Source organism: Kocuria sp. WN036 (assembly GCF_002287015.1).
In the GTDB taxonomy this organism is placed as follows: Bacteria; Actinomycetota; Actinomycetes; order Actinomycetales; family Micrococcaceae; genus Kocuria; species Kocuria rosea.
Genome location: NZ_NSKF01000002.1, coordinates 1 through 55,778, shown reverse-complemented (window position 1 = coordinate 55,778; position 55,778 = coordinate 1). Strand labels below are relative to the sequence as shown.

51 protein-coding genes (1 of these 51 running past the window's edge) are annotated in these 55,778 nt (G+C 73.1%); 30 read left to right on the top strand and 21 right to left on the bottom strand.

All coding sequences use genetic code 11. From position 1 onward, the window contains the following. Positions 1-387 carry the 5' portion of an NUDIX domain-containing protein gene (locus CK505_RS01680; protein WP_095649995.1) on the bottom strand. The gene continues 318 nt to the left of window position 1, outside the view, so the window shows 387 of its 705 coding nt (coding positions 1-387); its start codon is at positions 385-387; its stop codon lies off the left edge, out of view. A gap of 224 nt (positions 388-611) precedes the next feature. Between CK505_RS01680 and CK505_RS18130 the strand changes: the two genes are divergently transcribed. The 6 genes from CK505_RS18130 (at position 612) to CK505_RS01655 (ending at position 6,635) form a co-directional block, all read left to right on the top strand. Continuing rightward, the gene (locus CK505_RS18130) at positions 612-1,268 is read left to right on the top strand and encodes a DUF6318 family protein (protein WP_141246762.1); all 657 of its coding nucleotides are present in this window, start codon (positions 612-614) and stop codon (positions 1,266-1,268) included. Positions 1,269-1,519: 251 nt separating this feature from the next. Continuing rightward, the gene (locus tag CK505_RS01675; protein ID WP_095649994.1) at positions 1,520-2,347 is read left to right on the top strand and encodes a PKD domain-containing protein; all 828 of its coding nucleotides are present in this window, start codon (positions 1,520-1,522) and stop codon (positions 2,345-2,347) included. Positions 2,348-2,476: 129 nt separating this feature from the next. Beyond that, positions 2,477-2,896 carry a hypothetical protein gene (locus tag CK505_RS01670; protein WP_017831762.1) on the top strand — a complete coding sequence of 140 codons (420 nt, stop codon included), beginning with the start codon at positions 2,477-2,479 and terminating at the stop codon, positions 2,894-2,896. Positions 2,897-2,916: 20 nt separating this feature from the next. Continuing rightward, a complete protein-coding gene (locus CK505_RS01665) occupies positions 2,917-4,299 on the top strand; it encodes a M4 family metallopeptidase (protein WP_095649993.1) in 1,383 nt (460 codons plus the stop codon). 76 nt (positions 4,300-4,375) lie between these two features. Next, positions 4,376-4,708 carry a protealysin inhibitor emfourin gene (locus tag CK505_RS01660; RefSeq protein WP_141246761.1) on the top strand — a complete coding sequence of 111 codons (333 nt, stop codon included), beginning with the start codon at positions 4,376-4,378 and terminating at the stop codon, positions 4,706-4,708. Positions 4,709-4,910: 202 nt separating this feature from the next. Next, positions 4,911-6,635: an aryl-sulfate sulfotransferase gene (locus CK505_RS01655; RefSeq protein WP_095649991.1), complete on the top strand. Its 1,725-nt coding sequence runs from the start codon at positions 4,911-4,913 to the stop codon at positions 6,633-6,635. A gap of 253 nt (positions 6,636-6,888) precedes the next feature. On the opposite strand, the gene CK505_RS01650 is transcribed toward CK505_RS01655, so the two are convergent. Then, entirely contained in the window at positions 6,889-7,413 is a 525-nt protein-coding gene (locus CK505_RS01650; protein ID WP_017831766.1) for a glyoxalase/bleomycin resistance/extradiol dioxygenase family protein, read from the bottom strand. A gap of 73 nt (positions 7,414-7,486) precedes the next feature. Here CK505_RS01650 and CK505_RS01645 point away from each other — a divergent pair, with 73 nt between their 5' ends. Beyond that, positions 7,487-8,407, top strand: coding sequence for a helix-turn-helix domain-containing protein (locus tag CK505_RS01645; RefSeq protein WP_095649990.1), 921 nt, complete (start codon positions 7,487-7,489; stop codon positions 8,405-8,407). A 25-nt stretch (positions 8,408-8,432) separates the two neighbouring features. Here the strand turns inward: CK505_RS01645 and CK505_RS01640 are convergent, their stop codons facing one another. Further along, positions 8,433-8,795, bottom strand: coding sequence for a rhodanese-like domain-containing protein (locus tag CK505_RS01640; protein WP_095649989.1), 363 nt, complete (start codon positions 8,793-8,795; stop codon positions 8,433-8,435). Positions 8,796-8,965: 170 nt separating this feature from the next. Between CK505_RS01640 and CK505_RS01635 the strand changes: the two genes are divergently transcribed. The 6 genes from CK505_RS01635 (at position 8,966) to CK505_RS01610 (ending at position 13,788) form a co-directional block, all read left to right on the top strand. After that, on the top strand, positions 8,966-10,066 hold the full coding sequence (locus CK505_RS01635) for an alkene reductase (RefSeq protein WP_035924250.1): 1,101 nt from the start codon (positions 8,966-8,968) through the stop codon (positions 10,064-10,066). A gap of 105 nt (positions 10,067-10,171) precedes the next feature. After that, positions 10,172-11,806 (top strand): HNH endonuclease signature motif containing protein, encoded by a 1,635-nt coding sequence (locus tag CK505_RS01630; protein WP_095649988.1) that lies wholly within the window; start codon positions 10,172-10,174, stop codon positions 11,804-11,806. Positions 11,807-11,867: 61 nt separating this feature from the next. Beyond that, complete coding sequence (locus CK505_RS01625; RefSeq protein WP_017831771.1) at positions 11,868-12,119, top strand: DUF3253 domain-containing protein; 252 nt, start codon at positions 11,868-11,870, stop codon at positions 12,117-12,119. A 31-nt stretch (positions 12,120-12,150) separates the two neighbouring features. Continuing rightward, complete coding sequence (locus CK505_RS01620) at positions 12,151-12,879, top strand: hypothetical protein (protein WP_017831772.1); 729 nt, start codon at positions 12,151-12,153, stop codon at positions 12,877-12,879. A 9-nt stretch (positions 12,880-12,888) separates the two neighbouring features. Beyond that, positions 12,889-13,404 (top strand): methylated-DNA--[protein]-cysteine S-methyltransferase, encoded by a 516-nt coding sequence (locus tag CK505_RS01615; protein ID WP_095649987.1) that lies wholly within the window; start codon positions 12,889-12,891, stop codon positions 13,402-13,404. Between the two features lie 33 nt (positions 13,405-13,437). Beyond that, on the top strand, positions 13,438-13,788 hold the full coding sequence (locus tag CK505_RS01610) for a hypothetical protein (RefSeq protein WP_017831774.1): 351 nt from the start codon (positions 13,438-13,440) through the stop codon (positions 13,786-13,788). Between the two features lie 15 nt (positions 13,789-13,803). Here CK505_RS01610 and CK505_RS01605 read toward each other — a convergent pair whose 3' ends face one another. Further along, the gene (locus tag CK505_RS01605) at positions 13,804-14,871 is read right to left on the bottom strand and encodes a spore photoproduct lyase family protein (protein WP_242630416.1); all 1,068 of its coding nucleotides are present in this window, start codon (positions 14,869-14,871) and stop codon (positions 13,804-13,806) included. A 152-nt stretch (positions 14,872-15,023) separates the two neighbouring features. Here CK505_RS01605 and CK505_RS01600 point away from each other — a divergent pair, with 152 nt between their 5' ends. Continuing rightward, positions 15,024-16,523, top strand: a complete 1,500-nt coding sequence (locus CK505_RS01600; RefSeq protein WP_095649985.1) for an FAD-dependent oxidoreductase — start codon at positions 15,024-15,026, stop codon at positions 16,521-16,523. A gap of 84 nt (positions 16,524-16,607) precedes the next feature. Here the strand turns inward: CK505_RS01600 and CK505_RS01595 are convergent, their stop codons facing one another. Beyond that, the gene (locus CK505_RS01595) at positions 16,608-16,829 is read right to left on the bottom strand and encodes a hypothetical protein (protein ID WP_017831777.1); all 222 of its coding nucleotides are present in this window, start codon (positions 16,827-16,829) and stop codon (positions 16,608-16,610) included. Between the two features lie 342 nt (positions 16,830-17,171). Between CK505_RS01595 and CK505_RS01590 the strand changes: the two genes are divergently transcribed. After that, positions 17,172-18,065: a PIG-L deacetylase family protein gene (locus CK505_RS01590; RefSeq protein ID WP_237740395.1), complete on the top strand. Its 894-nt coding sequence runs from the start codon at positions 17,172-17,174 to the stop codon at positions 18,063-18,065. A 76-nt stretch (positions 18,066-18,141) separates the two neighbouring features. Here CK505_RS01590 and CK505_RS01585 read toward each other — a convergent pair whose 3' ends face one another. Further along, positions 18,142-19,497 carry a glucose-6-phosphate dehydrogenase gene (locus tag CK505_RS01585; RefSeq protein WP_017831779.1) on the bottom strand — a complete coding sequence of 452 codons (1,356 nt, stop codon included), beginning with the start codon at positions 19,495-19,497 and terminating at the stop codon, positions 18,142-18,144. Between the two features lie 93 nt (positions 19,498-19,590). Here CK505_RS01585 and CK505_RS01580 point away from each other — a divergent pair, with 93 nt between their 5' ends. Beyond that, positions 19,591-21,546: a glycoside hydrolase family 15 protein gene (locus CK505_RS01580; RefSeq protein WP_095649984.1), complete on the top strand. Its 1,956-nt coding sequence runs from the start codon at positions 19,591-19,593 to the stop codon at positions 21,544-21,546. Positions 21,547-21,648: 102 nt separating this feature from the next. Beyond that, positions 21,649-22,542, top strand: a complete 894-nt coding sequence (locus CK505_RS01575) for a fructosamine kinase family protein (RefSeq protein WP_095649983.1) — start codon at positions 21,649-21,651, stop codon at positions 22,540-22,542. A gap of 37 nt (positions 22,543-22,579) precedes the next feature. Here the strand turns inward: CK505_RS01575 and CK505_RS01570 are convergent, their stop codons facing one another. Beyond that, entirely contained in the window at positions 22,580-23,503 is a 924-nt protein-coding gene (locus tag CK505_RS01570) for a tryptophan-rich sensory protein (protein WP_095649982.1), read from the bottom strand. Between the two features lie 219 nt (positions 23,504-23,722). Here CK505_RS01570 and CK505_RS01565 point away from each other — a divergent pair, with 219 nt between their 5' ends. Further along, positions 23,723-25,006, top strand: a complete 1,284-nt coding sequence (locus tag CK505_RS01565; RefSeq protein ID WP_095649981.1) for a saccharopine dehydrogenase NADP-binding domain-containing protein — start codon at positions 23,723-23,725, stop codon at positions 25,004-25,006. Positions 25,007-25,096: 90 nt separating this feature from the next. Here CK505_RS01565 and CK505_RS01560 read toward each other — a convergent pair whose 3' ends face one another. The 3 genes from CK505_RS01560 to CK505_RS01550 form a co-directional block, all read right to left on the bottom strand. Further along, positions 25,097-26,272, bottom strand: coding sequence for a zinc-dependent alcohol dehydrogenase (locus CK505_RS01560; RefSeq protein ID WP_017831784.1), 1,176 nt, complete (start codon positions 26,270-26,272; stop codon positions 25,097-25,099). A 71-nt stretch (positions 26,273-26,343) separates the two neighbouring features. Continuing rightward, complete coding sequence (locus tag CK505_RS01555; RefSeq protein WP_052132761.1) at positions 26,344-27,075, bottom strand: hypothetical protein; 732 nt, start codon at positions 27,073-27,075, stop codon at positions 26,344-26,346. 121 nt (positions 27,076-27,196) lie between these two features. Continuing rightward, complete coding sequence (locus CK505_RS01550; protein ID WP_095649980.1) at positions 27,197-27,610, bottom strand: hypothetical protein; 414 nt, start codon at positions 27,608-27,610, stop codon at positions 27,197-27,199. A gap of 255 nt (positions 27,611-27,865) precedes the next feature. Here CK505_RS01550 and CK505_RS01545 point away from each other — a divergent pair, with 255 nt between their 5' ends. Both CK505_RS01545 and CK505_RS01540 read left to right on the top strand, forming a co-directional pair. Beyond that, the gene (locus CK505_RS01545) at positions 27,866-28,528 is read left to right on the top strand and encodes a TetR/AcrR family transcriptional regulator (RefSeq protein WP_017831787.1); all 663 of its coding nucleotides are present in this window, start codon (positions 27,866-27,868) and stop codon (positions 28,526-28,528) included. A 63-nt stretch (positions 28,529-28,591) separates the two neighbouring features. Next, positions 28,592-31,150: an MMPL family transporter gene (locus CK505_RS01540; RefSeq protein ID WP_095649979.1), complete on the top strand. Its 2,559-nt coding sequence runs from the start codon at positions 28,592-28,594 to the stop codon at positions 31,148-31,150. Between the two features lie 84 nt (positions 31,151-31,234). Here the strand turns inward: CK505_RS01540 and CK505_RS01535 are convergent, their stop codons facing one another. After that, positions 31,235-33,019: an N-acetylglutaminylglutamine amidotransferase gene (locus tag CK505_RS01535; protein ID WP_095649978.1), complete on the bottom strand. Its 1,785-nt coding sequence runs from the start codon at positions 33,017-33,019 to the stop codon at positions 31,235-31,237. 134 nt (positions 33,020-33,153) lie between these two features. Between CK505_RS01535 and CK505_RS01530 the strand changes: the two genes are divergently transcribed. Beyond that, positions 33,154-34,605 (top strand): amidase family protein, encoded by a 1,452-nt coding sequence (locus CK505_RS01530; RefSeq protein WP_095649977.1) that lies wholly within the window; start codon positions 33,154-33,156, stop codon positions 34,603-34,605. Between the two features lie 46 nt (positions 34,606-34,651). Here the strand turns inward: CK505_RS01530 and CK505_RS01525 are convergent, their stop codons facing one another. The 3 genes from CK505_RS01525 to CK505_RS01515 form a co-directional block, all read right to left on the bottom strand. Next, entirely contained in the window at positions 34,652-35,281 is a 630-nt protein-coding gene (locus CK505_RS01525; protein ID WP_095649976.1) for a methylated-DNA--[protein]-cysteine S-methyltransferase, read from the bottom strand. Next, on the bottom strand, positions 35,278-35,838 hold the full coding sequence (locus CK505_RS01520; RefSeq protein ID WP_095649975.1) for an RNA polymerase sigma factor: 561 nt from the start codon (positions 35,836-35,838) through the stop codon (positions 35,278-35,280). The genes CK505_RS01525 and CK505_RS01520 overlap by 4 nt, the downstream gene beginning before the upstream one ends. An 88-nt stretch (positions 35,839-35,926) precedes the next feature. Continuing rightward, positions 35,927-36,952 (bottom strand): LacI family DNA-binding transcriptional regulator, encoded by a 1,026-nt coding sequence (locus tag CK505_RS01515; protein ID WP_017831793.1) that lies wholly within the window; start codon positions 36,950-36,952, stop codon positions 35,927-35,929. Positions 36,953-37,166: 214 nt separating this feature from the next. Between CK505_RS01515 and CK505_RS01510 the strand changes: the two genes are divergently transcribed. From CK505_RS01510 to CK505_RS01500, 3 genes are read left to right on the top strand one after another with little or no spacing between them, the layout of a single operon-like run. Beyond that, positions 37,167-38,360: a phytanoyl-CoA dioxygenase family protein gene (locus tag CK505_RS01510; RefSeq protein ID WP_095649974.1), complete on the top strand. Its 1,194-nt coding sequence runs from the start codon at positions 37,167-37,169 to the stop codon at positions 38,358-38,360. Next, the gene (locus CK505_RS01505) at positions 38,357-39,439 is read left to right on the top strand and encodes a Gfo/Idh/MocA family oxidoreductase (RefSeq protein WP_176475261.1); all 1,083 of its coding nucleotides are present in this window, start codon (positions 38,357-38,359) and stop codon (positions 39,437-39,439) included. The genes CK505_RS01510 and CK505_RS01505 overlap by 4 nt, the downstream gene beginning before the upstream one ends. Further along, complete coding sequence (locus CK505_RS01500; RefSeq protein ID WP_095649973.1) at positions 39,436-40,218, top strand: SDR family oxidoreductase; 783 nt, start codon at positions 39,436-39,438, stop codon at positions 40,216-40,218. The genes CK505_RS01505 and CK505_RS01500 overlap by 4 nt, the downstream gene beginning before the upstream one ends. Before the next feature lie 175 nt (positions 40,219-40,393). On the opposite strand, the gene CK505_RS01495 is transcribed toward CK505_RS01500, so the two are convergent. The 3 genes from CK505_RS01495 to CK505_RS01485 are packed head-to-tail and all read right to left on the bottom strand — an operon-like array spanning position 40,394 to position 43,496. Next, positions 40,394-41,899, bottom strand: coding sequence for a tripartite tricarboxylate transporter permease (locus CK505_RS01495; protein WP_095649972.1), 1,506 nt, complete (start codon positions 41,897-41,899; stop codon positions 40,394-40,396). Between the two features lie 2 nt (positions 41,900-41,901). Then, positions 41,902-42,477, bottom strand: a complete 576-nt coding sequence (locus CK505_RS01490; protein WP_313960170.1) for a tripartite tricarboxylate transporter TctB family protein — start codon at positions 42,475-42,477, stop codon at positions 41,902-41,904. After that, positions 42,474-43,496 (bottom strand): tripartite tricarboxylate transporter substrate binding protein, encoded by a 1,023-nt coding sequence (locus CK505_RS01485; protein WP_241975646.1) that lies wholly within the window; start codon positions 43,494-43,496, stop codon positions 42,474-42,476. Before CK505_RS01485 ends, CK505_RS01490 begins: the two co-directional genes overlap by 4 nt. Positions 43,497-43,747: 251 nt before the next feature. On the opposite strand from CK505_RS01485, the gene CK505_RS01480 reads away from it, so the two are divergent. From CK505_RS01480 to CK505_RS01470, 3 genes are all read left to right on the top strand, one after another. After that, positions 43,748-44,107: a universal stress protein gene (locus CK505_RS01480; RefSeq protein ID WP_017831800.1), complete on the top strand. Its 360-nt coding sequence runs from the start codon at positions 43,748-43,750 to the stop codon at positions 44,105-44,107. A gap of 3 nt (positions 44,108-44,110) precedes the next feature. Continuing rightward, a complete protein-coding gene (locus tag CK505_RS01475; protein WP_095649970.1) occupies positions 44,111-45,376 on the top strand; it encodes an MFS transporter in 1,266 nt (421 codons plus the stop codon). 153 nt (positions 45,377-45,529) lie between these two features. Next, entirely contained in the window at positions 45,530-46,774 is a 1,245-nt protein-coding gene (locus CK505_RS01470) for a heparan-alpha-glucosaminide N-acetyltransferase domain-containing protein (protein WP_095649969.1), read from the top strand. Between the two features lie 34 nt (positions 46,775-46,808). Here the strand turns inward: CK505_RS01470 and CK505_RS01465 are convergent, their stop codons facing one another. Together CK505_RS01465 and CK505_RS01460 are read right to left on the bottom strand one after the other, a co-directional pair. Further along, the gene (locus CK505_RS01465) at positions 46,809-48,032 is read right to left on the bottom strand and encodes a glycosyltransferase 87 family protein (RefSeq protein ID WP_176475260.1); all 1,224 of its coding nucleotides are present in this window, start codon (positions 48,030-48,032) and stop codon (positions 46,809-46,811) included. A 64-nt stretch (positions 48,033-48,096) separates the two neighbouring features. Beyond that, positions 48,097-49,437: a glycosyltransferase 87 family protein gene (locus tag CK505_RS01460; RefSeq protein ID WP_095649967.1), complete on the bottom strand. Its 1,341-nt coding sequence runs from the start codon at positions 49,435-49,437 to the stop codon at positions 48,097-48,099. 251 nt (positions 49,438-49,688) lie between these two features. Between CK505_RS01460 and mptB the strand changes: the two genes are divergently transcribed. After that, positions 49,689-51,275, top strand: coding sequence for a polyprenol phosphomannose-dependent alpha 1,6 mannosyltransferase MptB (gene mptB, locus CK505_RS01455; RefSeq protein WP_095649966.1), 1,587 nt, complete (start codon positions 49,689-49,691; stop codon positions 51,273-51,275). Positions 51,276-51,293: 18 nt separating this feature from the next. Here mptB and CK505_RS01450 read toward each other — a convergent pair whose 3' ends face one another. After that, positions 51,294-52,835 (bottom strand): cell wall metabolism sensor histidine kinase WalK, encoded by a 1,542-nt coding sequence (locus tag CK505_RS01450; RefSeq protein WP_095649965.1) that lies wholly within the window; start codon positions 52,833-52,835, stop codon positions 51,294-51,296. Next, entirely contained in the window at positions 52,835-53,584 is a 750-nt protein-coding gene (locus CK505_RS01445) for a response regulator transcription factor (RefSeq protein ID WP_095649964.1), read from the bottom strand. Before CK505_RS01445 ends, CK505_RS01450 begins: the two co-directional genes overlap by 1 nt. Positions 53,585-53,788: 204 nt before the next feature. On the opposite strand from CK505_RS01445, the gene CK505_RS01440 reads away from it, so the two are divergent. Both CK505_RS01440 and CK505_RS01435 read left to right on the top strand, forming a co-directional pair. Then, a complete protein-coding gene (locus CK505_RS01440; RefSeq protein WP_095649963.1) occupies positions 53,789-54,211 on the top strand; it encodes a hypothetical protein in 423 nt (140 codons plus the stop codon). Between the two features lie 184 nt (positions 54,212-54,395). After that, on the top strand, positions 54,396-55,748 hold the full coding sequence (locus CK505_RS01435; protein WP_255250861.1) for a heparan-alpha-glucosaminide N-acetyltransferase domain-containing protein: 1,353 nt from the start codon (positions 54,396-54,398) through the stop codon (positions 55,746-55,748). Positions 55,749-55,778 lie beyond the last annotated feature (30 nt).

The following is a 55,778-nucleotide window of genomic DNA, read 5'->3' as shown; positions in this document are numbered from 1 at the left end:
CAGCGGCGGCAGCTCGGTGGTGCGCATCCACGTGACGTTGAGGTCGGCGTGGAGGTCGGAGGTCTGGTCGGTACGGATCGAGGCCCAGTAGACGATCGAGACGACGCGCTCCTCGGCGTTCGCCGAGCGGGTCAGGCCGCCGAAGGCGTAGAGCTGCTCGAGGTAGCCGGGCTGCAGACCGGTGGTGAGCTGCAGGGACCGGGCGGCGGAGGCCTCGAGGTCCTCGTGCGGCTGGAGTGGTCCGCCGGGCAGGGCCCACATCCCCCGGAAGGGGTCGCGGATGCGGCGGACGAGGGGCAGCCAGAGTTCCTTGCCGCCGTCGGGGCCGGTGTCGCGGGCGGCGAAGATGACGGTCGACACCGCCAGTTCCACGTTCTGCGCGGTCATCGTCACCTCCCTCACATCCAGTGCCTTCTGGTTCCAGCGACTATAACACTGTTCGAGTCGGAGTGACATTAACGAAGTCGTGACCATGGTGCCGCTGACCAGGCCCCATGAAAACGCGGGTTTCGGCGTGTCCACAGGGGTTGCTCCCGCACAGTGGGGGGCGTTTACCATCTGACCCATCCAGCCGGCCCGTCCGGCCGTGGCAGAGCGAAGCGGGGAACTTCATGGTGCGGTCCAGCCCAGTCGGCACGGTGGTCGGGGGCGTCGTCCTGACGGCACTGCTCCTCACGGGATGCGGTCCCGACGACGACGGCGCCGCGGCGTCCCCTTCCAGCGCCGCCTCATCGGCTGCGGCGAGCTCATCGGAGCCGAGTCCGGACGCCACTCCCGCCGACTACGTGCCGGCCTCGCTCGACGGGCCCGCGCAGAACGTGCCGAAGCCCGTCATGCCGGACCTGGCGAAGGAGGAGTCCCGGGACGGGGCGCAGGCCTTCCTCGACTACTGGTCCGACGCGAAGTGGTACGCCTATCAAACGGGAGATACATCCTATGCACGCGACATCATCAATGATAATTGCGAAGTCTGCTTAGACGAATTGGATGAAATCGAAAAACTTTACGAGTCCAACGCTTGGGCGGTTGATGGGCGCGAAACCATCAAAATGCGCGAAGATGGATTCGTGCGAGCATCAGATGGAATTTATAAGCCGGTAGTTGCGTCAGTATATGACGGGATTAAAATAGTTGACTCCGGAGAAATCGTCCATGAAGAGCCTTCAAAAAATGACTCGGAAGACGTTTTCTTGATCTATATGGACTATGCAGAAGGAGCCTGGACTTATATTACTGCTGCGCCGTTGCCCGGTTCGGAGTCAAAGTGAAACTCTGGCCGATATTTACGATTTCGATAGTGGTGCATTCGCTAGTTCTAACCGTCTCAAGTCCAGTGTTGGCAGATTCCCAAGTCGATGACTTTGACCCATCAAAGCTGGGTGGAGGGCTCGAAATGGAGAGGAGGATGAGTGGTCGAGATGGCTCATCGGCATATGCGAAAGGAAATGAAATACGCTTGAGAGCTGAGCGTGAGGGTGTGGCCATTTCTGTGCCTGGGTCTTTAGATACGCAACCAGAGTTGAAAGCAACCGCCCCGGTTGACTACGACCCGGACGAGGACCCCGCTTTTCAGAAGGCCCTCCGCCAGTACCTGAGCGACCAGGGCGTCGACCGGCCGTTCAACCCGGACACGATCGCGCAGTCGAAGCAGCAGACGTTCGGTCTGCAGAACCCGTGCACCAACCGGACGGGTGACATCCTCGAGGACTGCCTGGCGGAGCGGGACTGCACCACTGCCGACGGTGGGGAGGGCGTCTACATGAACGTCGTCGTCCGGCAGGGGGAGGGACCGAGCACGCCGTGGGGGGAGCCGATGTGCGTGGCGGTCGCCGAGGCGGAGGGCGGCGAGGAGGTCGTGGAGCTGCCGACCTTCACCCTGCAGGACTTCAGGACGCTCGCCGTCGCGCCCGCGGCCAGTGCCGTCCAGCCCGCGCCCGACACGCTGCGGGGCATGCACACCAACGTCTGGGCGGAGGCCCGGCCCCAGCAGTTCAGCACCGAGCTGGGTGGTTTCCCGGTCGAGGTGCGCGCCATGCCGGTCCAGTACGCATGGGACTACGGCGACGGGACCGCGCTCGGGCCGACCGAGCTCAGCGGCGCCCCGCTCGCGGAGGGGGCGTGGGACGTGGAGACCGACACCAGTCACGTCTACACGGAGACGGGTGACTACGCCGTCTCGCTCACCACCTGGTTCTCCGGCGAGTACTCCGTGGCGGGTGGACCATGGCTGCCCGTGGCGGGGCTCAACGACGTCGCGAGCGCACCCGTGCCGATCAGCGTCTGGCGCTCCACGGTGCGCAACTACGCGGACGACTGCCTCGAGAACCCGCAGGGCACCGGCTGCTGATTTCCGCGCCGGCCGGTACGCCGTCGGATCCTGGTGGGATGATCGTTGCACATGGTTTTCCGGTTCCCGGAGAGCCCGGTCAGCGGTCCCGCCGGTGCTCCTGCGTCGGGCGAGGAAAGGGGCGGAACAGTGACGATCTCCGGTCCGTGGGTGCTCCACTTCAGCTGGGGCTGCACCGACGACTACGGCAGGGTGGGCCTCGTGTTCGACCCGGACGGCACCTTCTCGGGTGGCGGGTTCTCCGGCGCCTGGCGGCAGCAGGACGGCACCCTGCTGCTCCGCTTCGCCGACGGCCCCGCCCAGTACGGCGGCACGGTCACGGGCACGGCGGGAGCAGGGGCGATGTCCTCCTTCGACGGCTCGCCGGGCGGCTGCTGGTACCTGGCCAGGCAGGGATCCGCCGGCGGGCCGGGATCCGCGGACAGCAGCGCCGGGCAGCCGGCGGACGTCGCCGGGCGGAGGCTGGACTCCGCGGGGACGGCGCCCGGTGCGCCGGACGGCCCGGGGACGGCGCCCGGCGAGCTGGACGCCGCGGGCAACCGGATCTGATGCGGAGGAGTGGGGAAGCGATGACCACGGACCACGGACACGGACACGGACACCGGCACGGAGCGTTCTGCGGGGTCATCCCGCCGTACGTGCACGAGCAGATGGCGGTGCACGGGGACGAGCAGACCCGCAGGAACGCCCTGGCCGCACTGGCCGTGGACACCACGGTCCGGGCGGAACGGCTGATCGCGGACCTCACTGCGCGGTCCGTCGCGGCGCAGGCGACCGCCCACAGGGAGCGGAAGGTCCACTCGGCCGGCAACACCGCGGAGCTCCCGGGGACGCTCGTGCGCTCGGAGGGAGCCCCCGCCAGCGGGGACCCCGCCGTGGACGAGGCGTACGACGGCCTGGGCTCCACGTTCGACCTCCTGCAGGAGGTCTTCGGGCGCAATTCCCTCGACGACGCCGGCATGCCCCTGCTCGGCACGGTGCACTACCAGGAGAAGTACAACAACGCGGCGTGGGACGGCCGGCAGATGATCTTCGGGGACGGCGACGGCCAGTACTTCAACCGCTTCACCGCCGCCGTGGACGTCATCGGGCACGAGCTCGCGCACGGCATCACCACGCACGAGTCCGACCTGCTGTACATGTACCAGTCCGGGGCGCTCAACGAGCACTTCTCCGACGTCATCGGGGCCATGGTCAAGCAGTACGTGGCCGTTCCCCGCCAGACGGCTGCGGACGCCGACTGGATCATCGGTGCAGGCCTGTTCACGAGCGCCGTCAACGGGGTGGGCCTCCGCTCGATGAAGGCACCCGGCACCGCGTTCGACGACGACGTGCTCGGCAAGGACCCGCAGCCGGACCACATGTCCCGCTTCGTGCACACCCTGGACGACAACGGCGGGGTGCACATCAACTCCGGCATCCCGAACCGGGCGTTCTGCCTCGCGGCGACCGGCCTGGGCGGCCACAGCTGGGACAGGGCCGGCCGGATCTGGTACGCCGCGATGCGCGACCCCGAGCTGCGGCGCCTGCGGTGGGTCGCGCAGTTCAAGGACTTCGCGGGCCTCACGATCGAGCACGCCGCCGCCCTGTTCGGACCCGCGGAGCAGGCCGTGGTGGCGGACGCCTGGCAGCAGGTGGGGGTCGCGCCCGAGACGGCCCGGCCCGTGGGCGCCCTCGCGGACGAGTGGGTGCTCCAGTACAGCTGGGGCTGCACGGACTCCTCCGCGCGGGTGCATCTGAGCTTCCACGACAACGGCTCGTTCACCGGAGAGCTGTCCGGCCAGTGGCACCAGCAGGACGGCACCCTGCTCCTGTCCTTCGACGCCGGTGCGGCCCGGTACGCCGGCACGCTGGTGGGCGACGTCGCCACGGGTGCCATGACCACGTTCGACGGAGCGGACGGGTGCTGGCGCCTGACCCGGAAGGGCGCCACGGGTATAGTCGGGAACTGATTCCTCACCGGCCCCGCCGGTCCCCGCGCGGGCCCGGTCCGGGCCATCCGCGTCCGACGGAGGGACGGTGCCGTCCATGGCGAGAGTCAGCTACCGCCTCGAGGGAGGCCTCGCGTACTTCCCCGGGCTGGCCGTGGAGCGGAGCTTCGAGACCGAGTCCCTGCCCCGGGCGCAGCAGGACGCGCTCCTCGACCTCTTCGAGACCGTCCTGGCGCACCGGCTGGGATCGACCGCCCCGACGACCCGCCAGGGAGCGGCCGACCAGCAGTCCTACGTGATCGAGGTCCAGGAGAGTTCCGGCGTCCGGCGCCTCGTGGTGAGCGAGTTCGACCAGGACCCGGCGGCGCAGGAGCTCGTGGCGCGGCTGCGCGACTGCGCCGACCGGTGCGAGCCCGGCGGGGATCAGTGAGGCGGACCCGCAGCGGCACCCGCAGGACGGCACGGCCCGGATCGCCGGACCACCCGGAGGTCATCCGGGGTCATTCCCGCCACTGAAGATGCTCCTGGGGTGCGGCGTTAGCCCCCGCAAAGACATCGGCCCTTATCAGAGGGCTCTTGCGTGGCTACACTCGGCCGGACGTCACCGCCGCGCCCACCGCCAGGAGTCCCCGATGTCCCACCGATCGCGCGCTCGTTCCGTCACCCTGCTCATGGCGGCCGCTCTGGTCGTGTCGGGGAGCCCGGCCCTCGCGGTCGGGCCTCCGCGGGTGCTGCAGCAGCCCGGTGCTCCTCCCGTGGTGCCTGCCGCCGAGCAGGTGGCGGCCACGGCCGAGACCTACCCGGAGGCGGACACGAACGTCTACACCGTCTCGGTCACCCGCAACGGAGCTCCCGAGGAGCGCGACAGCTTCGCCCCGGACGTGCAGGAGGTGGTCGACGCCGCGCTGGACGACCTGAAGTCCCTGGGCTCCTCTCCCGAGGCTCCTCTGCTCGTCCTCAACCCCTTCGGCACCAACACCACCGGCGTGCACGCCCAGTTCGAGACCGAGGGCAGCGGCACCCTGACGTACACCGTCAGCTCTCCCGGCACCGAGGACTTCACGCGCGTCGCCAAGGACCACGACCCGAGCGCCGCGTCGTTCGAGGGGCAGCTCATCGGGGTGGTCCCGGGCGCCGAGAACACCGTGACCACCACCTGGCAGCCCGACGACGGCGGGCCCACGGAGTTCTCGTTCACCATGACCGCTCCGCCGAGCGCGTCGGGCGACCGCACGACCCTCGACCGGACCGTGGTGGGGAACGCCGAGGAGCTCACCGACGGGCTGTTCGCGGTCATGGGGCTGAGGCGCCACATCGACTACACCCTGCTCTACGACAACGCGGGGGTGCTGCGCGCCGAGTTCGACCTCGACGGCTACCGCACGGACCGGCTGGAGTTCTACGGCGACACCATGGTGACCACCGTCGGGACGGACAAGGTCGCCCGGATCGACGGCCTGGGCCGGGTCGTGGCCACGCACGTCCTGGCGGGCTTCGAGATGCACCACGACTTCGACGTCACCGACGACGGCAAGCTCGTGATCCTGGCGACGGAGACCGCCAAGGGCAGTGTGGAGGACGTCCTGGTGTCCCTGGACCTCGAGACCGGGACCTACGAGAAGACGGTCGACTTCACGGAGCTCCTCGCCGATTACAAGTCCCGCACCCAGCCCTACGGCCCGGGGTTCTACGGTCCGGGCGAGGTGGACGACTGGCTGCACCTGAACTCGGTCGACTGGTCCCCGGACGGCGACTCCGTGATCGTCAGCGCGCGCGAGAACTCCGCGATCCTGAAGGTCGACGACGTCCACGGGAACCCCACGGCCGACTACATCATCGGCCAGCGCGAGGTCTGGGCCGGCACCGGGGCCGAGGACCTGCTCCTCGAGAAGACGGGGGACTTCCCCGACACCGGTGGGCAGCACTCGGTGGTGCGCCACGACGACGCGGCGCTGGCGGACGGCCAGTACTACCTCACGATGTTCGACAACTCGTTCTGGAGCATGAGAAGCCGTCCGGACTACACGGCCCCTGTGCCCGTCGGGACTTCCCCGGTGCCCACGGCGGACCCCTCCCTCCGCTCGGAGTACCGGAAGTACCTCGTCGACGAGAACGCCGGGACCTACAGCGAGGTCGAGACCGTCCCCGTGCCCTACTCCGCGATCGTCAGCAACGTGCAGGACCTCGGCGGTCCGCTGGTGGTCAACAGCGGCCAGGCCCTGACGTTCGCCGAGTACGACGCTCAGCGCCAGGTCATCGCCCGCTTCGACTACGCCCTCGCGGGGACGACCGAGGACGACTTCGCCTACCGGGTGCTGAAGTACGGGTTCGACGACTTCTGGTTCGCCGCGCCCTGAGCCGGCGCGCTCGCGCCGGCGGGCACGGGCGGCGGCACCGGCACCACCGAGCCACCGCCCAGGAAGCCTGCTTCAGCTCGTGTTCAGCAGGAGGTGGTTGGCTGATTGGTGCGAGGGGGCATCCCCGGGACACAGGGAGAAGCTGACGGTCCCGGTCGAGGGTTGGAGAGCCGCGACCGGGACCCGTCCCGGAGGCCGGACCCCGTGCGCGTCCGAGGAGTTCGCGCGCGGGGCCCGGACCCTCCGCGACGCCTCATTCCTGCCCCATGGACTCCGCCCACTCGGCGACCCGTGCGCTGCTCTGCTCCTCGGAGAGGTCCTCGACCCGGGTCATGACCGACCAGCGGACGCCGAACGGGTCGCGGATGCTGCCGTAGCGGTCGCCCGAGACGAACGTGCTGACGGGTTCGCGCACGGTGGCGCCGGCGGCGACGGCGCGCGCCACCACGTCGTCGACGTCCGGGACGTAGAGGCCCAGCGAATAGCAGTCGTCGTCGCCCGCGGGCGGGGCCACGAGGTGGAAGTCGGGGTTCACCTCACCCAGCTGGAGCCGTCCGTCGCCGAGGTCGATGGTCGCGTGCACGACGACGGGGGTCCCGTCCGGCCCGGGCATGTCGGTGCGGTCGACGAGGGCGGCCCCGAAGGTGCGGGTGTAGAAGTCGAGCGCCGCGGCCGCGTCGACCACCGCGATGAACGGGGTCAGGGACGTGAACCCCCGGGGCGTCCCGTCGGTGGTGTGTGCTCCGGTGACCCCACGGAGGTTCTGCTCTGTGCTCATGCCCCGAGCCTAGGCAGCCGGTGCCGGCCGGTCTTGAAGATTTCCGCCACCCTCGGGTGGTTACGCTCGTGCCATGAGCGAGCCGCCCACCACGCGGGGCCACCTCACCCCGGGACCGCACGCCACGGTCGTGCGCCTGCCCGCGCCCGACGACGTCGCCCACCTCGTCCGGCAGCTGTGGATCCCCGAGTGGGACCTGCCGGCGGGGGAGCGGGCCGAGCAGCTGGTGCTGGGCTATCCGGCGAGCAACGTGGTGGTCGAACCGGACGGGGTGGCGCTGCACGGGCCCACGAGCCGTGCGTCCACCCGGGTGCTCACGGGCCGGGGCTGGGCGGTCGGCGCGCTGCTGCGCCCGGCGGGGGTCCTGCTGTTCACGGAGCACCCGGCGGACCTGCTCGACGGGTCCGCGCCCGTCAGCGCGCCTGGGCTGCGCTCCGCCGTCGCGGAGGCCATGGCGGGGGTCGGCTCGGCCGAGCGGCGGGCGCGTCCGGCGGATCCGCCCGGCGGAACGGAGTCCGTCAGCGTCCCCGGGCTGCGCGCTGCCGCCGCGGGGGCTGTCGCTGGTGTTGATCCGGCCGGCCGGCATCTGCGGGCGGCGTCCCTGCTCGCGGACCACGTCCGGACGCTGGCGGCGGGGGTGCCCCCGTCCGCGGCGCGGGACGGCGCCCTGGCCAATCGCATGGTCGACCTTCTCGAGGCGGGGACCGTCGCGCGGAGCCCGGCCGACCTGACCCGGCAGCTGCACGTGTCCGAGCGCTCGCTGCAGCGGCTCGCGGCCCGGTTCGTGGGGATGCCGCCCCAGCTGCTGCTCCGTCGTCGTCGGCTCCAGGAGGCGGCCGAGCGGATGCGCGCGGACCCGGCCGCGGACCTCGGGGCGCTCGCCGCGGAGCTGGGCTTCGCGGACCAGTCCCACCTCACCCGGGAGTTCCGGTCGGTGCTGGGTGCCACTCCGCGCGGCTACGGCCGCGCCCGGTCCGGCCGGGAGGTCGGATGAGGAGTCCGGGGACCCGGGGCGTGGGTCAGGCGACCGTGCCGGGGCGGCCGTTCTTCGCCACCACGCGCTCGCCGGCGCGCTGCCAGGCCGTCATGCCACCGCGGAGGCTGGCCGCCTGGTAGCCGGCCGTGGACAGCCGGCGGGCGGCGTTCGCCGAGCGGGCGCCGGATCGGCAGACCGTCACGACCGGCCGGTCCTTGGACAGCTCGCGCTGCCGGGTGCCGAGGGCGTCCAGCGGGATGTGCCGGGCGGCCGGGGCATGACCCGCGCGGTACTCCTGGGCGGTGCGGACGTCGACGAGCACGGCCCCGCCGTCCAGGAGCTCCCGGGCGCGTGCCACGTCCACGGTCTCGTAGGTGCTGCCGAAGAGTCGGCCGAGAAAGCCCATGGCTCAGTTCTCCTTCGCGGTGGTCGAGAGGTTCGTGCCGCACCGGGCGGGACACGTAGGCCTATTATACCCCAGGGGGTATACTTCCCACCAGCTGTGAGGAACGAGACAGCCGGAGTGCAAATAACTCCGGGGAATCTCCTGTTGACACGGAAAGAACCAGTTCCCTGATGAAAGGCCTCCCCGTGCCGCACTCCACCCTGACCACCCCCGTCACCCTCGGCTCCCTCGAGCTGCCGAACCGCCTGGTCATGGCGCCGCTCACCCGGATGCGCTCCGGCCGGGACGGCGTCCCCGGCGAGCTCAACGTGGAGCACTACACCCAGCGCGCCTCGATGGGCCTCATCGTCACCGAGGGAACGTACCCGGACGTGGTAGGGCAGGGCTTCGCCTACCAGCCCGGCATCGAGACGCCCGAGCAGGTCGAGGGCTGGCGCCGGGTGGCCGAGAGCGTGCACGCCGCCGACGGCCGCCTGTTCATGCAGGTCATGCACGCCGGGCGCGTCACGCACCCGGACATCAACGGCGGCTCCCAGCCGGTGGCCCCGAGTGCTCTCGCGATCGAGGGGAAGACGCACACCTACCAGGGCAAGGCCGACTACCCCGTGCCGCACGCGCTGACCGCCGAGGAGCTGCCGGGCGTGGTGGAGTCCTTCGTCCGGGCCTCTCGCAACGCGATCGAGGCGGGCCTGGACGGTGTGGAGATTCACGGCGCGAACGGCTACCTGCTGCACGAGTTCCTCGCGCCGGGCGCCAACCAGCGCACCGACGAGTACGGCGGCTCCCCCGAGAACCGCGCCCGCTTCGTGGTCGAGCTGGTCCGGGCCGTGGCCGAGGCCGTCGGTGCGGAGAAGGTCGGTCTGCGGATCTCGCCCGAGCACAACATCCAGGACGCCTGGGAGACGGACCACGAGGACGTCCGGGCCACGTACGCCGCCCTCGTCGACGGCATCGGGGACCTCGGCCTCGCCTACCTCTCCGTGCTGCACAAGGAGCCGGCGGGGGAGTTCGTCCAGGGGCTGCGCACCCGCTTCGGCGGCGCCTTCCTGGCCAACAGCGGCTTCAGCGACGTCCCGACCACCCGGGAGGAGAGCGTGCAGCTGATCGAGGAGGGGGTGGCGGACGGCGTCGTCGTCGGGCGCCCGGCGATCGCGAACCCGGACCTGGCGCGGCGCTGGGCGGAGGGTCTGCCGGAGAACGTGCCGGACCCGCGGACCTTCTACACGCAGAGCGCCGAGGGCTACACGGACTACCCGTTCGCGCAGGCCTGAGCCACTCCCCGCGTCCCGCTCGGCCCTGCCGGGCGGGACGCGGGGACCCTCGACGGTGGTCCGGGTCACGTCTTAGGGTGTCGGAACCGGCTGGGACCATAAACCATGGCCGCCACCGCCGTTCCGCCGCGAAGCCTGGAGGACGCCCTCCGGGAGGAGACGGACCTGGCCGAGATCGGCGAGGAGTTCTCCGCCGGCGTGCGGGCCCTGGTCGAGGAGTCCCGCGCGGAGGCCCGGGCCGCGGGGCGCCAGTACCGGCTGCTCCACCGGCTCTGGCAGCTGCAGGAGGAGGCCCGGGAGCAGCGCTGGATGGTGGAGGCGCTCTGGATGCGCCCCGAGGCGGACCGGCTGGGCCCGCACTCCCTCGAGCCCGCTGAGCAGACGGTGCGGGACGTGGCCGATGAGGTCGGTCCGGCCCTCCGGCTCCCTGCGGGCACCGCGCTGCGCCGTGTCGAGGACGCCGTGCTGCTCGCGGAGTCCCTGCCCGAGGTCCTCGAGGCGCTCGAGCAGGGCCAGGTGGGCTTCCGGCAGGCAGGAGTGCTCGTCGAGCTGTGGCGCGAGCTGGTGTGGGACGCCGCCGGTCTCCCGCCGGAGCAGCGGGCGCCGGTCCAGGCCGTCCAGCGGATCGTCGACGAGCTGCTCCTCCGGGCCCCTGGCAGCACCGTAGCCCAGCTGCGCGCCCTCGCCCGCCGACGCCGCGCAGGTCTGCTGCGGGAGACCGAGGAGCAGCGCCACCGGCTGGCGCTGCGGGACCGGCGCGTGTGGGTCGAACCCCGGGAGGACGGCATGGCGCAGCTGTGCGCCCTCCTGGACGCGGCCACCGCGTACGCCATCCAGGACCGCCTCGACACGCTGGTCGACCGGGCGGTCACCGCGGTCCCGCCCGAGGTCCTCCCCGCGCAGGTCCTGGCCACGGCATTGCCCCCGTCGTCCGCCGCGGGCGCCCCGGACAGCGGACCGTCGGATCCCACCGTCGGGGCTCCGGAGCGCCGCACGGTGCCCCAGCTGCGCGCCGACGTGCTGGTGGACCTCCTGCTCGACGGCGAGCCCGCCGACCTGCCCGACCGTCTTCGCGGCATCCGCGGGCACATCACGGTCACCGTGCCCGCTCTCGCGCTCCTCGAGAACGCCGGGACGCTGCCCCCCGGTTCCATCGAGGGCCTGCCGCGCACTCCCCGCTGTGCGGAGCTGGAGGGCTACGGGCCCATCCCGGTCGGTCTCGCGGAGCGGATCGCGGCACGCGCGCCCTCCTGGTCACGGATCCTCACCCATCCCGTCACGGGGACCGTCCTGGACCGGGACCGCAGCACCTATGCCGTGCCCGCCGATCTCAAGCACCGGCTGCGAGCCAGGGACGGCACGTGCCGCTTCCCGGGCTGTCGACGCCGGGCGTCGCGGTGCGACCTCGACCACACCGTCGCCTGGGCGGACGGCGGCCGGACCTCGGCGGACAACCTCGCACACCTGTGCCGGCACCACCACCTGCTCAAGCACCGGGACGGTCCGCTGGGCCGGTGGCGGGTGGAGCACGTGGCCCCCGAGTGCCCGGCCCCTGAACTGCACGACCACGGGGTGCTGGAGTGGACCTCGCCTGCAGGGCAGGTCCACCGGACCTATCCGCAGGAGCACCACCATCCGGTCCCGGAGCGCGCACCGTACTTCCTCGCGGTCCCCGCTCCGCCCTGTGCCCCGCGCGCCGCTCCTCGGCCTGGTCCGGCCGACGACCCGCCGCCGTTCTGACATCCTGGAGGCGGGGCCCGGCCCCTGGACCCTAGACCTCGGCGAGACGGAGGAGCTGCCCGTGACCACCCCGTCGCCCAGCGAGGTGCGCTCGGTGCTGCTCGACCTGGTCCGCCGCCGCGGGTCCGGGAAGACCGTGTGTCCTTCCGAGGCCGCCCGCGCTCTGGCCGCCGAGGGCTGGCGGGACCTGATGGAGGACGTGCGTCAGGAGGCGTACCGGATGGCCGACGCCGGGCTCGTGGACATCACCCAGCAGGGCCGCGTGGTCGACGGCCGGACAGCCCGCGGGCCGATCCGCGTCCGACTCCGCTGAGCAGGGCGCGCGCCCGGGTAGCGTGGGGGTCATGACGTTCCCACCCATCAGCGCCCTCCTCGGGTCCGCCGCCCGGGCGCCGTTCGTCCTGCTCAAGCAGTTCCGGCCCCAGCGGCCCATCCACTCGGAGGGCGTCGGGCTCGAGGGCGTCCTGATCCGTACGGGCGGCGGTACCAGTGGCATTCACTGGATCGACGAAGCCGGGGAGGATCCCGTGCGGGCCCGTTTCTCCCGCTCGATCGGCTTCCCACAGGGGTGGCCGGACATCCTGGGCCTCGCCCTGCGCTGCCCCGTCCCGCCCTCCGGGCAGATGGAGGGCCGCAGCGACGGCCGGGCCGACATCCTCCTCGCGACCGCCGGCGAGGGGCGGTTCTCCCGCTTCGTCCCGACCTTCCACCGGCACGTGCCGGACAGCGCATTCGCCTCCTTCATGCCCTACCGGGCTCTCGGCGGCCCGGTGCTGGTCGCCGCCCACCCCGAGCCGCGCACAGAGCGCCTGCCGGCTCGCCCCGACCTCTTCCGGGCGTCGGTCGCCGCCGAGCCCTGGGTCCTCGGACTGTACTGGGCCACACCGCTCGGGCCGTGGCAGCGCTTCGGGACGGTCGAGCTCGGTCCCGGCGCGCCGTTCGGGGACGACGAACGGTTCGACCCCCTGCTCAACGTCCCCACGGGCGCCGAGAACTACGGGTGGACCTACCGGCTGCGGGAACCGTCCTACACCCTGGCCCGCGCCCCGCGGAGGCCGCTGGGCCGGGCGTAGAATCGGCCCATGGCACTGAGACTGAGCCCGGCGCCCACCACCGCGACCGTCCGGCGTCACGCCGTGGTGGAGTCGCCCATCGGCCCGCTGGCTCTCGTGGAGGAGGCGGGGGCGCTCGTGGCCCTCTCCGTCGAGGGTGCACGCCAGGGACCGGTCCCCACCTCCTTCGGGGCGCGCGACGACAGCCTCCTCCCGCACGTCCGCGAGCAGCTCGGCGAGTACTTCGCGGGACGGCTGCAGGAGTTCGACGCCGACGTCGTCCTCCACGGGACGCCGTTCCAGGTGCGCGTGTGGAACGCCCTCGCGCAGATCCCGTACGGCACGACCGGCACCTACGGGCAGGTGGCCCGCGCCGTCGGGGCACCCCGGGCCGCCCAGGCGGTCGGGGCCGCCAACGGCCGCAACCCCGTCAGCCTGCTGGTCCCGTGCCACCGGATCATCGGCGCCGGCGGGCGGCTCACCGGCTACGCCGGCGGCATGGAACGCAAGGAGTACCTGCTGCGCCTCGAGGGCGCGCTGCTCTGAACCCGCACCGCTGACGCGCCACCAGGAGGACCCATGACCCGCCTCGACGACCTCGCCACCGCCAATCTCACCAAGGCGCGTGCCTCCGGCGCCGGGCGCAGCGCGGAGCTCGTGGTCCACGACGGCGTGCTGCGGCAGACGATGATGGCGCTGTGCGCCGGCAAGGAGCTCGCCGAGCACGTCTCCCCGCCCGCCGCCACCCTCCAGCTGCTGCGCGGCCGGGTCCGGGTGCTCAAGCGCGGTCAGCTCGCCGAGGAGCTCACTGCCGGGGAGCTGCTGTCCCTCACCGACTCCCGCCACTCGGTGGAGGCGCTGGAGGACTCGGTGTTCCTCCTGACCACCGTCTCCCGGCCGTCGGACGGCTACGACCCCCGGGTGGCGTGACCCGCGGGCTCCGGCTCAGAACGCGTAGCGGACGTCGCAGTACGGCAGCTTCTCGTGGAGCAGGTCCAGGAACTGCTCCAGGTACCGCTGCTTGTCCCGGAACCGGTACCGCACGTTGAGGGCCCCGTTCTGGGAGCGCTTGGTCTCCTGGAGGTCCGGGCGCCACAGCACCTCCTCGGCCTTGGGGTGCCACTGCGTGTTGACCTCGTGGAGCTGGGCGTTGTGGGTCAGGAAGATGACCTCCGAGGCCAGCTGGTCCTTGGCCGCCGCGCTGAGACCGTCGTCGAGCTGCTCGAAGAGCTCGGCCCAGTCCTCCAGCCACGTATCCGTGACGATCACCGGCGAGAAGTTCACGTGCACCTCGTAGCCGGCCGCCACGAAGTCGTCGATGGCGGCGATCCGCTCCGGCACCGGCGTGGTCCGGATGTCCGTGAGCTTGGCCAGGTGCGCCGGCATCAGCGAGAACCGGACCCGGGTCCGTCCCTGCGGGTCCCAGTCCAGCAGCTCCCGGTTGACGTACTTCGTGGCGAAGGACGCCTTGGCGGTGGGGTGGCGGCGGAACAGGTCCACGAGGTCCTGCACGTTGTCGCTGAGCAGGGCGTCCACCGAGCAGTCGCTGTTCTCCCCGAGGTCGTAGACCCACGCCTCCGGGTCGCACTGGTTGGGCTCCGGCTTGGTGCCCTGCCGGCCGATGTGCCGGTCCAGGTAGCCGGTGATCTGCTCGATGTTGGCGAAGACCGTCACCGGGTTGCTGTAGCCCTTCCGGCGCGGGACGTAGCAGTAGGCGCACGCCATGGCGCACCCGTTGGCCGTGGACGGCGCGATGAAGTCCGCCGACCGGCCGTTGGGCCGCGCCGCCAGCGACTTCTTGACCCCCAGCACCAGGGCCTCGCGCTTGATCCGCACCCACCGCCGCGCGTTGGTCTCGTCCCCGTGCAGCTCCGGGATCTGCCAGTGGCTCGGGACCTCCACCAGGGTGGCGTCCGGCCACCGTTCGAGGACCTGCCGCCCCCGGGGCAGCTCGGCGGCGGCCGGTTCGTAGTAGATGCGGGTGATGTCGACCATGGACGGTTCCGGGGGCATGCGGACGAGTCTAGGAACCGCCACCGACAGCGGGCTCGCGGAGTCCTCCCCGGGAATGGACAGTGGACTTCACACCTGATGGCCGACAGGATGGCACCAAAGTGCGACCGCAACGACCACTCCGGCAGCAGCGACCACGAGGGAGTTCCTCCATGAGATCCGTATGGCTCGACACGTACGAGGTGCCGTCCACCGCGACGGACCGGTTCGTCCCCGGCGCGCACTACGACACGGTGGTCGCAGGTGCCGGGCTGACCGGGCTGACCACCGCGGTGCTGCTGGCGCGTGCGGGCCAGCGGGTCGCCGTGCTCGAGGCGCGTTCCGTCGGGGCCGTCACCACGGGCAACACCACGGCGAAGCTGTCCCTGCTGCAGGGCACCACGCTCTCCCAGATCCACCGGCACCAGTCGGACGAGGTGCTGCGTGCCTACGCGGACGGGAACCGCGAGGGGATGGACTGGCTGGTCCGGTTCCTCGAGGAGCGCGGGGTCCCGTTCCAGCGCCGCGACGCCTACACCTACGCCACGACCTCGAAGGGCGCCTCCGCGCTGCGCAAGGAGCTCGAGGCCGCCCGCATCGCCGGGCTGCACATGAACTGGACCCGGGACACCGGCCTCCCCTACAAGGTCTCCGGGGCCATCACGATGCCGGACCAGGTCCAGTTCCACCCGATGGAGGTGCTCGGCGCCCTCGTCGCCGAGCTGAAGGAGCACGGCGGCACGCTCGTGGAGGGGGTCCGGATCACCGGGGCCGGTGTCCGCTCACCCCTCTCGGTGCAGACCTCGCACGGCCCGGTGCGGGCCGACCGGCTCGTGCTCGCCACGGGCACCCCGGTCCTGGACCGCGGCGGGTACTTCGCGAAGCTCTCCCCGAACCGCTCCTACGCCCTGACCTACCGGGTCCCCGGGGCGCCGGGGTCCGTCCCGGAGGGCATGTACATCACCGCGGACAGCCCCACCCGCACGCTGCGCACCGTGCCGGTCGGCGGGGAGGAGCTGCTCCTGGTGGGCGGCAACGACCACGTGGTGGGACGGTCCGCCTCCCCGCAGGCGGCCGTGGACGACCTCGAGTCCTGGACGCAGCGCTGGTTCCCGGGGGCCGAGCGCACGCACGTGTGGGCGGCCCAGGACTACGAGTCGGTCAACCTCATCCCCTTCATCGGCACCCTGCCCCGCGGCGGCGGCAACATCTATCTCGCCACCGGCTACAACAAGTGGGGGATGAGCAACGCCGTCGCCGCCGCGATCGCGCTGAACGCCGAGATCCTCGGCGGCAGCGTGCCGTGGGCCGAGACGCTGGGCCGGCGCATGACCTCGCCGTCGGACATCCTCACCGCCCTGCGCGTCAACGCGGGGGTGGGCCTCAACGCGCCCAAGGACTGGCTCAGGGCCGAGCTCAAGGAGCTGCCGGCCGGGACGCCCGCGGAGGGGCAGGGTGTCGTCGGACGCGAGCACGGCCGCCCCGTGGGCGTGTCCACCGTCGACGGCACCACCTGCAAGGTCTCCGGCGTCTGCACGCACCTCGGCGGCGTGCTGCGCTGGAACGACGCCGAGCGCTCGTGGGACTGCCCCCTGCACGGCTCCCGCTTCGCCGCCGACGGCTCCCTGCTCGAGGGCCCTGCCGTGAAGGACCTGCCTCGGGCCGGGCGCTGAGCCCGGTCCCGGACACGGCGGCGGCCCCCACCCGCAGAAGGGTGGGGGCCGCCGCGGCGTCCGGGGACGCGCTGTCCCGGGGACCTACTTCTTGGAGGAGGTCTCCTCGAGCTTCAGCGCGACGCCGATCGCGAAGAAGGTCGGCGTCCACTCGCCCACGAACAGGCCCCAGCGGTCGGCCTGGGGCTTGGACTTGCTCTTGCCGAGGCTGGCCGCCCAGGAGAGGACGGACAGGCCGATGGAGGCGAAGCCCGCCGCGTAGGCGTGCTCGCTGCGGACACCAAGGTTCTGGATCGTGCTGATCATGGACGTACCTCTTTCCTGTGGTGGTCACCGTGAACGGTGAACTCCTCGAGCGGTGTCCGCCCAGTCTCACACGAAACGGAGCAATACGAAAGCAGGCTGACTATAAAGTTGGCCAGGTGCGTCGCCGGCCGATGTGGGCGGATGTGGGGTCGTCCGAACGGCCATTAACGGATGCAAAAAACTGTTTCCTCATGCAAACTGATCCATACCCGACCCGGTGGTGACCACCGCGGCGGGGTGGACGTCGAACCGGTCGGGGGGCCGGTGGCGTCATCGACCCGGAGCGAAGGAGCTTCCGGGCCGGGCCGATCATTCCTGGGGGGAAAAATGCTGCCATCCGTCGTGGGTGCTCTGCTGAGCACCGTCGTCCTCGTCTACGTCCTGTCGAACGCCGCCTACACGCGGCACAAGCGGTTCATCGCCGGGGCCAGGTCGCTGCGCCAGGCCATCGTCGCCGTGTACGCGGTGCTGCTGGTGCTCAACCTGTGGTGCGCCACGATCATGCCCGTGACCCTGGTCTGCGACGCGATCGCGGTGGCCACCCTGGTCGCCACCGGGGTCTTCGGCTTCGTCATCGCCGAGCGGCGGATCCCCGCCACCACCGTGGTCGAGCGCCGGAAGGTGCTGGCCGTGGGGGCGCACCCGGACGACCTCGAGCTCGCCTGCGGGGCGACCCTGGCCAAGCTGGTCGACACCGGCCACGAGGTCCGCGGCCTGGTGATGAGCTCCGGCGAGGTCGGCGGCAACGCCGGGCTGCGACCGGCCGAGGCCCAGCGCGGCGCCTCGTTCCTGGGGCTGACGGGTCTGCGGGTGCACGAGTTCCCGGACACGAAGCTGGAGACGGTCACCAACGACATGGTCCGGGCCATCGAGGCCGCGATCCGGGAGTTCGAGCCGGACGTGATCTTCACCCACTCGGCCCACGACCAGCACCAGGACCACTACGCGGTGCACCAGGCCACCCTGCGCGCCGCCCGGGCCCACCACTCGATCCTGTGCTTCGAGTCCCCGTCGGTGACCCGTGACTTCGACCCGTCCGTGTTCGTGGACATCGACGGCTACGTCGACGTCAAGGTCGAGGCCGTGCTCTCCCACCGGGACCAGGCCGGCAAGCCCTACATGACCCCCGGGCGGGTGCGCGGGATGGCCGCCTTCCGCGGGGCGCAGGCCAAGAACACCAACGCGGAGGCCTTCGAGCCGGTCCGCCTGCTCGGCTCCGCGATCGGCGACCTCTAGTCCCCGGGGTGCCAGAGGCCGGGCGGCCGGGGCGTTCCCGCGGACGCCCCGGCCACGGTCCGGCCGGCGCCGCCACTCAGACGGGGCCGGAGCTGCCGGCCGGGTACTCGAGCAGCGGGACCCGGCCGTCCTCGAAGGCGGCCAGCACCTCGTCGACGATGCGCCACCCCTGCTCCGCCGCGTCCCCGCGGACGCCGAAGGTGTGGTCGCCCTCGAGGACGCCCCGCAGCACGCTGCCGTAGGCCGTCAGGCCCGGCCGGGCCATCCCGGACGAAAGCGTCACCCGGGTCATGCCCCGGGAGTCGAAGGGCCCGCCCACGTTCAGCTCCAGGGTCAGCTGCTCCTCCTCGAGGCCCATGCGCAGGACGTCCGGCGCGACGTCCCCGGAGCGGGGCAGCTGCTCGTAGTCGTGCGGCGGGCGGCGGAACGTGATGGCGATCTCCTGACGGGGGTTGCCGATCGCCTTGCCCGAGCGCAGGGTGACGGGCACGCCGTTCCAGCGCCACGTGTCGACCTCGAGGACCACCTGCGCGAACGTCTCCGTCCCGCGCTCCGGGTCCACGCCGTCCTCGGCCGCATAGTCGGGCAGCTCACGGCCGTCCACGCTGCCGGCGGTGTAGCGGCCCCGGGTCGCGGCGCCCGCCGCGTCGCCCTGCCAGAGCTTCGTGGCCCGCAGCACGTGGCTGGTCAGCGTGGGGATCTCCACCTGGTCGAAGGAGGAGGGCGGTTCCATCATGACGAGGGCCATGACCTGCAGCAGGTGGGACTGGATCATGTCCCGCAGCGCCCCCGTGGCCTCGTAGAAGCCCGCGCGGCCCTCCAGGCCCAGGGTCTCGTCGAAGACGATCTCCACGGACTCCACGTGCTCCCGGCTCATGAGCGGCTCCAGCAGCCGGTTGGCGAAGCGCAGCCCCACGAAGTTGAGCACCGCCGGCATGCCCAGGAAGTGGTCCACCCGGAAGGTCCGCTCCTCGGGGACGAGCCGGCCCACGAGCCGGTTCAGCTCCCGCGCGGTCCGCGTGTCGGAGCCGATCGGCTTCTCGAGGGCCAGCACCAGGTCCTCCGGCAGGTCCAGCCCGGCCATGACCTCGCACGCCTGCGCGGTCACCGCGGGAGGCAGGGCGAAGTACAGGCAGACGGGGCCCTCGACGTCGTCGAGCAGCCGCTCGAGGTCCCCGGCGTCGGTGACGTCGCCCGCCACGTAGCGGGCGGTCTCCCGGGTGTGCGCGGCGGCGGGCCCGCTCGCGCCGACGGAGTCGAAGGCCTCGGCCACGACCTGTGCCCAGTCCTCCGCGGGTTCCCGCGAGGAGCCGACCACGTCGATGCGCAGCTCCGGGGCCGAGCTCAGGAGCGTGCCCAGGCCCGGCAGGAGCAGGCGGGACGTGAGGTCGCCGGTGGCGCCGAAGATGATCAGGGTCCTGATGCTTGTCATGCCAGCACGGTACCCCGGGGTCCCAGGCGGACGCCTCGCGTGCCCCTGGCCTGCGCCGACCGGACGCCCGGCCGCGGCTGGTTGAATGGGCGGATGAACGACGACGCGAACCGGCCCCGGTCCACCCCTCTGGAGGACTACGCGCTCCTGTCCGACCTGCACACGGGGCCGCTCGTGTCCCGGGACGGCAGCGTCGACTGGCTGTGCTTCCCCCGCTTCGACTCCCCGTCGGTCTTCGCGGCCCTGCTGGGCACGCCCGAGGACGGACGCTGGAAGCTCTCCGCCGTCGACGGCGTGGTCACGTCGCGCCGCTACCTGCCCCGCACCTTCGTGCTGGAGACGACGTGGCGCACCCCCACCGGGACCGTCGTGGTGACCGACTTCCTGCCCCCGGCGGCCGCCGGCGACGACCACCCCGACCACGCCGACCTCGTGCGGCGGGTCGAGTGCGTCTCGGGGACGGTCGAGGTGGAGCACGACCTGAGGATCCGCTTCGACTACGGGCGCGCCGTGCCCTGGACGCGGCGGGTCGACATCGACGGCAACGGCACCTGCGGGCAGCTCTCCATCGCCGGCCCCGACGCCCTGCTCCTGACCGGGCCGATGCTGCACCCCGAGGACTTCCCCCGCGTCGAGCCGCTCGAGGACGCCGCCCCGGACGCGGCCCCAGCCGCCGCCCCGGAGCAGCCCGGGGACCTCGACGAGGACGAGGGCGCCGTGGCCGACCGGCTCGGCGGGCGCTTCGGGCTCTCGGCCGGGGAGTCCCTCGACTGGGTGCTGACCTGGCACGAGTCCCACCACGGGCTGCCCACCCCCGTGGACCCCGCCGACGCCCTCGACCGCGCGGTGTCCTTCTGGACCGAGTGGTCCTCCCACGTGGGCACCCACAAGCGCCACGAGCAGGCCGTCCTGCGCTCGCTGCTCGTGCTGCGGGCCCTCACCCACCGCGGGACCGGCGGGATCGTCGCGGCCCCCACCACCTCCCTGCCCGAGGAGTTCGGGGGCAGCCGCAACTGGGACTACCGCTACACGTGGCTCCGGGACGCGGCACTGACCATCGAGGTGCTCGTCGCCCACGACTTCACCGACGGCGCGCTGCTCTGGCGCAACTGGCTGCTGCGGGCCGTGGCCGGGGATCCCGACCAGATCCAGATCATGTACGGCCTGGCGGGGGAGCGCCGGCTGCCCGAGAGCGAGCTGGGCCACCTCGGCGGGTACGAGGGATCGGCTCCGGTGCGGATCGGCAACGGCGCCGTGGGCCAGTTCCAGTCGGACGTCGTCGGGGAGGTCATGCTCGCGCTCGCCGCCCTCCGGGACGCCGGCGTGGAGGAGGACCGGTGGTCCTGGGGGCTGCAGAAGAACCTGCTGCGCTTCTGCGAGCGCAACTTCGACCGGGCCGGCCACGGGATCTGGGAGATGCGCGGGTCCGCCGCGTTCTTCGTGCACGGGCGCGCCATGATGTGGGCAGCCTTCGACCAGGGCGTGCGCGCCGTCGAGGAGCACGGGTTCTCCGGGCCGGTGGAGCGGTGGCGTGAGCTGCGGGACCGGCTGTGCGCCGAGATCCTGGAGCACGGCTTCGACACGGAGCTGAACACGTTCACGCAGACCTACGACAACACCGAGGTGGACGCCTCGCTGCTGCAGCTGCCGCACACGGGCTTCGTGGCCTACGACGACCCGCGGATGCTCGGCACCGTGGCCCGGATCGAGCGGGACCTGCGGGGGGCGCACGGGCTGGTGCACCGCTACCGGACCGCCTCCGGCCTGGACGGTCTGGAGGGCGACGAGTACCCCTTCCTCATCTGCACGTTCTGGCTCGTGGAGCAGTACGCGCGCAGCGGCCGGGTGGACGACGCCGGTGAGCTCCTGGAGCAGCTCGCGGGCTACGCCAACGATCTCGGCCTCTACGCCGAGGAGTTCGACCCCGTCAGCGGGCGGCTCGCCGGGAACTTCCCCCAGGCGTTCAGCCACCTCGGGTTCATCCGCGCCGTCGACGCCGTGGTGCGGGCACGGGCCGGCGTGGACCTCACGGATCGGCTCCAGACGTAGGCGGGACGCGGCGAGGCACCGGCCGGACGCCGGCATGACGCCGGCAGGGTCTCCCCGCGGAGCACGGGCACGGAGCAGGACGCATCGACCAGGACGGACAGCATGAGCACCTTCGACCGGGCGGCCGATCTGCCGCACGACCTCACCGACGAGCTCCTCGACGGCCTCGGGGTGGAACGGGCCACTCCGCTGGGCGGCGGCGACACCGCGGCGGCCTTCCGCCTGGAGACGGCGCGGGGGCCCCTGTTCGCGAAGACCATGGCGGACCCGCCCGCCGGGATGATGGCGGCGGAGGTCGCGGGACTGCACGCCCTGCGGGAGCACGTGCCGGAGCTCCTCGGGGTGCCGGAGGTCGTGCGGTGGACGGACGACGGCATCGTCCTCGAGTGGATCGACGAGGCCCCGGGCTGGCGCCCGTCCGGGACCGAGGTGGAGTGCGGGCGCGGGCTCGCGGCGCTGCACCGGGTGCGGGGGAAGGCCTTCGGCGGGCTCGACCCGGAGCTGCCCGGGCGGATCGGGTCCTTCGCGGTGGACCTGTCCCCGACCCAGGACTGGGCGGCGTTCCTGCTCGACCGGCGGATCCGCCCGCTCCTGCGGGACGCGCTCGGGGCCGGCCGGATCGCCCCGCACGCCGCGGACCTGCTCGAGGAGCTCGCCCCGCGGGCCGAGGAGCTCGCGGGGCCGCCGGAGCCCCCCACCCTGGTGCACGGCGACCTGTGGGCCGGGAACCGGCTCGTGGACGTCCGGGGCCGGAACTGGCTGATCGACCCGTCGGCGCACTGGGGCCACCGCGAGGTCGACATCGCGATGATGCTGCTGTTCGGCGGCTTCGGCGAGGAGTGCCTGGCCGCCTACGACGCCGAGCACCCGCTCGCGCCCGGCTGGCAGGAGCGGGTGCCGTGGTACCAGCTGCCGCCGCTGCTGGTGCACGCCGTCCGGTTCGGCGGCGGCTACGGGGACGCGGCCGTGCGGGCGCTCCGGCAGCTGCGCGGCTGACCGGCCGCGCCGGGAAGCGGCGGCGGGAGCAGGGTCCTCAGCGCTGCTCGCCCACCGCCCGGTTGTCCACGGCCCGGCCGGCCCGGCGCCGCTCGGCCCGGCGCCGCTCCGCCTCGTGCTGGTCGGCATGCTGTGCGCCGGTGCCGGCACCGGCACGGCGGCGGAGGTACGCCGTGGCCAGCACCACCAGGACCGCCGCCGCGGCCGCGCCCCAGGCCAGGAGCACGGACCGCGGCTCGTCCGTGGCCCGGCCGACCGCGATCCAGGACAGCCCCCACGCGGAGGCGGCGGCCACGGCCCAGCGCCCGCCGACCCGCCGCTGGATGGCGGCGACCACTGCCGCGAGCACGAGCACGACGACGACGCCGATCCACTCGGCGCCCCGGCCCTCCTGCGACACGCCCGAGGACACGAGGGCGGCCGCCACGTTGGCCGCCGTCGCGACGGACACCCAGCCCAGGTACAGCCCGAAGGTGCCGTCGACCACGATCAGGTCGAGCGGGCCGCGCCGGCCGGGGACCTCGGTCAGGCGCACCACCAGCAGGCCCAGGACGAGGACCAGGGCGACGATGACCCCGACGCTGGCCCAGATCCAGCCCTGCTGGGTGACCAGCAGCCAGCCGGCGTTGAGGAGCATGGACGCCGCCGCGAGCCGGCCGGTGGCGCGGGCCCGGGGGTCCGTCGTCCGCGAGGGCAGCCACTGCCAGACGGTGTAGGCGAACAGCCCCAGGTAGATGACCGACCAGATCGAGAACGCCGTGCCGGCGGGGGCGAGCAGGGTGGCGTCCGCGGAGAGGCTGCCGCCGGACGACTCCTCGACCCGGGTGCCGAAGACGCCGATGCCGACGAGCGTGCCCAGCAGGCACGCGATCTCGCTGACGGTGACCAGGACCTGGCGGACGCGGTCCGCGCGGGTCGGCCGGAGGTCGGTGCGGCCGGTGCTGACGGGGGAGGCGGTCACGGCGGGGCCTTTCTCGGGTGGCACGGACCGGGGGTCGCGGGTCGGGACTCCCGGGTCGGAGTGCGCGGGTCGGAGTGCGCGGGGTGGAACGTGCGGGTCGGAGTGCGCAGGTCCTCGACCGCCACGGTAGGCCCTGGACCTGACTGCCACCAGGGACGGGGCGCCGGCTGGGGCATCCGTTCCCGGCCGGCGCCCGGGCCGTTCCCCTAGAGTGGCCGGATGGAACCCGAGCAGACGTCCCGGCCCGTCGTGGGCCTTCTCGGCGCCACCGGTATCACCGGGCGCGTGGCACTGGCCCATCTCCTGGCGCGGGCGCCCGAGGCGGGGGTGGACGTCGTCGTCGGCGCCCGGGACCCCGAGCGCGTGCGAGCGCTGTGCGCCGCACGGGAGCTCCCCGTCTCCGAGGTCCTGCACGCCGACGTCGCGGAGCCCGGCTCGCTGCGCGCGTTCGTCCGGCGGGTCGACGTGCTGGTGAACCTCGCGGGGCCCTACACGCGGCTGGCGCCCCCGGTGCTCGCCGCGTGCGTCGCGGAGGGCACCCACTACCTGGACCTGACGGGCGAGTCGCAGCTCGCCCACCGCACCGACCGGGACCTGCACGAGGCCGCGCGGGCCGCGGGGGTCGCGATCGTGCACACGGCGGGCTTCGAGGCCCTGCCCGCCGACGTCCTCGTCGACGCCGCCCGCCGGCACGCCGCGGCGCGCGGCGAGACGCTGCGCTCCGCGGACCTCGTCACCTCCGTGCGCACGCCGCCGGGGACCGGGTTCTCGGAGTCGGTCTCGGGCGGGACCGTGCAGAGCCTCGTCGAGGTGCTGCGGGACCCGGACCCCGCCCGCACCGGGGACGTCGCCGCCCGTCTCCCGGACCCCGCGCCGGGCAGCGGGACCGCCGCGGACCCCGACGCCGTCCGCGCGACCAGCCCGCTCCGCCTGCGCGCCCGGACCGCCCGCGGCCGGGTGCTCGCGGCCATGAGCCCGCTCGCGGCGATCAATCCCCCGGTGGTGCACCGCACCCAGGCCCTCAGCCCCGTCCCGGGGGCCGCCGCGCACCCCCTGGCCTTCCGCGAGGCCATGGACGTCGGCCGCGCGGGCGGGCTCCGCGGGGCCGGGCGCTTCGCCGCCGCCGTGGCGGTGGCGGTGTTCCAGGCGCTCGCCGGCCTCGCCGCCGCCCTGCCGCACCCGGTGCGGGCGAGGCTCGCCGACGTCCTGGCGGGAGTCCTGCCCCAGGCCGGGACGGGCCCGGCGGGCGACGTGCTCACCGGCTGGTCCTGGACCACCCGCGGGGTGTTCACCACCCACGAGGGAGGCGGCTTCCCCGCCGTGCTGGAGGCGCAGGGCAACCCCGGCTACGGCACCACCCCGTGGCTGACCACGGAGCTCGCCCTGCGCATGGCGGTGCGCGGCGTCCCGGCCGCCGCCCTCGGCTCGAGCACGCCCGCCCTGGCCCTGGACGGCGACCTCGACGCCCTGCTCCCGGCCCGGGTGCGCATCACGGTCGGCTGAGCGCCGTGGACCGGACACCGTGGACGGCGCGCGCCGGCCCCCGTCCCCCACGAGGGACGGGGGCCGGCGGCACGACCGCTGCGGGCGGGACTACGGCTTGAGCACCACCTTGATGCAGCCGTCCTCCTTCTTCTGGAACTTCTCGTACATCTCCGGCGCCTGCGACAGCGGCACCTGGTGGGTCGCCAGGTCGAGGACGCCCAGCGGGTCCGAGGGGTCGTCCACGAGCGGCAGGAGCTCGTCGATCCAGGACTTCACGTTGCACTGGCCCATGCGCAGCTGGACCTGCTTGTCGAACAGCGTGAGCATCGGCATGGGGTCCTTCATGCCGCCGTACACGCCGCTGAGCGAGATCGTGCCGCCGCGCCGGACGGCGTCGATGGCGGTGTAGAGCGCGGTGAGCTTGTCCACCCCTGCCGTCTCCATCGCCTTGCGGCCCAGCGGGGACGGCAGCAGCCCCACGGCCTTGTGGGCCGCGCCGGCCACGTGGGAGCCGTGCGCCTCCATCCCGACCGCGTCCACCACGGAGTCCGGGCCGCGGCCGTCCGTGAGGTCCTTGAGCCGCTCCGCCACGTCGCCCGCGGAGTCCAGCGTCTCGATGCCGTGGCGCTCGGCCATGGCCCGGCGCTCGGCGACCGGGTCCACCGCGAGCACCCGGTAGCCCAGGTGCCGGCCGATCCGGGCGGACATCTGGCCGATCGGGCCCAGCCCCAGCACGGCCAGGGAGCCGCCCTCCGGGGGAGCGGCGTACTTCACGGCCTGCCATGCGGTGGGGACCACGTCGGACAGGTAGAGGTAGCGCTCGTCCTCACCGGTCTCGGGGACCTTGATGGGCCCGTAGTCGGCGTGCGGCACCCGCAGGTACTCGGCCTGCCCGCCCGGCACGGAGCCGTAGAGCCGCGAGTAGCCGAGGAACGCCGCGCCGCTGTTGTACTCCCGGACCTGGGTGGTCTCGCACTGCGACTGCAGCCCCTGGTTGCACATGAAGCAGTGCCCGCAGGAGACGTTGAACGGGATGACCACGCGGTCCCCGGCCTTGATGTGGGTGACGGCCGGGCCGACCTCCTCGACGATGCCCATCGGCTCGTGGCCGATGATGTCGCCCTTGTCCATGAACGGGCCCAGCACCTCGTACAGGTGCAGGTCGGACCCGCAGATCCCGCTCGACGTGATCCGCACGATCGCGTCCGTGGGCTCCTGGATCCGCGGATCCGGGACCTCCTCGACGCTCACCGAGCGCTTTCCCTGCCATGTCAGAGCCTTCATCGATCCTCCTTCTCAGAACGGCCCCTCCGGTGCGGAAGGACAGCATGCTGATCTGTTCGGTCCGCCCCAGTCTACTCGGCGGTGTCCGGACCCGCATAGTGCGGGGCCTCGGCCGCGGTCTCGCCCCGGAGGAAGTACGCCCCCACCGAGCCGGCCAGGGTCGCGAAGACGGCCACCGAGTAGAGCGCCAGCACCACCTCCAGCACGCGGGGGAAGCCTCCCTGCGCCCCGAGCTCCCGGCCCGTGACGGTGGACATCGCCGCGTCGGACAGCGCCGGGCCGTATCCCGCGTAGTGGCCGAGGACGTACAGCAGCTGGCTCGAGACCAGCACGACGACGCCGGTGACCGCCGCGAGCCAGCCGATCCTGCTGGACAGCAGCTTCCCCGCCGAGCGGGAGCCGCGCACCCCGGCCGAGAGCACGCTCCCCGCCCGCGTCAGCCGGGTGAGCCGGAGCAGCCGGGCGGCCTGCAGCGCACGGACGAAGCGCAGGAAGGGCAGCAGCAGGAACAGCACCTGCCACCAGTTGCGCTTCCAGAACCGGGCGGAGAACCCGGCGACGTAGGCCCGGAGCAGGAACTCGCCGACGAACACGGCCCAGAAGAGCCAGCCGACCACATTGAGGAGTGCTACGAGCCCGGGGTCCTCGGCGAGCAGCTGCCCGAGCACCACGAACAGGAACAGCACGCCCAGCACGCCCATCGGCCGGTCGAGCCGGCGCGCGAGCCCCTCCGCGAGACCCAGCTGCTCGGCCTCGTCGACCGGCCGCCGGTGCTCGTGCCGGGTGCCGTCGTTCCTCGCCACTGCTGTCCTCTCGGTCGCGCCGGTCTGCTCCTGGCCCACGGTAGGGCACGGGCGCGCGGACCCCGCCCCGGGCGCGGGCGCAGGCCCGTCCGTCCGTCCGTCCGAGGGAGGGTGCGGAGGGTCAGTCCGTTGGCGTCACGGTCGCGTCGACGAGGATGGGCTCCTCGCCGCGGTCGACGTAGAGCTGCGCCGTCTCCTCGTCGGCGACCGCCTGCAGGGCCTCGTAGTCGTCGACCGTGAAGACGTCCCGCTCCTCCACCGTGCCGGTGGCCTCGACCTCGTCGCCCACGGACAGCCCCTCGGGCAGCTGGTCTGCGAGCACGAGCGTGTCCTCCGCGCCGATGGCGATCACCTGGTGGGCCAGGACCTCCTGCACCTCGCCGGTGAGCGTCATGGCCTCGCCCACGAGCTCCTCGGTGGGCACGCCCGACTGGTCGGCGCGGGTCAGCTCGGTCTCCTCGGCGCAGCCGGCGGCGGTGCCGGCCAGGAGGAGCGCGGCCGCCGCGGAGGCTGCGGTCCGGGGGAAGCGGTGCATGGTGGTCTCCTCGTCGTCGTGCTGTGCTCGGTGCCGTTACGGCAGGACGGGGACGACCGTACGCGGGAGGATCACCGTGCGGCCACCCCCGAGGGCCCTCCCGCAGGGTTCTCGCCGCGGATCGTGACCCCGCCGTGATCCTTCACCCCCTCCATTTCCCGCGGTCGGCGTTCCGGGGGGTCCGCGTCCGGTGTGGCACGTTGCACACAGTGCAATGTTGCACGGAGTGCATGGTTGCACCTAGTGTCAGCACTCGTGACGAACCTGCCCGCCGAGCCCGCCCGGCACCACCCCCCGGAGGACCGGCGGGAGGCCGTGAAGTACCACAACCGCCGCGCCATCATCGACGCCGCCGCGGCCCTGGCCGCGGAGCGCGGACTGGGGCGCTTCACCGTCAACGACCTCGCCGATCGGGCCGGGGTCTCGCGGCGCACCATCTTCAACCACTTCGCCTCCGCGGACGACGCCGTCTACGCGCGCTTCAGCGAGCTGCTCGGCGTGTTCGTCGACAACTTCGCGCGCGTCGTGGAGGCCACCCCGCCGCCCGCGAACCCCAGCCCCGGCGCCGTCCTCGAGCAGCTGGCCGACGTCATCGAGCGGACCGAGCTCGTCCCCGCCATGTGCCACATCGCCCACCTGATGGGCGCGAGCGGGGACAGCCCCATCACCGCGATGTGGGCGCACGAGGTGTTCCAGACCCTCACCGCCCGGCTGGCCGCGGAGATCACCGACCGGGTCCCCGGCGCACCCTCCTTCACCGTGGACCTGCTCGCAAGCCTGCTGCTCCACGCCCTGGCCGTGTCCTTCGAGCGGTGGGCCGAGGAGACCGGCGCGGTGGACACCCCGGACAGCCGCGAGACCTGGCGCCGGCTGCTGCGCACCGCCGTGGAGCGCCTGCGCCACGGCTTCGCCGACTGACCCGACCGACAGAGCACGACCCCCAGAGCACGACCCACGGAACACGACCGACAGAGAAGAGACATGGCACATCTGCTGTACCGACTCGGGCGCTTCGCCGCCCGCCGCGCCTGGGCCGTGGTCGCGGCCTGGGCGGTGGTCCTGCTCCTCGCCGGCGGCGCCTTCGCCGCCTTCGGCGGGCAGCTGACCAACGCGATCACCGTTCCCGGCACCGAGACCCAGCGGCTGGCCGACCGCCTGCAGAGCGAGCTGCCCGACGCCGGCCACGGCACCGGCCGGATCGTGTTCCAGACCGAGGACGGCGACCCGTTCACCGCGGACCAGCGCGAGCAGATCGGGAAGGCGCTCACCGAGGCGGAGGAGTCCCCGGGCGTCGACGGCGTCCTGGACCCGTTCGCCGCCCAGGACGAGCGCGAGGCGCAGGAGCAGCAGCTCGCGGACGGGCGCGAACAGGCCGCCGACGGCCGCGCGCAGCTCGACGCCGCCGAGGACACGCTCGACGAGAACCAGGAGAAGCTCGACACCGCCCGGGAGCAGGCCGAGCGGGCCGACGCCCCCGACCAGGTCCTCGACGAGCTCGACGAGCGCCAGGAGGCCCTCGACGACGGCCGCGCGGAGCTCGAGCGCAACCGGGAGCAGCTCGCGGACGGCCTGCCCGAGCTCGACCGCGGCGAGCGGATGATGGCCCTGGCCGAGGAGACCCGCACGGTCTCCGCGGACGGGACCACCGCGATGGCCGTGGTGACCTTCACCGCCGAGCAGCAGGCGGTCACCGCCGAGGAGAAGGAGTCCCTCCAGGCCGCCGTGGACGGCACGGAGATCGAGGGCGTGCAGGTCGACTACTCCCTGGAGATCGCCCAGGACATCTCCCAGCTCGTCGGCCCCGCCGAGGTGATCGGCGTGGTCATCGCCGGGATCGTGCTGCTCGTCATGCTCGGCACCCTCGTGGCCGCCGGCCTGCCCATCCTGATGGCACTCACCGGCGTGTCCGTCGGCGCCCTCGGCGTGCTGTCCTTCTCCGGGGTGCTGGACATGATGTCGGTGACCCCGATGCTGGGCGTCATGCTCGGACTGGCCGTGGGCATCGACTACTCGCTGTTCATCCTCAACCGGCACCGCCAGCAGCTGCTGGCCGGCACGGAGCTGCACGAGTCCATCGGCCTGGCCACCGGGACCTCCGGCAACGCGGTGGTCTTCGCCGGGCTGACCGTGATCATCGCCCTGGCCGCGCTCAACGTCACCGGCATCCCGTTCCTGGGCGTCATGGGCACTGCGGCGGCGGTCTGCGTGGCCGTGGCCGTGCTGGTCGCCGTGACCCTCACCCCGGCGCTGCTGTCCCTGGTGGGGGAGCGGCTGCTCCCTGCCCGCGCCCGGACCCGCGCGGCCCGCCGGCCCGCCCACCTCGGGGAGCCCCGCCCCGGGGTGGCCACCCGCCACCCGGTGCTGACCCTCGTGGCCGGTGTGCTCGCGCTCGTCGTCGTCGCGCTCCCCGCGGCCTCGATGCGCCTGGGCCTGCCGGACGCCTCCTCCGAGCCCGAGGACTCCACCCAGTACCGCACCTACCAGGTCCTCGACGAGAAGTTCGGCGCCGGCGCCAACGGCCCGCTGCTCGTGGTCGCCGACCTGCCGGAGGGCACGGACGAGTCCGGGGCCGCCGATCTGCAGCTCGCCGTGGGCGAGGAGCTCATGGCGGAGGACGACGTCGTCTCGGTGGTCCCGGCGGGGCTGTCGGAGGACCGCCGGACCGCCGCGTTCCAGGTCGTGCCCGTGGACGGCCCGGCCGCCGAGTCCACCGAGCGGCTCGTCAACGACCTGCGCGCCCTGTCCCCCGCCCTGGAGGACGAACTCGGGGTGAGCATCGGCGTCACCGGCCAGACCGGCGGCAACATCGACGTCTCCCAGCTGCTGGCCGACGCGCTGCCGCTGTACCTCACCGTGGTGATCGGGCTGTCCCTGGTGCTGCTGGTGCTCGTCTTCCGCTCGATCCTCGTGCCGGTCGTGGCGACCGCCGGGTTCATGCTCTCCCTCTTCGCCGCGTTCGGCGCGGTGGTGGCGATCTACCAGTGGGGCTGGCTGGGCGGTCTGCTCGGCGTGCACGCGCCGGGCCCGGTCCTGAGCTTCCTGCCCACCATCCTCGTGGGCGTGCTGTTCGGCCTGGCCATGGACTACCAGCTGTTCCTCGTCTCCGGGATGCGGGAGGCGTTCGTGCACGGCCGCTCGGCGCGGGCCGCCGTGCAGGAGGGGCTCCAGGCCGGCCGGGCCGTGGTCACCGCCGCCGCGATCATCATGATCTCGGTGTTCGCCGGCTTCATGTTCTCCCACATGGCGATGATCCGGCCCCTGGGCTTCGGGCTCGCCTTCGGCGTGCTCGTCGACGCCTTCGTGGTGCGCATGACGCTGATCCCCGCGGTCATGCACCTGCTCGGCGACCGGGCCTGGTGGCTGCCCCGCTGGCTCGACCGGATCCTGCCGAACGTGGACGTGGAGGGCGACTCCCTGCGCCGCGACCGCACCCCCGCCCCCGAGGACCCGGCCGCCGCGGCCGGCCCGAGCGGCTGGGGCGACGCGGCGCCGGGCCCGGACGCCGAGCGCGAGCTGGTCGGCGCCGGCCGGCGCGACTGACGCGGAGGTCCCCGGCGAGGACGGCGCGCCCCGTCACCCGCAGCGGGTGACGGGGCGCGCCGTCGCCGGTCCGGTCCGCTGCGGTCAGGAGATGCCGTTCTCCTGCAGCCACATCTCCAGCAGGCCCAGCTGCCACAGCACGTTCGAGCGCAGCGGCGTGTGGTGCTGGTTCGGGTCGGCCAGCAGGGTCTCCACGACCTCCGAGTTGTAGAGCCCGCGCCGCACCGCCGCCGGGTCGGTCAGGGCGGCCTCGACCCGGTCCAGGGTCCCGCCCTCGAGGGTGCGGATCGCCGGGACCGGGAAGTAGCCCTTCTTCCGGTCGATCACCTCGTCCGGGACGATGCCGCGCGCCGCGCGCTTGAGCACGCCCTTGCCGCCGTCGGCGAGCTTGAGCTCCGGCGGGATGCGCCCGGCGAACTCCACGAGTTCGTGGTCGAGGAACGGCACCCGCGCCTCGAGGCCCCACGACATGGTCATGTTGTCCACGCGCTTCACGGGGTCGTCCACGAGCATCACCGTGGAGTCGGTGCGCAGGGCGGCGTCCACGGCCGTCTCCGCGCCGGGGCGGCCGAAGTGGCGCTCGATGAACGCGGTCGGCGCGTCGTGGGTCGCCATCCACTCGGGGGAGAGGACCTTCGCCAGCCGGGACCACGGCCGGTCGAAGAACGACTGGGAGTAGGTCTTCCGGGCGTCGTCGCGCGCGACGTCGGCCAGCGGCGGGTACCAGTGGTAGCCGCCGAGCACCTCGTCGGCGCCCTGCCCCGACTGCACCACCTTGACGTGCTTCGAGACCTCCTCGCTGAGCAGGTAGAAGGCCACGCAGTCGTGGCTGATCATGGGCTCGCTCATCGCGGCGACGGTCCGGTCGATCGCCGGGACCAAGCGGGCGTCGTCGATCGCGATCTGGTGGTGGTCGGTGCCGAAGCGGCGGGCCACGAGGGACGAGAACTCGAACTCGTCCCCGGACTCCTCGCCCCGGGACTCGAAGCCGATGCTGAACGTCTGCAGGTCCTCCTGCCCGCTCTCCGCGAGCAGGGCGACGACGAAGCTCGAGTCGATGCCGCCGGAGAGCAGCACGCCCACGGGGACGTCCGCCACCATGCGCCGCTTCACCGCGGTGCGCAGCTTCTCGACGAGCCCGTCCTGCCAGTCCTGCTCGGACCAGCCCGAGCGGTCCTCGTCGCGGGTGAACTGGGGGTTCCAGTACTCGTGGTCCGAGGCCGAGCCGTCGGGCTCGACCGTGCGCACGGTCGCCGGCGGCATCTTCCGCACGCCCTTGAGGATCGTGCGCGGGGCCGGGACCACCGAGTGGAAGGTGAGGTAGTAGGACAGGGCCGTGCGGTCGATCGAGGTGTCGACGTCCCCGGCCGCCAGCAGCGCCTGCACCGTGGACGCGAACCGCAGGCGCGCCCCCGTGTGGTCGACGTAGAGCGGCTTGATGCCCAGCCGGTCGCGGGCCAGGACGGTGCGCCCGCTCGTGTGCTCGGTGATGGCGAAGGCGAACATGCCGTGGAAGTGGTAGACGCACTCCCGGCCCCAGCGGTGGTAGGCCTTCAGGGCCACCTCGGTGTCCGAGGTGGAGAAGAACTCGTAGCCCATCCCGCGCAGCTCCTCGCGCAGCTGCCGGTAGTTGTAGATCATCCCGTTGAACACGATCGACAGCCCCAGCCGGGAGTCGACCATCGGCTGCCCGCCCGAGGGGCTCAGGTCGACGATCTTCAGCCGGCAGTGGCCCATGGCCACCGGCCCCTGGGCCCAGGCGCCCTGCCCGTCCGGGCCGCGGCCGGCCTGGGCGCACGTCATGCGGTGGATCGTGCCCGGGTCCGCGCCGGCGCCGTCGAACCGGACCTCACCGGCGATGCCGCACATCAGCGCCCACCTCCGCTCCGGGGCCGGGACGGGATCGGAAGAGAAGGTCCGTGGAGGGAGAGCATCCTCCAATGCTACGGGGGCACGCCGCCGAGCGCCCTTCCGGGGACCGGAGCCCGGCGTACGGTGCCTGTATGACCACCGACCCCACCAACCCCTGCCGGCTCTCCGCGCGGGAGCTCGCCGCGGCCGTCCGGGCCCGCACGGTCTCCGCGCGGGAGGTGCTCGACGCCCACTTCGCCCGGATCGACGCCGTGAACCCCGCCGTGAACGCCGTGGTCACGCAGGTCCGCGAGCAGGCGTACGCGGCCGCCGCCCGCGCCGACGAGCTCACCGCCGCCACACCCGCCGCCGAGCTGCCGCCCCTGCACGGGGTGCCGATGACGCACAAGGACACCCACGCCACCGCCGGGATCCGCACCACGTCCGGCTCCCCGGTGTTCGCCGAGCACGTCCCGGAGCACGACGACCTGATCGTCGCCCGGTTCACGGCGGCCGGGGTGATCAGCACCGGGAAGAACAACGTGCCCGAGTTCGCCGCGGGCTCCCACAGCTTCAACGAGGTCTTCGGGACCACGCACAACCCCTGGGCGCTCGACCGCAGCGCGGGCGGGTCCAGCGGCGGGGCGGCCGCGGCGATCGCGTCCCGGATCCAGCCCCTGGGCGACGGCTCCGACATGGGCGGGTCCCTGCGCAACCCGGCCGCGTTCTGCGGCATCGCCGGCTTCCGGCCCTCCGCCGGGGTCGTGCCCTCGACCCCGGCCGGCAACGCCTGGGCGTGGCTGGGCCGCTCCGGTCCGCTGGCCCGCAGCGTGGACGACCTCGCCCTGGCCATGTCCGTGCTGGCCGGCCCCGACCCGCGGATCCCCCTGGACTGCCCGGCACCGCGGACCGGGTTCCGGGCGCTCGCGGCGGAGGACCCGCCCGACCCGGGGGCCCGCCCCCTGGCCGGCGTGCGGATCGGGCTGAGCGCGGACTTCGGCCTCGGCGTCCCGGTGGAGCCGGAGATCGTCGAGGTGCTGGTCGCCCAGGCGCGGGTGTTCGAGGAGCTCGGTGCCGTGGTCGAGGAGGCCGTCCCGGACCTGCGCGACGCCGACGAGGTGTTCGACGTGACCCGGGCCTTCGACATGGCCGTGAATCTGCGCGAGGTGGTCGCGGAGCACCGGGAGCTCGTGAAGCCGGAGATCGTGTGGAACGTGGAGAAGGGCCTGGCGCTGACCGCCGAGCAGCTCATGGACGCGGCCCTGGCGTGCACGCGCCTGCACGAGGCGGTGCGCGCGTTCTTCGGCCGCTGGGACGTGCTGCTGACCCCCACCTCCCAGGTGCTGCCGTTCCCGTCGGCGGAGCGCTGGCCCCGCACGGTCGCGGGTATGCCGATGCAGACATATGTCGAGTGGATGCGCTCGGCGAGCCTGATCTCGGCCACCGGGTGCCCGGCCGTCTCGGTGCCGGGCGGCTTCAGCCCCGGCGGGCTGCCCGTGGGGCTGCAGCTCGTCGCCGCGCACGGGCGCGACGTCGAGCTGCTCCGGACCGCCCGCGCCTACGACCACGCCACCCGGCACGCGGACGCCGCGCCGCGCCTCTGAGGTGCGGCGCGGAGCCGGCACGTCGTACCGGGGCGGCCGATCCTGCTCAGGCCGCCGCCTCCAGCTCGAGTAGCGCCGCCTTGGCCTCCAGGCCGCCGACATACCCGCCCAGGCCGCCGTCGCCGCGCAGCACGCGGTGGCACGGGACGACCACCGGCAGGGGGTTCGTGGCGCAGGCCGTGCCCACCGCCCGCACGGCCTGCGGGCGCCCGACCGACCGGGCGACCGCGCCGTAGCTCTCCGTGCGGCCGTAGCCGATGTCGGGCAGGTGCTCCTGGACGAGGCGCCGGAACCCGTGCGAGAGCGACCGGTCCAGCGGGAGGTCGAAGCCGGTGCGCGTCCCGGCGAAGTACTCCTCGAGCTGCCGGACGGCCGGTGCCAGGCGGACCGGGGCGTGCAGCACCCGGGGGCTGATCCGGCGGGCCAGGTCCTGCAGGACCGCATCGTGGTCCTCCCGCGCGTAGGCCACCCGCACCAGCCCCTCCTCCGTGGCGGCCAGCAGCAGCACGCCCACCGGGGTGCTGACGGTCGTGAACGCGACGTCGAGCAACCCCGCCCGGGCGGCCCCCTTCTCCAGGCGCCGGTGCAGACCGCGCAGCACGGTCTCCGGCACGGGGTCGGCGCGGAGGCTCCGCAGGGGGGAGCGCGGGGTCGAGCCGAGGGTGTTCGTGGTCATCGGTCCTCTCCTGTCCGGTCGAGCTGGGTGTGGTGCCCCGTGCGGTTCCCGGCGCGGGTTCCCGTGCCGTTCGCGGGGGCGGTCGTGATGAGGGCCTTGCGGAGGGCGGCCACGCCGTCCGAGGCGGCCCGGCGGGCGGCCTCCGGGGTGCCGCCGAGCAGCTCGGCGATCTGCCGGTAGGGCAGTCCGCCCAGATAGCGGTAGGCCACGGCGTGCCGCTGCTTGGGCGGCAGGGCGGCCACCGCCGCCCACAGCGGGGAGTCGTGCTCGTGCGGGGCGTCCCGGTGGGCCGGTGGCTCCGGGAGGGTGGCCACGGGCACCGCCGCCCGGCACCGGGCCCGGAGGACGTCGACCGCCTTGCGGTGGGCGATCGTCACCAGCCACGCCTGCACGTTCGCCGTGGCCGGCAGGTCCGGGTACGCCCGCAGCGCGGCCAGGAACGTCTCCGACCACGCGTCCTCGGCGTCCGCGGACGTGCTCAGCACTGCCCGGCAGACCCGCCACACCACGGGGCCGTGCCGGGTCACCTGCGTCTCGAAAGGCTCTTTCGTGTCCATCACCTCGTAGACGTCCGCACCGGACGGAACGTGAGATCGGCGCCGGACGGCCACTCCGCTGCGGGGACCGGCACCGTCCGGCGGCCGATCACAGGCCCGCGGGCACGTTGTACGGCGTGATGACGTCGATCATCGAGTGGTGGCGGCGTTCCTCCGGAGGGATCGCGCCGTGGGCCTCCATGACGATCCTGCAGCACCGCTGCAGGTCCTGCTCGAGGTCGTGGTGCAGCACGGCGTGGATCCGCCCGGCCCGCAGCAGCTCCACGTTCTCCGGAGCCAGGTCGTGGCCGACGACGACCCGCGGGGCGCGCCCGGCGTCGTCGAAGGCGGCCATGATCCCGCGGTTGCCGCCGCCCACGGAGTAGACGGCGTCGAGCTCCGGGTGCTCGGTCAGGGCCCTGCGGAACAAGTCCCGGGTGGTGCGGTCGAGGCCGTCGCCGCCGGGCAGGTCCAGCACCGCCCGCTCCGGGTCCAGCGCGCGCAGGGTGCTCCGGAAGCCGTTGCCCCGCTGCTCCTCGCCGTGGAACCAGTCGTTGCTCACGACCACGGCCACGGAACCGGGGCGGTCGCGCATCCACTGCTCCACCAGGTAGGCCGCGGTCGCCCCGGCCGCTCGGTTGTCGAAGCCCACGTAGGCCCGGCGGGGGCTGTCCGGCAGATCGGTCACCAGCGTGACCACCGGGATGCCGGCCGCCTCGAGCTCGGCCACCGCGGTGCTGACCACGGGTACGTCCGGGGCCTTGAGGATCACGCCCTGGGTGCCTCGGTCGGCGATGCGCCGCAGCACTTCCGCGCAGCCGTCGGGGTCCCACCGCTCCTGGAAGGAGAACCGTGCCCGGAAGACGGCCGGGCGCAGACCGGGCAGGGCTGCCTCGAGTCCCTGCCGGACGGCTGCGGTGAACCGCGTGGGGGCGTCGACGACGACGTCGACCATGAACCGCCGCCCTGTCAGCTCCAGCTGCGTGCGCTGGGCGTCCAGGTCCCGGATCGCCTGGTGCACGAGCCCGGCGGTTCCTGCCCGCACACCGGCTCGGCCGTGCAGCACGCGGTCGACCGTGGCGTCGCTGACCCCCGCCTGGCGGGCGATCTCCCGGATCGGGTAGCGGTGGGGCACTTCGGGTCTCCTGACCTCGTGCGGGAGCATTCGGGAACCGACCGGCCCGGAGCAGTCCCGAGCCGGGCCGTTCCGGAACCTATCCCTGCCGGGCTCGCGGAGTACAGCGCTGAGGGATTCCTGAGTGAAATGGGCATTGCCTGGCACCGCGGCAAGCGGAAGGCTGGCCCTGCACGAGGCCCTGCACCGAGGGCTGCCGGAGAGAGGAACTGCCATGACCCTGGACCCCGCTACCGCCCGCCGCGCCGCCCGCTGGTTCACCCCCGCCGACTGCCGGCTCGAGGACTTCCGCGAGGACGTGGAGGTCGTCACCGATCCCGCCGAGTATCCCCACGCCACCGCCGTCGAGCAGAACGTGCTGCTGTACGGGCCCGGGCTGCAGGCCGTGGTCCAGGACCCCGCGCGGCGGCGGGAGGTCCAGGCCGAGCTTGCGCACGCCCTGGAGCGCGGGCCCGGCGTGGTGGTGCTGCAGGGCGCCTTCCCGGACGGTGCCGTCGTGGACCGGGCGACCGCCGCGTTCGAGGGGCTGATCCGGGCCCAGAAGGAGGCCGGGACCGCCGCCGGGGACCACTTCGCCGCTCCCGGCGCCAACGACCGGGTGTGGGGCGCGGCCGACAAGTTCGCGCTGGCCGACCCAGAGGCCTTCGCCGACTACTACGCGAACGATCTCATCGCCCTGGTCTCCGAGGCGTGGCTGGGGGCCGGCTACCAGGTGACCTCCCAGATCAACGTGGTCAATCCGGGCGGGGCCGCCCAGACGGCGCACCGGGACTACCACCTGGGCTTCATGTCCGCAGAGCAGGCCGCCCGGTACCCCGCGCACGTCCACCTGCTCTCCCCGGCGCTGACCCTGCAGGGCGCGGTCGCCCACGGGGACATGCCGGTGGAGTCCGGACCGACCATGTTCCTCCCGCACTCGCAGAAGTACGCTCCCGGCTACCTCGCCGTCCACCAGGAGGAGTTCGTCGAGTACTTCGACCGGCACCACGTGCAGCTGCCGCTGTCCACCGGCGACGCCGTGTTCTTCAATCCCGCGCTCTTCCACGGTGCCGGCCACAACCGGTCCCGCAACATCCGCCGGATGGCCAACCTGCTCCAGATCTCCTCCGGCTTCGGGCGCGCCATGGAGACCGTGGACCGCACGGCGATGTCCACGGCCCTGTACCCCGTGCTGCTCCGGCGGCGTGCCGAGGGCGCGCCGGAGCGCTGGCTGGGCAACGTCGTCGCCGCCTCGGCCGAAGGCTACGCGTTCCCCGCGGACCTCGACCTCGACCAGCCGGTCGGCGGGCTCGCCCCCCGGACCCAGGCCGAGTTCGTGCTGCACCACCTCGAGGCCGGCACGGAGCCGGCCGAGGTCGGGGACGGCCTGCGCGCCATGGCGCGACAGCGCTCCGGCGTGCGGCAATGAGCACGGCCGGCACCCGGCCCCTGGCCGTGCTCCTCGTCGGCGCCGGACGCATCGGCCAGATCCACGCCGCCGCTCTCGCCGTCCATCCGGACACGGTCCTCACGCGGGTCGTCGACGTCGTGGAGGCCGCAGCCGCCGCGGTGGCCGGCCGGTACGGCGCCGCGCACGGCACGGATGCGCTCGAGGCACTGGCATCCGGGGAGATCGACGCGTGCGTGGTCTGCTCCCCGACCCCCACCCACACCGAACTCGTCGACGCGGCCCTGCGCCTGGGAATCCCGGTGCTGTGCGAGAAGCCCCTCGACCTGGACGTGCGCCGCGCGGCGGACCTTCTGCGGGAGCACCCGCCGGCCGACAGGCCTCCGGCGATGATCGGGTTCAACCGACGCTTCGACCCCCACTTCGCGGCCTGCAGGACCCGCGTGCGGGCCGGGGAGATCGGCCCGGTGGAGCAGCCGGGGATCACCAGCAGGGACCCGGCCCCGCCTCCGGCGGGCTACCTCGCCGGGTCCGGCGGGATCTTCCGCGACATGATGATCCACGACCTCGACATGGCGCGGTTCTTCGTGCCCGATATCGTGCGCGTGACGGCCTCCGGCTCCACGGTGTTCAGCCGGGAGATCGCCGAGCTGGGCGACGCCGATACCGCCGTGGCCGTCCTCGAGGGCGCCCGCGGGGAGCAGGTGGTCATCACGAACTCGCGGCGCTGCTCCTACGGCTACGACCAGCGGCTGGAGGTCTCCGGGCCGCTCGGGACGCTCACCGTGGGCAATCCGCTGCCGACGACGGTGCAAGCGTCAGGGCCGGCGGGCTGCGGCCGGGCGGACCCCTGCGAGCCGTTCTTCCTGGAGCGCTACCGGTACGCCTATGCCGCGGAGCTGCACCGGTTCGTCCGGGCCGTCCGAGGGGAGGAGAGCGGCTCCCCGGGCCTGGAGGACGGGCTGGCCGCGAGCGTGCTCGCCGAGGCCGCGACGCGGTCGGCGGCGGAGGGGCGGCGGGTCGAGGTGGCGGAGATCAGGACGAGGATCGGGGCGGAACCGACGGCCGCGAAAACGAGCCGGGAGGGACGACAGGCATGAGCGGACAGCTCGAGAACGCCGTGGCGCTCGTGACGGGAGGAACACGCGGTCTGGGTGCCGCCGCCGCCCGCCGGGCGGCCCTCGAGGGAGCCGCCGGGATCGCGGTCACCGGCCGGGACGCGGACGCCGGGCGCCACACCGTGGCGCGGCTGAGGGACCTGGGCGCGGACGCCGAGTTCGTGGGCGCGGACCTGGCAGACACCGGGCAGGCCGCGTCCGTGGTGCCGCGCACGGTGGAGCGGTTCGGTAGGCTCGACGCCGTGGTCAACGCGGCCGGGCTCACCACGCGCGGGACCATGCTGGACACCACCGCGGAGCTCTTCGACCAGCACGTGGCGGTCAACCTGCGGGCGCCGTTCCTCATCATGTCCGAGGCGATCCGGCACTTCCGGAGCCGTGGTGCCCCCGGCGCGATCATCAATGTCATCAGTCTCTCCGCCCACGGCGGCCAGCCCTACCTGGCGCCGTACGTCGCGGCGAAGGCAGGGCTGGCCGGACTCACCCGCAACGCCGCCCACGCCCACCGGTGGGACCGGATCCGGATCAACGGCGTGAACATCGGCTGGACGGCCACCGAGGGCGAGGACTGGATCCAGCGCGAAGCCCACGGCGCCGGGGACGACTGGCAGGAGCGGGCCGCTGCGGGGCTGCCCATGGGCCGGCTCGGGGACCCGGACGAGATCGCGGAGTTCCTCGTCTACCTGCTTTCCCCGCGCAGCGGCGTGGTCACCGGGTCGGTGATCGACTGGGACCAGACCGTGGTGGGCGGCTACGACTGAGCACCACGGTGCGGCGTCACGGGTGCTCTCCGCACCGGCCGAGCCCGATCGAGCCGATCCGCGCCGCACGGCCCGGTGACCACGATGCCCGCCCCTGACCACACGGAGGCGTGGTGAGGGGCGGGCATCGTGGGCACCCGCACGCCGGGGTCCGGCGTGCGGGCAGGGCGGGGGACTACACGTCCTGGCGGGCGCGGTTGACGATCTTGGACCGGACGGTCAGCGCCAGCACGATGAGGAGCAGGCTGTAGATCACCAGCGGGATGGGACCGGTCACGAAGACCGAGTAGTCGCCGTTGGAGGAGAGCAGGGCGTCGCGCATGCTGGTCTCGGCCAGCGGGCCCAGCACCATGCCGATCATCAGGGGGGCCAGGGGCACGCCGTGGCGGCGCATCGTGAAGCCGACCAGGGCGATGCCCAGCAGCAGCAGCAGGTCGAACACCGACCCGGAGGTCGCGTAGACGCCGAGACCGCAGAACACCGTGATCCCGGCGTAGAGGTAGGGCTTGGGGATCAGCAGCAGCTTGGCCCAGTACTGGGCGAACGGCAGGTTGATGATCAGCAGCACGATCATCGCGATGAAGAAGCTGGCCAGCAGCGCCCACACCAGCTCCGGCGCGCGGTCGAACAGCAGCGGGCCCGGCTGGAGACCGTACTGCTGGAAGGCCGCGAGCATGATCGCCGCGGTCGCCGAGACCGGCAGGCCCAGGGCCAGCAGCGCGCCCATCGCGGTGCCTGTGGTGGCGTTGCCGGCGGCCTCGGGTGCGGCCAGACCGCGAATGGCGCCCCGGCCGAACATGGGGTTCGGGCGGCGGCGGTCGAGGCGGCGCTCGACGTCGTAGGAGATGAAGGTGGGGATCTCCGCGCCGCCGGCGGGGATGACACCGAAGGGCAGGCCGATGGCGGTGCCGCGGGCCCAGGCCGGGGCGGCCTCCTTGAGCTCGGCGCGGGACAGGAACGGGCGGCCTCCCGCGGAGATCTGCATCGAGGCGGGGTCGCGGCGGATCCGGGAGGCCACGAAGAACACCTCGCCGAGGGCCAGGATGGCCACGGTGACGGTGACCAGGGAGATGCCGTCGAACATCTGCGGGACCCCGAAGCTGAAGCGCTCGGTGCCGGAGATGGAGTCGATGCCCACGGTCGCGAAGCCCAGGCCCAGGACCAGGGCAGCCAGGCCCTTGACCGCGGAGTCGGAGACCACCGAGGAGGTGGCGATGAAGGCGAAGATCGCCAGGGCGAAGAATTCGGCCGGTCCGAAGTTCGCGGAGAAGTCCGCCAGCGCCGGGGCGAGGAAGACGACCAGGCAGGCCGCGACCATGCCGCCGATGAAGGCGCCGATCGCCGCGGTGGCCAGCGCCTGCGGGGCCCGGCCGTCCTTGGCCATCTTGTGGCCCTCGAAGGTGGAGGCGATCGCAGACGCCTGCCCCGGGGTGTTCATCAGGATGGCCATGGTGGAGTCGCCGAACATGCCGCCGAAGTAGACGCCGGCGAACATGATGAAGGCCGCGGTGGGGTCCAGCGCGAAGGTCATGGGCAGCAGCAGTGCCACCGCCATGGAGGAGCCCAGGCCCGGGAGCACGCCCACGGCGGTGCCCAGGAGGCAGCCGATGAGCACCCACAGCAGGTTCATGGGGGTCAGTGCCCCGGCGAAGCCGCCGGCGAGCAGTTCGAGTGCTTCCATGATCAGAAACCGCCTCCCAGGATGCCGGACGGGAGGTTCAGGCCCAGGCCGACGGAGAATGCCAGGTAGATCGCACTGGACAGGACCAGGGCGAGCGAGATGTCGAACAGGGGCCGGCGGCTGCCGATGCCGTGGGCCACGGCCCAGAACAGCACGGCGGCGGCCAGGATCCAGCCGAGGAACTCGATGGTCAGGGCGAAGACCAGGAACCCGGCCACGGACCAGATCACCGCGGACCAGTCCGAGTGCGTCCGGTACGTGCTCTCCGAGAGCTCCTCGGGGTGCTCGGGGGAGCGCAGGTAGTGCAGCACCAGCAGGGCGGCCAGGAGATAGCCCGCCACCATGAGGATGCCGGGGAAGAACTTGGGGCCAGGGAAGTCGGTGCCCTCGGGCACCTCCATGGTGAGGATGCCGATCAGCAGGTACGTGCTGAAGGCTGCCAGGAGCAGCGGCACGACCAGCCCGCTGCGCCCGTGCATCCGTCCTCCGCGAGGCGGCACGTCACGGCCGGCGGGGACGCCGCCGTGGCCGTCGTCCGCGACCTCGGCGGACGGGGTCGTGGGAAACGATGTGCTCACAGGTCCAACTCCTCGATGAGGGCCTCGATCTCGGCCCGGTCTTCCGCGATGAACTTCTCGAACTCCGGCCCGGTCAGGTAGACGTCCTGCCACTGGTTGCGCTCGAGGGCCTCGCGCCACTCCGGGGTCTCCACGGTCTCCGCGATGATCGCCTCCAGCTCGGCGAACTCCTCGTCGGTGATGCCGGGAGGCGCCACCATGCCGCGCCAGTTCGTCAGCTCGACGTCGTAGCCCTGCTCCTTGAAGGTTGGGGCGTCGAAGCCCTCGAGCCGCTCGGGCGCGGCGATCCCGAGGATCTTCAGGCGCCCGGCCTCGACCTGGTCGGCGAACTCGGTGAAGCCCGAGGTGGCCGCCTTGGCGGTGCCGGAGGAGATCGTCTGGATCGCCTCGCCGCCGGAGGTCTTGGGGATGTAGGTGAGGTCCGCGGGGTCGATCCCGGCCTGCAGGGCCAGGTCCGCGATGATGAGGTGGTCGATCGACCCTGCGGAGCCGCCCGTGAACGGGAAGGCCTTCGGGTCCTTCTTCCAGTCGGCGATCAGCTCGTCGAGGGTGTCGTACGGCGAATCGGCCGGCACCACGAGCGCGTCGTACTCCTCCGCCATGCGGGCGATCGGCCGGACGTCGTCGAGACCCACCGGGGAGTCGTTGAGCGCGACGCCGCCCAGCATGACCGTTCCGGTGGACATGATGGTGCTCGCCTGGCCCTCCATGGTGGTGAGCTGGCCCAGGCCGATCGTTCCGCCCGCGCCCGGGATGTTGACCACCTGGGCGTTGTTGACGATGTTGTTGGTGCGCATCGCCTGCTGCTGCTCGCGCACGAACGTGTCCCAGCCGCCGCCGGCGCCGGCCGGGGCGATCAGGGTCATGTTCGCGCGCAGGTCCGACCCGCCGCTCGCGGCCTGGATCGAGGTGAACGAGGCCAGGCCGATCACGGCGGCGGCGACGACGCCGTAGACCGTCATGGCGACCGGGTGCCGGCGTCGCGTGCCCTGCTGGGCCTGATCTGGTGGTGAACTCACGGGGATCCACTTTCCTGGGTCGGAGGGTGCGGGTGCATGGCTCGGTCCGAGCCTCTCCCGACGACGATAAGTGACCCGGGTCACGCGCCGGCCGTTGATCCATCTTTCGTGCGTACTGATCGTTGTGCTGGTTCTGCGCATTCTGCTCACGCCGGAAGAGACGTCCCTCACACGTTCGGCCGTAGGGTGGACCTCGTTTTGTACGCCCCTTTCCCACCACCCGATTTCCCCACCCCACCGCGGAGGCTCCCATGACCGTCGTCGTTGCCCGAACCAGCACCCCCGAGGGCGAGGCCGCGCTCGCGGCCGCGGTCGAGGAGGCCGGACGCCGCCAGGAGGACCTGCTGGTCTTCAACCTCGAGGGCGCCCAGCTCGACCCCGAGGGGAGCGAGCTGAACGGCGTGCCCGTCACCTTCCGCACCCCCGACACCCGCAACCGCGACGCCGTGGGCGAGCTCCTCGACGCCGCGGAGCAGGTCAACGCCTCCGCCGTGGTGATCGGCGTGAAGCACCGCAGCCCCGTGGGCAAGCTGCTGCTCGGCAGCGCCGCCCAGCAGGTGCTCCTCGAGGCCAACGCCCCGGTGATCGCGGTCAAGCCCCGGCGCTCCTGAGGCATGGCCTCGACCGCTCCGAGGGCCCGGTCCGGAGCATGGCTGTGGTTCCTCGTGGCCGGGGCCCTGCTCACGCAGACCGCCCTGAACCTGGTGCGCCCGGTCACCACCTACAAGCTGCTGTCCCTGGACGCCGACTCCGTGACGGTCGGCCTGGTCACGGCCGCCTACGCCGTGGTCCCGCTCGTCACGGCCATGTGGCTGGGCCGGATGACCGACCGGGTGCGGGACCTGCGGACCATGGTGGTCGTCGGCGCCCTGGTCCTGGCCCTCGGCGCGGGGGCGCTGGCCCTGGCGCCCAGCGTGGCGCTCGTCGCCGTGGCGAGCGCCCTGCTGGGCATGGGGCACCTGGTGTTCACCATCGCCGGGCAGTCGGCGGTCGCCCGCTTCTCCCCGCCGGACCAGCTGGACAAGGGCTTCGGCTGGTTCACCGCCGCCTTCTCCGCCGGGCAGCTGGTGGGCCCGCTGCTGGTCGGGGTGCTCCTGGGCACGGGCAGCGACGTCGCCTCGCCCGAGCGGGTCGCCGACATCACCCTGTCCCTGTGGATCGGGGCAGGGCTCTCGGTCCTCGTGGTGCCCGTCATGCTCCTGCGCCGGCCGGCGTCCGGGGCCGCCGGGGCCCCCGCTCGGAACGACGACGCCGCTGCCGCGGCGCAGGCGGCTCCCGCCACCGGTGAGCTCGAGGTGGTCCCGGGCACGGCGCCGCGGGCGTCGATGCTGCGGATCCTCGAGGTCCCCGGCATCCCGTCCCACATGCTGGCGTCCCTGGCCCTGCTCGCGATGCTCGACATCCTCACGGCCTTCCTGCCGCTGGTGGGGGAGCGGGCCGGGGTCTCCCCGGCGTGGATCGGCGTCCTGCTGGCCGTGCGCGGCGGCGCCTCGATCGTCTCGCGCGTTCTGCTGCCGTGGCTCGCGCACCGGATGTCCCGCCGGGCGCTGCTGCTGGTCAGCCTCTACGGCGCCGGCATCACCCTGGCTGTCCCGCCGGCCGTCATCACGGTGCCGTGGCTCGCCGCGGTGCTCCTGTTCGTGGGCGGCTTCTGCCTGGGCCTGGGCCAGCCGATCACCATGACCCTGGTCTCCACCGCCGTGCCCACCTCGTGGCGGGGCTCGGCGCTCGCCGTGCGGCTGGTCGGGAACCGGGCGGGGCAGGTCGCCATGCCCCTGCTGGCCGGCCTGGTGGCCGCGCCGCTCGGCCCGGCCGGGGCGATCTGGTCCACGTGCGCGGTGCTGCTGGTCAGCGGGCTGGAGAAGACCGTGCGGCGGTAGCCGGGGCCGGGGGACCACTTCGACAGCCCCGGCACAGGGACGCCACAACGGCGGCACAATCCCGGCTGGTCAGCTGGAGGACGAGAAGGACCGAGAGGTCCGGGCCGGCGGGCGGGAGCTCGTCGGCACGTCCGACAGAAGGAACCCGCCGCCATGGTCAACGTCCACCACCCTGCACCCGGTGCACGGTCAGCAGATGAGGACCCGGTCCTGCCGCTGGTCCGCAGGCGCCGGCTCGTGGGGGTCGACGCCGCCCGGGGCCTCGCCCTGGTCGGGATGATGTCGATCCACATTCTGCCCGCCTGGAACCCCGAGACCTACGGGCCCACGCTGCAGTGGGAGCTGTTCGCGGGCCGCGCCGCGGCCCTCTTCGCGCTCCTGGCCGGGGTGGGCCTGGCCTTCTCCTCCGGCGGGCGCACCCCGCACCGGGGCCGGACGATGACCGCGGACCGCGTGGGGCTGCTCGTCCGGGCCGTGCTGATCGCCGGGCTGGGGCTGCTGATCAACCAGGTCATGCCGGCGGACCCGCCCGCCTACGACATCCTCGTCTACTACGGCATGTTCTTCCTGCTGGCGATCCCCTTCCTGCACCTGCCGGCGCGGACGCTGTTCGGTCTCGCCGCCGCGGCCGCCGTGGTGGGACCGGTGCTGATGCAGGCGCTCCGGGGAGCGCTGCCCGCGCTGGAGGTGTACAACCCGACCTTCGCCGACGTGCTCGCCGAGCCGGGGACCGTCCTGGCCCAGGTGCTGTTCACCGGCACCTATCCCGCGGTCCCGTACCTGGCCTACCTGCTCGCCGGGATGGCCATCGGCCGGCTGAACCTGCGGGCCGTGCGCGTCCAGGGCCGGCTGCTGGTGGCGGGGCTCGCGCTGGCCGTGGGGGCGTGGCTGGTGTACTGGGTGCTGGTCCTCCAGGCCGGGGGCTACGACCAGCTCATGAGCTCCACCCCGTGGCTGAGCGAGGACCTGATCGACGAGATCATCGTCTGGGGGTCGGACCCGGTCCTGCCCGACACCTCCTGGTGGTGGCTGCTGATCCCCGGCCCGCACACCAACACCCCGGTGGCGATCCTCCAGGACCTCGGCTCCGGCGCCGCCGTGCTGGGTCTTCTCCTCCTCGTGGCCCGGCGGGCCGGTGGCTGGCTGCTGCCGCTGAGCGCGATGGGGTCGATGACCCTGACGCTCTACTCGGCGCACCTGCTGGCCCTGGCCGCCATGCTCCACTACGAGGTGCCGCTCCTGTGGTTCCTCATCCACGTGGCGGTCGCGGCGCTGTTCGCGGCGGCCTGGCAGCGCGCCTTCGGCCGGGGCCCGCTGGAGCGGCTCCTGGCCCGGGCCGCCGGCGCCGCCCGCGGTCTGGCCCTGGGCGCCGGTCCCCGCGCGGCGGCGGGCCGGTGACGTCGTCGTCCCGCCGCGGAGACGGGCCGCGGGCTCAGGTGGTGGCCAGCTCCGCGGGGCGGGCGGGGACCTGCTGCAGCCGGGCCACGCGCTGCACGGACCAGCACAGCAGGACGACGAGCAGCACGTTGCGGGTGGTCAGCACGGCCGCCATCGCCGGGTGCGCGTGGATGAGCGGGGTGTAGAACAGCGGATAGATCACGAACGTGGTGACCGCGATGCCCATCAGCAGCGCCGCCGGCGTCCGCCACCGCTGCCAGTCGTGCACCAGCCCGGCCACGACGACGGGGGCGAGCCAGATCATGAACTGCGGGGACCCCACCTTGTTGAACACGATGAAGACCGCGGTCATCATCAGCGCCCCCTCGTAGAAGAGCTCCTCCCGCTCGGCCCCGCGCTTCAGCGCACGGACCAGCAGGACGGCTCCCGCGAGGACGGCGAGCACGAGCAGCGGCTGCATCAGGAACGCGACGATCTCGGTGCCGGGCCCGTAGACCTCGGTGGAGTTGATGGCCACGTTGTCGGCCATCCGCGATCCGGTCACGTCGAAGACGCTCGCCCACACCCACGGGGTGGAGAAGGTGGCCTCCAGCTGCATGCCGCGCTTCCCCTGGTTGACCAGGAAGTCCGCGATGTGCGGCAGGCCGCCTGTCAGGTACGTGCCCAGCACCACCACGGCGGTGACCCCCACCCCGGCGGCCACCACCTGGACGCGCTGCCGGCAGGCGATGAACAGGGCGAGCAGGACGGCGGCCGGCCACACCTTGATCCACGTGGCGACGCTCAGGAGCACGGAGCCGAGCACGGGCCGCTCGGACGCGTACAGGAGTCCGATCAGCACGATCGGGGCCGCGATGCCCTCCACCCGGGCGAAGCTCAGGTAGCCCAGGAACACGGTGAAGAACAGCCACCACCAGGCCGGGGCGATGCCCTGCCGGGCCCGCCGGCCCCGCGTGAGGCAGACCAGGGCGACGGCGTTGAGCACGGTGACGATCAGCGTCCAGACCAGCAGGTAGGGGCCGTGGCCGGCGATCCCCGCCAGGTGGATCGGGATCTGCGCCAGCACCGGGTACACCCACGGGCTGATCCCGTCCCCGGCATCGGCCGGGTCGTACCCGGCCATGGCCCACTGGCGGTACTGCTCGGTGTCGCTGAAGGCATCGCCGTGGATGACGAAGGACATCATCCAGCCCAGGAAGTACAGGTGGACGACGGCGAAGCCCCACCACACGCCGGCCGGGCGGGCGAACCAGGCCACGGCGCGGGCGGGCAGGACGGCGTCGCGGACGCGGGTCAGCCGGTCGAAGAGGGCGGCGGAGATCTCAGGCCTCCTTCGCGGCGGGCGCCGGCGCGGCGGGGGCGGGTGCCGTAGCGGGCGCGCTGGCGGGGCGCCGGGAGCCCAGCTGGTACAGGCGGCGCACCGACCACCACAGGAGCACCACCAGCAGGGCGTTGCGCAGGGTCAGCACGAGGGCCATCCACGGGTCGTTGTGACTCAGCTCGTAGTAGAACATCGGGTAGACGAGGAACGTGGCCACGGCGATGGCGATCAGCATGACCGCCGGCACCCGCCACGCCTTCCAGTGGTGGGTCAGCCCCACGGCCACGGCCGGCGCCAGCCACACCATGAACTGCGGGGAGCCGACCTTGTTGAACACGATGAAGGCGGTGACCATGGTCAGCGACCCCGCCAGCAGCAGCTCGGTCCGGTCGGTCTCGCCGGACCGCTCGCCGTTGCGCAGGCCCCGGGCGATCAGGAGGGTCACCGCGGCGGCGGCCACCAGCAGCAGCGGCTGCATGAGCACGGCCATCGTGGCCGTGCCGGGGCCGTCGACCTGCATGGAGTTGATCTCCGTGTTCATGTACATCCGGGACCCGCCCACCCCCAGCACGGACGACCACAGCCACGGGGTGGTGAACGTGGCCTCCAGCTGCATGCCCCGGTCCCCCTGCTGGGTGAGGAAGTCGAAGAGCCTCGGCAGCGCACCCATGGCGGCGGCGACCCCGGCCGCGGCCGCGCTGACCAGCAGGCCCGCGACGACGACCGCCACCCGCCGGCGCACCACGGTGACGAGGGCGAGCACGACCGCCGCCGGCCAGACCTTCATCCAGGTGGCGACACTGAGCAGGACCGAGGCGGCCACCGGGTGCGCCACGCCGTAGACCAGGGCGACGAGCACCAGGGGGGCCGTGAGCCCGTCGACGCGGGCGAAGCCCAGCCACCCCATGAGGAAGACGAAGCCCAGCCACCACCACGCGGCGGGGACGGCGTGCCGGGCGCGTCCCCAGTCCGTCAGCTTCCCCACGGCCCAGCCGTTGAGCACGGTGATCATCAGGACCCACAGGAAGAAGAACGGCCCCGGGCCGGCCGCGCCGGCCAGCGCGACGGGCACCAGCGCCAGCACCGGATAGACCCAGGGGGTGGGCTCCCCGTTCAGGTTCTGCTCGTCGAAGCCGGCCTCGGCCCACGCACGGTAGATGTAGGTGTCGCTGAAGGCGGCGCCGGACAGGGACAGGGACAGGGCGAATCCCAGGAACACGAGGTGCACCAGGACGAAGCCGGCGAGCAGTCCGCGCGGGGATCTCGACCAGGCGTGCCACCGCGGGGTCGCGAGGCGGTTCCGGAACCGGGTGAGCATGCTGAAGGTCGTGTCCGTGGACATGGGTCAATCCTCGTCAAGGGGGTGGGGTCGCAGGACCACAGGGCCGCTGCCCCACCATGCTACGTGGCCGGGCGCGGACCGACCGGAACCGGGCGTCATGATCCGTGCGCAGCGACCCCGGGCCGGAGGGCGCGGCGGCGTCCCGGGACGCCGGGGCGATGAGGTGGCATCATGGCTGGAACACGCTCCTGGAGAGCGCTCAGCACACCTGTCCGCCCGGCAGCGACACACATAGGGGATCAGCGCACGTCATGACGGCAGGGGGTTCGCATCCGGAGGGGCCGCGGAGCCGCGGGGGCCGGGCCGTCAGCACCGTCCCCTTCCGCCAGGACACGCCCGGCGCCCACCCGGACCCGCGAGCGCACGTCGCCGTCCTGCAGGGGTTCGTCGGCTCCCTGATGATGCTCGTCGGCTCGGTCGGCACCGGGTGGATCGCCAACGGCTCGCCCATGGTCCGCCACCCCCTCGTCATCGCGCTGCGGGTCGAGGGATGGGGCGTCTACGCCTGCACCGTGCTGCTGACCGTCGGCGCCATGCTGCTGGTGCGCTCCTGGCTCCGGCTCGGGCAGCGGCTCCAGGGCGGGCCGGCGGGCGCCCAGCGCTCCGTGGTGCTGGCCGTGTGCGCCTGGTCGCTGCCGCTGTTCTTCGCCGTGCCCATCTTCTCCCGGGACGTGTACGCCTACGTCGGCCAGGGCCGTCTGATGCTGGCCGGGCAGAACCCGTACACGACCGGCATCTCCGCCCTGGAGAACTGGTTCATGCTGGGCACGGACCCGACCTGGGCCGAGGCCCGGACGCCCTACGGGCCGTACTTCCTGTGGCTGGCGCGCGCGGTCGTGGCCCTCACGGGCGCGCAGCCGGATCTCTCCGTCCTGCTCTTCCGGATCCTGGCCTGCGCGGGTGTCCTCCTCTGCGTCGTGTACGTGCCCAGGCTCGCGCGGCTGCACGGGGTCGACCCGGCCCGTGCGCTGTGGATCGCGGTGGCCAACCCGCTGTTCCTCATCAGCTTCGTGGCCAGCGCGCACAACGACGCGCTGATGCTCGGACTGGCCGTGGCGGGAACGTACTTCGCGGCCACGGGCCGCCCGGTGACCGGGGTCCTCCTGGTGACCGCCTCGATCGGGATCAAGCCGATCACCATCCTCCTGCTGCCGTTCATCGGCCTCCTGTGGGCGGGGCCGAGAGCGTCCTGGCGGCGGAAGTTCGCCCTGTGGGCGGCCACGGCGGCGATCAGCTTCGGGGTGCTGCTGCTGAGCGGGCTCCCCTACCAGCTGGGCACCGGGTGGGTCTGGGCGCTGGTCGACCCCACGCCGGGGTACACCGGGTACTCGCCCTCCGGGTTCCTGGGCCAGCAGGTCCGCGACCTCGCGAACGCGGTGGGCCTGCCGGGCGCGGCCATGGCCTCCGTGCTGCGCGACGTCCTGCAGTACGCCGCCATCGGCCTGGTCCTGCTCCTGATGTTCCGCGGCGACGACCACCAGGTGGTCCGCAGGCTCGGCCTGGCGTTCGCCGCCGTGGTGCTGCTCTCCCCGATCATCCAGCCCTGGTACATCCTGTGGTTCCTCCCCTTCCTCGCCGCGACCGGGATCAGGGACAACTGGCAGATCCGCTCCCTGTACATCGTGATCACCTTCTTCGTGATCTTCGGCGCCCAGGACCAGCTCTCCGTGTGGCCCTTCATCGAGCTGACGGTGGACGCCTCGACGATCGCGTTCGTCACCGCCCTGGTGTTCACCGCCTACCTGATGCTCCTGGATCCCCACACCCGGCACCTGCTCGTCCACGGCGGCCCGGCGGGCTGGCTCGGCCGCCGACGACGCCGTCGTCGTCGGAGCTGAGGCGCCCGCGGCCGTCGGTCACCGGGGCGCGGCGGGCACCGCTGCGCCGGTGCCCAGCGGGAGCCGGACGGTGAAGAGCGTGCGGCCTGGGCGGGACTCCACGTCCACCGTGCCGCCGTGCGCCTGCACCACCGAGCGGACGATGGACAGGCCCAGGCCGGTGCTGCCCTCCCGGGTCTGCCGGGAGGTGTCCAGGCGGCTGAAGCGCTCGAAGAGCCTGGCCTGGAACTCCCGCGGGATGCCCGGGCCGGCGTCGAGCACGGAGGCCTCCGCCCAGCCGTCCCGGGTGGCCCGCACGGCGGCGGTCACCGCGGTGCCGGGCGGGGTGTGCTTGCGGGCGTTGGAGAGCAGGTTGGCCAGCACCTGGTGGAGCTGGGCGACGTCCGCCCGCACGGGCACCGGCTCCGCCGGCACGTCCAGGGCCCAGTCGTGGTCGGGGCCCGCGGCCGAGGCGTCGGTGAGGGCCTCGAGCACGAGCTCGCCGAGGTCGGCGTCCCGCAGCTCCGGGGGGCGGCCCTGGTCCAGGCGGGCGAGCAGCAGCAGGTCCTCGACCAGGGCGGTCATCCGCAGCGTCTGCTGCTCCACCCGGGCCAGCGAGGCGCGGCCGGTGCCGGTCAGCGGCTCGGTAAGCTGCAGCATGTCCGTGTAGCCGCGCACGGCCGCCAGGGGGGTGCGCAGCTCGTGGGAGGCGTCCGCCACGAACTCGCGCAGCCGGGTCTCGGAGTGCTGGCGCGCGGCCAGGGCCGAGTCCACGTTCTCGAGCAGGGAGTTCAGGGCGCGGCCCACCTCCCCGACCTCCGTGCCGGGGCGAGCCAGCCCGGCGGGGACGTGCTGGTCGGCCAGGGAGACCTCGCCCGAGGCCAGCGGCAGGCGGGCGACGCGGGACGCCGCCGCCGAGACCTGTTCCAGCGGCCGCAGGGCACGGCGCACGACGACGGTCCCGGCCACCGCCGTGGTCACCAGCGCGAGCAGGCTGCCCGCGGTCATGGTGGTGACGAGCTCCGCCACGGTGTCGTCGACCGACGCGGTGGGCAGCCCGGTCACCAGCACCTGGCTGCCGCTGCGCCCGTCCCGGGCGACCGACTCGACCCGGTACTCGCCCACGGACAGGTCCACGTCGGAGAGCCGCCCCTGCTCCGTGCCCGTGGAGCGCCGAGGGTCCCCGAAGCCGCGCTCGTCCGGGCTCTCGGCCGCGAAGGCGCCCGCCTCCCGCAGGGCGGCGACGTCCTCCTCGGGCAGCGGCGCGGGCTCCCCGGACTCGGTGCGGTAGGACGCCGTGACCACCTCGTCCTCCCGCAGCACGGCCACCAGGACGCCCACCGGCTGGCCGGGGGCGTCGAGGGGGTCCCGCTCCAGGGCGGGGTCCCCCCGGGTGAAGGTCAGCGCCCGCCCGGTGGCCTGGCGCAGCGACCCGTCGAGCCGCTCGACGAGGTCCTGGCGGGTGAGCTCCACGATCGTGGCGCCCAGCACGAGGAGGACCACCGCCAGGAGGACGAGCACGCCGGCGATGAGCCGGGTGGCCAGGCGCAGGCGGCGCGGGGGGAGCGGGCCGTGCGGCATCAGGACGCGGGCTTGATGACGTACCCGGCGCCGCGCACGGTGTGGATCATGGGGGCGCGGCCGGCGTCGATCCGCTTGCGGAGGTAGGAGATGTAGAGCTCCACGATGTTGGCCTGGCCCGAGAAGTCGTAGTGCCACACGTTGTCCAGGATCTGGGCCTTGGACAGGACCCGGCGCGGGTTCTCCATCAGGTAGCGCAGCAGCTCGAACTGCGTGGTGGTCAGCTCGACCGGCTCCCCGGCGCGGGTGACCTCGCGGCTGTCGATGTTGAGCACCAGGTCCCCGACCACCAGGGTGGCGCTGTCCTGCGCGGCGACCCCGGAGCGCTGCACGAGCCGGTGCAGCCGGATGAGCACCTCCTCGATCGAGAACGGCTTGGTCACGTAGTCGTCCCCGCCGGAGGCGAGCCCCTCGATCCGGTCCTGGACCGTGTCCTTGGCCGTGAGGAACAGCACCGGCACCTCGGGATAGGACTGGCGGATCCGGGCCAGGACCTCCAGCCCGTCCAGGCCGGGCAGCATCCGGTCCAGGACCAGCACGTCGGGGGCGAAGTCCCGCGCCTGCTGGACGGCGTCGAACCCCTCGTGGGAGATCCGGGCGTCCCACCCGCACATGCCCGTGCCCATGGCCACGAGATCGGCCAGCGCCGGCTCGTCGTCCACCACCAGCACCCGGATCGGCGAGCCGTCAGGGTGGGTCAGGCGAGGCAGGACCTCGGTGAGGACGGAGAAGCTGGAGGAGTAGGACATGGGAGCTCCCGGTGCCGGGCGGACGTGACACTGCCACTGTTGCGCACCAGATTAGGCGCACGTCCTGTGGAAGCTGTGCGCAGCCTGTGCCGTGCCGCCGGGATTCTCAGACAGGCCGGGGCGGTCGGCACAGCTCCGGCACAGACTCCGGATGGACAGTGGAACCACTCGAGCCAGCCACCCACCGGACACCCAGGAGCGGACATGCGCACCATCACCATCACCGACGCCGTCGAGGCCGCCGCCCGCGCCCAGTACGAGCGGGCCGCCCACCCCGGAGCACCCCGGTGGGAGGACTGCGCCGAGTCCGACCGCGCCGTCTACCGCCACGCGGTGCGGCCCCACGTCGAAGCGGCCGCCCCGTTCATCGCCGCGCGGTCTCTGCAGGACGCGGCCACCGCCTTCGCCACCACCCGCCCCAGCGAGTCCGCCCGGCGCAGCCTCGAGTACCCGGTGGTGGAGCTGCGGGCCATGGCCTACCGGCACACGGCGGCCCAGCGCCCCGTCGGGGTGCCGTCGTCGTCGGCCCCGGTCGCGGCCCCGGTCACCGCTCCCGCTGCGGCGCCGCGCCGGGTGCGCGCCGTCCTCGGCGCACTCCGGTCGTCGAGGCGCCCCGAGGCCGTGTAGACCTCGGGAGGTCCTGCGGCCCGTCGCCCGCCGGACCGGTCGCGTGGCCCGCGTCACAGCAGAAGCACAGCATTCCGAAAAGCCCACCACATGTGCGCCAGCAAAGGTGGGGTGTGCACCGGTCCTCCGACCGGTCCGGCGGGCAGGGGGTCCGCCGTCCTGCCGCGCTGAGGGGGCCGCTGCCATGACCGATTCCCGGGGCCGCCCGCCGAGGACCGTGCCGTGGGCGCCGGTCCCCGCGCGGCCGGCGAGCACTCCGCCCGCGGACGAGCCCTCCACCGGCCGCGCGACGGCCGACCCGGCCACGGGCTCGGCCACGAGCTCCACCGCGAGGTCCACCGCGAGCTCGGCCGCCGCACCCGCCAAGCGCCGCCTCGTCGGGGTGGACGCCGCCCGCGGCCTGGCCCTGATCGGGATGATCGCGATCCACATCCTGCCCTCGTGGGACCCGGAGACCTTCGAGCCCACCGCGCAGTGGACCGTCTTCGCCGGCCGCTCCGCGGCGCTGTTCGCCCTCCTGGCGGGCGTGGGCCTGGCCTTCAGCACCGGTGGCCGGACACCGCACACCGGCCGGGCGATGACCGCCGACCGGGAGGGGGTGGCCGTCCGCGCGCTGCTGATCGCGGGCCTGGGGCTGGCGATCAACCACGTGCTGCCGGGGAGCACGATCGACGAGGTCCCGGCCGTCAACATCCTCGTCTACTACGGGGCCTTCTTCCTGCTGGCGATCCCGTTCCTGCGCCTGCCCGCCCGCGCCCTGTTCGTCTGGGCGGGGGTCTTCGCCCTGGCCGGTCCCGCGCTGGTGCACCTGCTGCGGGACGTCCTGCCGGTCGTGGAGCGCTACAACCCGGACTACCTCGATCTCGTCGGGGACCCCGGGGCCACCGCGGCCCGGCTGCTGCTGACCGGAACCTTCCCCGCCCTGCCGTACCTGGCCTATCTGCTGACCGGCCTGGCCATCGGCCGGCTCGACCTCGCCGGGATCCGGGTCCAGACCGGGCTGGTGCTGGGCGGGGCACTGCTGGCCGCCGGGGCCTCGCTGGCCTCCTGGGTGCTCGTCGACCGGGCCGGCGGCCTCGACCAGCTCGTGACCCGCACCCCCGGCTTCGACGAGGAGCTCGTCACCGAGGTCATCGTGTTCGGGCCCGACCCGACGCTGCCGACGACCACGTGGTGGTGGCTGGCGGTCGGCGGCCCGTACACGAACACCCCGCCGGCCCTGCTGCTGGGCCTGGGCTCCGCGGTGGCCGCCCTGGGCGTGTTCCTCCTGCTGGCCCGCCGCTGGGCCTCCTGGCTGCTGCCGCTGAGCGCGATGGGCGCGATGACCCTCACCGTGTACTCGGCGCACCTGCTCGCGCTGGCCGCCGAGGTGCACTACGACGAGCCGCTGTGGTTCTGGATCCACGTGGCCGTGGCGATGGCCTTCGCCCTCCTCTGGCGCCAGGCCATGGGGCAGGGCCCCCTCGAGCGGCTGGTGGCCGCCCTGGTGCGCGCCACCCGCCGGCGCGTGCTCGCCCGCGAGCAGCGCCCGGGCTGAGCGCGCGGGCCGGGCGGCGCACGGCCGGGC

What these genes read in the sequence shown, in the direction of transcription:
- CK505_RS01480 (WP_017831800.1), top strand. Translation starts at nt 43,748, where the DNA reads ATGACCGTCGTCGTTGCCCGAACCAGCACCCCCGAGGGCGAGGCCGCG.
- CK505_RS01510 (WP_095649974.1), top strand. Translation starts at nt 37,167, where the DNA reads ATGACCCTGGACCCCGCTACCGCCCGCCGCGCCGCCCGCTGGTTCACC.
- CK505_RS01600 (WP_095649985.1), top strand. Translation starts at nt 15,024, where the DNA reads ATGAGATCCGTATGGCTCGACACGTACGAGGTGCCGTCCACCGCGACG.
- CK505_RS01450 (WP_095649965.1), bottom strand. Translation starts at nt 52,835, where the DNA reads ATGCCGCACGGCCCGCTCCCCCCGCGCCGCCTGCGCCTGGCCACCCGG.
- CK505_RS01435 (WP_255250861.1), top strand. Translation starts at nt 54,396, where the DNA reads ATGACCGATTCCCGGGGCCGCCCGCCGAGGACCGTGCCGTGGGCGCCG.
- CK505_RS01470 (WP_095649969.1), top strand. Translation starts at nt 45,530, where the DNA reads ATGGTCAACGTCCACCACCCTGCACCCGGTGCACGGTCAGCAGATGAG.
- CK505_RS01605 (WP_242630416.1), bottom strand. Translation starts at nt 14,871, where the DNA reads ATGCCCCCGGAACCGTCCATGGTCGACATCACCCGCATCTACTACGAA.
- CK505_RS01580 (WP_095649984.1), top strand. Translation starts at nt 19,591, where the DNA reads ATGAACGACGACGCGAACCGGCCCCGGTCCACCCCTCTGGAGGACTAC.
- CK505_RS01550 (WP_095649980.1), bottom strand. Translation starts at nt 27,610, where the DNA reads ATGCACCGCTTCCCCCGGACCGCAGCCTCCGCGGCGGCCGCGCTCCTC.
- CK505_RS01630 (WP_095649988.1), top strand. Translation starts at nt 10,172, where the DNA reads ATGGCCGCCACCGCCGTTCCGCCGCGAAGCCTGGAGGACGCCCTCCGG.
- CK505_RS01535 (WP_095649978.1), bottom strand. Translation starts at nt 33,019, where the DNA reads ATGTGCGGCATCGCCGGTGAGGTCCGGTTCGACGGCGCCGGCGCGGAC.
- CK505_RS01520 (WP_095649975.1), bottom strand. Translation starts at nt 35,838, where the DNA reads ATGGACACGAAAGAGCCTTTCGAGACGCAGGTGACCCGGCACGGCCCC.
- CK505_RS01595 (WP_017831777.1), bottom strand. Translation starts at nt 16,829, where the DNA reads ATGATCAGCACGATCCAGAACCTTGGTGTCCGCAGCGAGCACGCCTAC.
- CK505_RS01575 (WP_095649983.1), top strand. Translation starts at nt 21,649, where the DNA reads ATGAGCACCTTCGACCGGGCGGCCGATCTGCCGCACGACCTCACCGAC.
- CK505_RS01650 (WP_017831766.1), bottom strand. Translation starts at nt 7,413, where the DNA reads ATGAGCACAGAGCAGAACCTCCGTGGGGTCACCGGAGCACACACCACC.
- CK505_RS18130 (WP_141246762.1), top strand. Translation starts at nt 612, where the DNA reads ATGGTGCGGTCCAGCCCAGTCGGCACGGTGGTCGGGGGCGTCGTCCTG.
- CK505_RS01500 (WP_095649973.1), top strand. Translation starts at nt 39,436, where the DNA reads ATGAGCGGACAGCTCGAGAACGCCGTGGCGCTCGTGACGGGAGGAACA.
- CK505_RS01635 (WP_035924250.1), top strand. Translation starts at nt 8,966, where the DNA reads ATGAAAGGCCTCCCCGTGCCGCACTCCACCCTGACCACCCCCGTCACC.
- CK505_RS01495 (WP_095649972.1), bottom strand. Translation starts at nt 41,899, where the DNA reads ATGGAAGCACTCGAACTGCTCGCCGGCGGCTTCGCCGGGGCACTGACC.
- CK505_RS01620 (WP_017831772.1), top strand. Translation starts at nt 12,151, where the DNA reads ATGACGTTCCCACCCATCAGCGCCCTCCTCGGGTCCGCCGCCCGGGCG.
- CK505_RS01640 (WP_095649989.1), bottom strand. Translation starts at nt 8,795, where the DNA reads ATGGGCTTTCTCGGCCGACTCTTCGGCAGCACCTACGAGACCGTGGAC.
- CK505_RS01585 (WP_017831779.1), bottom strand. Translation starts at nt 19,497, where the DNA reads ATGACAAGCATCAGGACCCTGATCATCTTCGGCGCCACCGGCGACCTC.
- CK505_RS01645 (WP_095649990.1), top strand. Translation starts at nt 7,487, where the DNA reads ATGAGCGAGCCGCCCACCACGCGGGGCCACCTCACCCCGGGACCGCAC.
- CK505_RS01475 (WP_095649970.1), top strand. Translation starts at nt 44,111, where the DNA reads ATGGCCTCGACCGCTCCGAGGGCCCGGTCCGGAGCATGGCTGTGGTTC.
- CK505_RS01525 (WP_095649976.1), bottom strand. Translation starts at nt 35,281, where the DNA reads ATGACCACGAACACCCTCGGCTCGACCCCGCGCTCCCCCCTGCGGAGC.
- CK505_RS01440 (WP_095649963.1), top strand. Translation starts at nt 53,789, where the DNA reads ATGCGCACCATCACCATCACCGACGCCGTCGAGGCCGCCGCCCGCGCC.
- CK505_RS01610 (WP_017831774.1), top strand. Translation starts at nt 13,438, where the DNA reads ATGACCCGCCTCGACGACCTCGCCACCGCCAATCTCACCAAGGCGCGT.
- mptB (WP_095649966.1), top strand. Translation starts at nt 49,689, where the DNA reads ATGACGGCAGGGGGTTCGCATCCGGAGGGGCCGCGGAGCCGCGGGGGC.
- CK505_RS01615 (WP_095649987.1), top strand. Translation starts at nt 12,889, where the DNA reads ATGGCACTGAGACTGAGCCCGGCGCCCACCACCGCGACCGTCCGGCGT.
- CK505_RS01655 (WP_095649991.1), top strand. Translation starts at nt 4,911, where the DNA reads ATGTCCCACCGATCGCGCGCTCGTTCCGTCACCCTGCTCATGGCGGCC.
- CK505_RS01530 (WP_095649977.1), top strand. Translation starts at nt 33,154, where the DNA reads ATGACCACCGACCCCACCAACCCCTGCCGGCTCTCCGCGCGGGAGCTC.
- CK505_RS01565 (WP_095649981.1), top strand. Translation starts at nt 23,723, where the DNA reads ATGGAACCCGAGCAGACGTCCCGGCCCGTCGTGGGCCTTCTCGGCGCC.
- CK505_RS01460 (WP_095649967.1), bottom strand. Translation starts at nt 49,437, where the DNA reads ATGTCCACGGACACGACCTTCAGCATGCTCACCCGGTTCCGGAACCGC.
- CK505_RS01660 (WP_141246761.1), top strand. Translation starts at nt 4,376, where the DNA reads ATGGCGAGAGTCAGCTACCGCCTCGAGGGAGGCCTCGCGTACTTCCCC.
- CK505_RS01560 (WP_017831784.1), bottom strand. Translation starts at nt 26,272, where the DNA reads ATGAAGGCTCTGACATGGCAGGGAAAGCGCTCGGTGAGCGTCGAGGAG.
- CK505_RS01445 (WP_095649964.1), bottom strand. Translation starts at nt 53,584, where the DNA reads ATGTCCTACTCCTCCAGCTTCTCCGTCCTCACCGAGGTCCTGCCTCGC.
- CK505_RS01505 (WP_176475261.1), top strand. Translation starts at nt 38,357, where the DNA reads ATGAGCACGGCCGGCACCCGGCCCCTGGCCGTGCTCCTCGTCGGCGCC.
- CK505_RS01540 (WP_095649979.1), top strand. Translation starts at nt 28,592, where the DNA reads ATGGCACATCTGCTGTACCGACTCGGGCGCTTCGCCGCCCGCCGCGCC.
- CK505_RS01665 (WP_095649993.1), top strand. Translation starts at nt 2,917, where the DNA reads ATGACCACGGACCACGGACACGGACACGGACACCGGCACGGAGCGTTC.